The organism is uncultured Sutterella sp. (genome assembly GCF_937923675.1).
In the GTDB taxonomy this organism is placed as follows: domain Bacteria; phylum Pseudomonadota; class Gammaproteobacteria; order Burkholderiales; family Burkholderiaceae_F; genus Sutterella.
The window spans coordinates 1-52772 of the sequence record NZ_CALDXB010000060.1 but is presented as its reverse complement, the minus strand read 5'-3'; the positions used below and the strand labels follow the sequence as shown (position 1 = coordinate 52772).

Annotated in this window: 47 protein-coding genes and 2 tRNA genes; 23 read left to right on the top strand and 26 right to left on the bottom strand. The window is 60.4% G+C overall.

The window, feature by feature from the left end; genetic code table 11:
• Positions 1-17: 17 nt before the first annotated feature.
• Genes Q0106_RS07220 through Q0106_RS07205 form a run of 4 tightly spaced genes read right to left on the bottom strand, consistent with a single transcriptional unit; the run spans position 18 to position 3330 of the window.
• The gene (locus Q0106_RS07220; protein WP_297610888.1) at positions 18-794 is read right to left on the bottom strand and encodes an FAD-dependent oxidoreductase; all 777 of its coding nucleotides are present in this window, start codon (positions 792-794) and stop codon (positions 18-20) included.
• Positions 794-976, bottom strand: a complete 183-nt coding sequence (locus tag Q0106_RS07215) for a LuxR C-terminal-related transcriptional regulator (RefSeq protein WP_297610885.1) — start codon at positions 974-976, stop codon at positions 794-796. Before Q0106_RS07215 ends, Q0106_RS07220 begins: the two co-directional genes overlap by 1 nt.
• Complete coding sequence (locus tag Q0106_RS07210; protein WP_297610883.1) at positions 907-1428, bottom strand: response regulator transcription factor; 522 nt, start codon at positions 1426-1428, stop codon at positions 907-909. The genes Q0106_RS07215 and Q0106_RS07210 overlap by 70 nt, the downstream gene beginning before the upstream one ends.
• Before the next feature lie 15 nt (positions 1429-1443).
• Positions 1444-3330: a PhnD/SsuA/transferrin family substrate-binding protein gene (locus tag Q0106_RS07205; protein WP_297610881.1), complete on the bottom strand. Its 1887-nt coding sequence runs from the start codon at positions 3328-3330 to the stop codon at positions 1444-1446.
• 285 nt (positions 3331-3615) lie between these two features.
• Here Q0106_RS07205 and Q0106_RS07200 point away from each other — a divergent pair, with 285 nt between their 5' ends.
• Positions 3616-5142 (top strand): flavocytochrome c, encoded by a 1527-nt coding sequence (locus Q0106_RS07200; protein ID WP_297610879.1) that lies wholly within the window; start codon positions 3616-3618, stop codon positions 5140-5142.
• Between the two features lie 104 nt (positions 5143-5246).
• Positions 5247-5579 carry a cytochrome c3 family protein gene (locus Q0106_RS07195; RefSeq protein ID WP_152158675.1) on the top strand — a complete coding sequence of 111 codons (333 nt, stop codon included), beginning with the start codon at positions 5247-5249 and terminating at the stop codon, positions 5577-5579.
• A gap of 314 nt (positions 5580-5893) precedes the next feature.
• Here Q0106_RS07195 and Q0106_RS07190 read toward each other — a convergent pair whose 3' ends face one another.
• A complete protein-coding gene (locus Q0106_RS07190) occupies positions 5894-7138 on the bottom strand; it encodes an MFS transporter (RefSeq protein ID WP_297610877.1) in 1245 nt (414 codons plus the stop codon).
• A gap of 138 nt (positions 7139-7276) precedes the next feature.
• On the opposite strand from Q0106_RS07190, the gene Q0106_RS07185 reads away from it, so the two are divergent.
• A complete protein-coding gene (locus tag Q0106_RS07185; RefSeq protein ID WP_297610875.1) occupies positions 7277-7858 on the top strand; it encodes a TetR family transcriptional regulator in 582 nt (193 codons plus the stop codon).
• Between the two features lie 25 nt (positions 7859-7883).
• Here the strand turns inward: Q0106_RS07185 and Q0106_RS07180 are convergent, their stop codons facing one another.
• Both Q0106_RS07180 and Q0106_RS07175 read right to left on the bottom strand, forming a co-directional pair.
• Positions 7884-8648 (bottom strand): TSUP family transporter, encoded by a 765-nt coding sequence (locus Q0106_RS07180; RefSeq protein WP_297610872.1) that lies wholly within the window; start codon positions 8646-8648, stop codon positions 7884-7886.
• A 63-nt stretch (positions 8649-8711) separates the two neighbouring features.
• Positions 8712-10145 (bottom strand): aldehyde dehydrogenase family protein, encoded by a 1434-nt coding sequence (locus tag Q0106_RS07175; protein ID WP_297610869.1) that lies wholly within the window; start codon positions 10143-10145, stop codon positions 8712-8714.
• Between the two features lie 312 nt (positions 10146-10457).
• Between Q0106_RS07175 and Q0106_RS07170 the strand changes: the two genes are divergently transcribed.
• The 3 genes from Q0106_RS07170 to gsiB (Q0106_RS07160) all read left to right on the top strand — a co-directional run bounded on the left by Q0106_RS07170 (position 10458) and on the right by gsiB (Q0106_RS07160) (position 15093).
• On the top strand, positions 10458-11612 hold the full coding sequence (locus Q0106_RS07170; protein WP_297610866.1) for a M20/M25/M40 family metallo-hydrolase: 1155 nt from the start codon (positions 10458-10460) through the stop codon (positions 11610-11612).
• 194 nt (positions 11613-11806) lie between these two features.
• Entirely contained in the window at positions 11807-13342 is a 1536-nt protein-coding gene (gene gsiB / locus Q0106_RS07165; protein WP_297610863.1) for a glutathione ABC transporter substrate-binding protein GsiB, read from the top strand.
• A gap of 212 nt (positions 13343-13554) precedes the next feature.
• The gene (gene gsiB / locus Q0106_RS07160; RefSeq protein WP_297610860.1) at positions 13555-15093 is read left to right on the top strand and encodes a glutathione ABC transporter substrate-binding protein GsiB; all 1539 of its coding nucleotides are present in this window, start codon (positions 13555-13557) and stop codon (positions 15091-15093) included.
• 137 nt (positions 15094-15230) lie between these two features.
• Here gsiB (Q0106_RS07160) and Q0106_RS07155 read toward each other — a convergent pair whose 3' ends face one another.
• Positions 15231-16457, bottom strand: a complete 1227-nt coding sequence (locus Q0106_RS07155; RefSeq protein ID WP_297610856.1) for a multidrug effflux MFS transporter — start codon at positions 16455-16457, stop codon at positions 15231-15233.
• 104 nt (positions 16458-16561) lie between these two features.
• Between Q0106_RS07155 and gluQRS the strand changes: the two genes are divergently transcribed.
• From gluQRS to Q0106_RS07135, 4 genes are all read left to right on the top strand, one after another.
• Positions 16562-17416 carry a tRNA glutamyl-Q(34) synthetase GluQRS gene (gene gluQRS, locus Q0106_RS07150; protein ID WP_297610853.1) on the top strand — a complete coding sequence of 285 codons (855 nt, stop codon included), beginning with the start codon at positions 16562-16564 and terminating at the stop codon, positions 17414-17416.
• A 28-nt stretch (positions 17417-17444) separates the two neighbouring features.
• Positions 17445-18344, top strand: a complete 900-nt coding sequence (locus Q0106_RS07145; protein ID WP_297610850.1) for a DMT family transporter — start codon at positions 17445-17447, stop codon at positions 18342-18344.
• Positions 18345-18500: 156 nt separating this feature from the next.
• Complete coding sequence (locus Q0106_RS07140) at positions 18501-19994, top strand: FAD-dependent oxidoreductase (RefSeq protein WP_297610848.1); 1494 nt, start codon at positions 18501-18503, stop codon at positions 19992-19994.
• A gap of 173 nt (positions 19995-20167) precedes the next feature.
• On the top strand, positions 20168-21043 hold the full coding sequence (locus Q0106_RS07135; protein ID WP_297610846.1) for a pyridoxamine kinase: 876 nt from the start codon (positions 20168-20170) through the stop codon (positions 21041-21043).
• 91 nt (positions 21044-21134) lie between these two features.
• Here the strand turns inward: Q0106_RS07135 and Q0106_RS07130 are convergent, their stop codons facing one another.
• The 8 genes from Q0106_RS07130 to Q0106_RS07095 all read right to left on the bottom strand — a co-directional run bounded on the left by Q0106_RS07130 (position 21135) and on the right by Q0106_RS07095 (position 27098).
• The gene (locus Q0106_RS07130; RefSeq protein ID WP_297610843.1) at positions 21135-22304 is read right to left on the bottom strand and encodes a M20 aminoacylase family protein; all 1170 of its coding nucleotides are present in this window, start codon (positions 22302-22304) and stop codon (positions 21135-21137) included.
• 84 nt (positions 22305-22388) lie between these two features.
• On the bottom strand, positions 22389-23012 hold the full coding sequence (locus tag Q0106_RS07125) for a hypothetical protein (RefSeq protein WP_297610840.1): 624 nt from the start codon (positions 23010-23012) through the stop codon (positions 22389-22391).
• A 34-nt stretch (positions 23013-23046) separates the two neighbouring features.
• The gene (locus Q0106_RS07120) at positions 23047-23697 is read right to left on the bottom strand and encodes a LysE family translocator (RefSeq protein WP_297610837.1); all 651 of its coding nucleotides are present in this window, start codon (positions 23695-23697) and stop codon (positions 23047-23049) included.
• Complete coding sequence (locus Q0106_RS07115; RefSeq protein ID WP_297610835.1) at positions 23694-24092, bottom strand: DUF805 domain-containing protein; 399 nt, start codon at positions 24090-24092, stop codon at positions 23694-23696. Before Q0106_RS07115 ends, Q0106_RS07120 begins: the two co-directional genes overlap by 4 nt.
• A gap of 57 nt (positions 24093-24149) precedes the next feature.
• Positions 24150-24476 carry an SHOCT domain-containing protein gene (locus Q0106_RS07110; RefSeq protein ID WP_297610832.1) on the bottom strand — a complete coding sequence of 109 codons (327 nt, stop codon included), beginning with the start codon at positions 24474-24476 and terminating at the stop codon, positions 24150-24152.
• An 18-nt stretch (positions 24477-24494) separates the two neighbouring features.
• Positions 24495-25661, bottom strand: coding sequence for an outer membrane protein assembly factor BamC (gene bamC, locus Q0106_RS07105; protein WP_297610829.1), 1167 nt, complete (start codon positions 25659-25661; stop codon positions 24495-24497).
• A gap of 190 nt (positions 25662-25851) precedes the next feature.
• Positions 25852-26427: a class I SAM-dependent methyltransferase gene (locus Q0106_RS07100; protein WP_297610827.1), complete on the bottom strand. Its 576-nt coding sequence runs from the start codon at positions 26425-26427 to the stop codon at positions 25852-25854.
• A 14-nt stretch (positions 26428-26441) separates the two neighbouring features.
• Positions 26442-27098 (bottom strand): site-2 protease family protein, encoded by a 657-nt coding sequence (locus tag Q0106_RS07095; RefSeq protein WP_297610824.1) that lies wholly within the window; start codon positions 27096-27098, stop codon positions 26442-26444.
• A gap of 216 nt (positions 27099-27314) precedes the next feature.
• Between Q0106_RS07095 and Q0106_RS07090 the strand changes: the two genes are divergently transcribed.
• The gene (locus Q0106_RS07090) at positions 27315-28133 is read left to right on the top strand and encodes a hypothetical protein (RefSeq protein ID WP_297610822.1); all 819 of its coding nucleotides are present in this window, start codon (positions 27315-27317) and stop codon (positions 28131-28133) included.
• Here the strand turns inward: Q0106_RS07090 and tnpA are convergent.
• On the bottom strand, positions 28099-28503 hold the full coding sequence (tnpA, locus tag Q0106_RS07085; RefSeq protein WP_297610819.1) for an IS200/IS605 family transposase: 405 nt from the start codon (positions 28501-28503) through the stop codon (positions 28099-28101). The two genes, Q0106_RS07090 and tnpA, sit on opposite strands and share 35 nt — an antisense overlap.
• 79 nt (positions 28504-28582) lie before the next feature.
• On the opposite strand from tnpA, the gene Q0106_RS07080 reads away from it, so the two are divergent.
• From Q0106_RS07080 to Q0106_RS07070, 3 genes are all read left to right on the top strand, one after another.
• A complete protein-coding gene (locus Q0106_RS07080) occupies positions 28583-29716 on the top strand; it encodes an RNA-guided endonuclease TnpB family protein (protein ID WP_297610816.1) in 1134 nt (377 codons plus the stop codon).
• Positions 29717-29901: 185 nt separating this feature from the next.
• Complete coding sequence (locus Q0106_RS07075) at positions 29902-30930, top strand: hypothetical protein (RefSeq protein WP_297610813.1); 1029 nt, start codon at positions 29902-29904, stop codon at positions 30928-30930.
• A gap of 57 nt (positions 30931-30987) precedes the next feature.
• A complete protein-coding gene (locus Q0106_RS07070) occupies positions 30988-31290 on the top strand; it encodes a hypothetical protein (protein ID WP_297610811.1) in 303 nt (100 codons plus the stop codon).
• Here Q0106_RS07070 and rmuC read toward each other — a convergent pair.
• From rmuC to Q0106_RS07035, 7 genes are all read right to left on the bottom strand, one after another.
• Positions 31183-32700, bottom strand: a complete 1518-nt coding sequence (gene rmuC, locus Q0106_RS07065; RefSeq protein ID WP_297610808.1) for a DNA recombination protein RmuC — start codon at positions 32698-32700, stop codon at positions 31183-31185. The genes Q0106_RS07070 and rmuC overlap by 108 nt on opposite strands.
• A gap of 89 nt (positions 32701-32789) precedes the next feature.
• Complete coding sequence (locus Q0106_RS07060; RefSeq protein WP_297610806.1) at positions 32790-34793, bottom strand: cation:proton antiporter; 2004 nt, start codon at positions 34791-34793, stop codon at positions 32790-32792.
• A gap of 185 nt (positions 34794-34978) precedes the next feature.
• Positions 34979-36121 carry a BMP family ABC transporter substrate-binding protein gene (locus Q0106_RS07055; RefSeq protein WP_297610804.1) on the bottom strand — a complete coding sequence of 381 codons (1143 nt, stop codon included), beginning with the start codon at positions 36119-36121 and terminating at the stop codon, positions 34979-34981.
• 79 nt (positions 36122-36200) lie between these two features.
• Positions 36201-37358 carry a BMP family ABC transporter substrate-binding protein gene (locus Q0106_RS07050; RefSeq protein ID WP_297610802.1) on the bottom strand — a complete coding sequence of 386 codons (1158 nt, stop codon included), beginning with the start codon at positions 37356-37358 and terminating at the stop codon, positions 36201-36203.
• Positions 37359-37408: 50 nt separating this feature from the next.
• The gene (locus tag Q0106_RS07045) at positions 37409-38329 is read right to left on the bottom strand and encodes an ABC transporter permease (RefSeq protein WP_297610800.1); all 921 of its coding nucleotides are present in this window, start codon (positions 38327-38329) and stop codon (positions 37409-37411) included.
• A gap of 1 nt (position 38330) precedes the next feature.
• Positions 38331-39425, bottom strand: a complete 1095-nt coding sequence (locus Q0106_RS07040; RefSeq protein ID WP_152158364.1) for an ABC transporter permease — start codon at positions 39423-39425, stop codon at positions 38331-38333.
• Between the two features lie 2 nt (positions 39426-39427).
• A complete protein-coding gene (locus tag Q0106_RS07035) occupies positions 39428-40948 on the bottom strand; it encodes an ABC transporter ATP-binding protein (protein ID WP_297610798.1) in 1521 nt (506 codons plus the stop codon).
• Between the two features lie 335 nt (positions 40949-41283).
• Here Q0106_RS07035 and Q0106_RS07030 point away from each other — a divergent pair.
• Together Q0106_RS07030 and Q0106_RS07025 are read left to right on the top strand one after the other, a co-directional pair.
• Positions 41284-41360 (top strand) — tRNA-Arg (locus Q0106_RS07030).
• A 39-nt stretch (positions 41361-41399) separates the two neighbouring features.
• Positions 41400-41493, top strand: a tRNA-Ser gene (locus tag Q0106_RS07025).
• 196 nt (positions 41494-41689) lie between these two features.
• Here Q0106_RS07025 and Q0106_RS07020 read toward each other — a convergent pair.
• Positions 41690-42340 carry an NUDIX hydrolase gene (locus tag Q0106_RS07020; RefSeq protein ID WP_297610796.1) on the bottom strand — a complete coding sequence of 217 codons (651 nt, stop codon included), beginning with the start codon at positions 42338-42340 and terminating at the stop codon, positions 41690-41692.
• Positions 42341-42473: 133 nt separating this feature from the next.
• Here Q0106_RS07020 and Q0106_RS07015 point away from each other — a divergent pair, with 133 nt between their 5' ends.
• The 4 genes from Q0106_RS07015 to dsbI all read left to right on the top strand — a co-directional run bounded on the left by Q0106_RS07015 (position 42474) and on the right by dsbI (position 46699).
• Positions 42474-43946 (top strand): NAD(P)H-hydrate dehydratase, encoded by a 1473-nt coding sequence (locus Q0106_RS07015; protein ID WP_297610794.1) that lies wholly within the window; start codon positions 42474-42476, stop codon positions 43944-43946.
• A gap of 227 nt (positions 43947-44173) precedes the next feature.
• A complete protein-coding gene (locus Q0106_RS07010) occupies positions 44174-44977 on the top strand; it encodes a glycerophosphodiester phosphodiesterase family protein (RefSeq protein WP_297610792.1) in 804 nt (267 codons plus the stop codon).
• Positions 44978-45345: 368 nt separating this feature from the next.
• On the top strand, positions 45346-46014 hold the full coding sequence (locus Q0106_RS07005; protein ID WP_297610790.1) for a thiol:disulfide interchange protein: 669 nt from the start codon (positions 45346-45348) through the stop codon (positions 46012-46014).
• 22 nt (positions 46015-46036) lie between these two features.
• On the top strand, positions 46037-46699 hold the full coding sequence (dsbI, locus tag Q0106_RS07000; protein WP_152158439.1) for a protein-disulfide oxidoreductase DsbI: 663 nt from the start codon (positions 46037-46039) through the stop codon (positions 46697-46699).
• Between the two features lie 142 nt (positions 46700-46841).
• On the opposite strand, the gene fnr is transcribed toward dsbI, so the two are convergent.
• Positions 46842-47594, bottom strand: a complete 753-nt coding sequence (gene fnr / locus Q0106_RS06995; RefSeq protein WP_297610891.1) for a fumarate/nitrate reduction transcriptional regulator Fnr — start codon at positions 47592-47594, stop codon at positions 46842-46844.
• Positions 47595-47906: 312 nt separating this feature from the next.
• Here fnr and hemN point away from each other — a divergent pair, with 312 nt between their 5' ends.
• The 3 genes from hemN to Q0106_RS06980 all read left to right on the top strand — a co-directional run bounded on the left by hemN (position 47907) and on the right by Q0106_RS06980 (position 52572).
• Positions 47907-49310, top strand: coding sequence for an oxygen-independent coproporphyrinogen III oxidase (gene hemN, locus Q0106_RS06990; protein WP_152158438.1), 1404 nt, complete (start codon positions 47907-47909; stop codon positions 49308-49310).
• Positions 49311-49669: 359 nt separating this feature from the next.
• Positions 49670-52297, top strand: coding sequence for an alanine--tRNA ligase (gene alaS / locus Q0106_RS06985; protein WP_297610788.1), 2628 nt, complete (start codon positions 49670-49672; stop codon positions 52295-52297).
• On the top strand, positions 52297-52572 hold the full coding sequence (locus Q0106_RS06980) for a sulfurtransferase TusA family protein (RefSeq protein WP_297610786.1): 276 nt from the start codon (positions 52297-52299) through the stop codon (positions 52570-52572). Before alaS ends, Q0106_RS06980 begins: the two co-directional genes overlap by 1 nt.
• Positions 52573-52772 lie beyond the last annotated feature (200 nt).

The following is a 52772-nucleotide window of genomic DNA, read 5'->3' as shown; positions in this document are numbered from 1 at the left end:
CTTGTCGCCATGCAGCTTCAGGGGGTGGTGTTACCGGATTTCTGGGAATTCACGAATTCCCTGAAGTCGATGTCGGCGCCGAAGCCCCCCGCCGCGAGAACGACGCCGTATCGGGCGCGCCAGCGCATGAGGGCCCCCGAGCGGACGTTCCTTGCGAGGACGCCGAGCACGACGCCCTTCGGGCTCGTCACGATGCGCTCGACCTTCATCCCGACCTCGAACCGGGCGCCGAGCGCCCGCGCGCGTTCGTAGAGCGGAATGATGAGTCCCGCGCCGCTTCCGCTCCCGATGACGGCAGCTCTCGCGACGCTCGCCTCGATCTCTTTTTCGAGATGATCGGGCTTCCAGCGGACGCCCAACTCCTCTTCGGTCCATTCGTAGGTTTCAAGCGCCTTTTCCGCCAGGAGCCGGATGCGGCCCGGATGTCCGCAGTAGCTTTCCTTCAGCATGTCGGCGGCAAAGCGCTCTGTAGAATCGGCGATGCCGAGCTTCTCCTGCACGGGCGTCCCCGGGACCGACATGAGCCCCTGAGAAATGCCGGAATTGCCGCCGATGCTTCCCATCTTTTCGAGCACGATGACGCTCCTCCCTGCCTTTCTTGCTTCAACGGCTGCGGCAAGGCCGGCGGCGCCCGAGCCCACGATCACGACGTCGGCAGCACTTTCGGGAAGATCAGGAAAATTCTCCGGGAAGCTCCCGAAGCCGGTTTCGGGAGCGGGGAGCCTTGCTCCTGCTTCCCCGGCGGCGAGGAACGGGAAAAGCGAGGCCCCGGCAAGGATTCTTCTGCGGCGCATCACTTTTCCTCCCTGAGGATGCGCTTCACGCTCCTCACGGCCTGAGCAATGCCGGAGGCGCCCTTGACGCCGAGCTTTCTGCAGACCTCTCCGCGATGCACCTGCACGGTCTTCACGGATATGCCCCCGAGGCGCTCGCCCACCTCGCGGTTGAGAAGCCCCTCGGCAATGAGTTGAGCCACCTCGCGCTCGCGGTCCGTGAGGCTCTGCCAGCGCGCGATTTCTTCGCCCGGGTTCTTCGACGGGGGCTCGAGCGCTCCACCGCGCTCACGATCGCTTCCATGAGGCGCGCGCGGTCCGCCGTCTTCTGAATGAAGGCGGCCGCTCCCCGCCGCATCGTGTCGACCGCCATGTCGAGGTCTCCGTGGGCGGAGAGGAAAACAATCGGAAGGGTCATCCCGCGGCGATTCATTTCCTCCTGGAGCTCAAGCCCCGTCATGCCGTCCATCTGAACGTCAAGGAGCAGACACCCGGGGCGCGACGGCGAATCCTCCCGGAGGAACGCCTCTGCGCTCGGATACATCGCGCATTCGAATCCTTCCTGCCTCAGCATGAAGGCGAGCGATTCACGCATCCGCTCCTCGTCGTCGACGATGCGGATGAGAGGCGGTTCGTTGGTTTGAAAAGCATTCATCGGTTTTCTCCTCAATCAGCTCCTCTTTGCGTCTTTCGAATGCATGACCGGAAGCACTACAACTGCCGTGATGCCGTCGCCGCCCGAGCGCTCGAAGGAGAGCCTGCCCACGCAGTTTTCAGCGAGCGTGCGCACGATGGAAAGTCCGAGCCCGAGGCCTCCGGGCTTCGTCGACTTGAGAAGGCGCTTCCCGAGCGCTTCAAAGGCATCGTCCGAAATCCTCGGACCATTGTCCGAGACATGGAGCTCCAGCGTCGCTTCAGACGCGGGGCTTCCCGGAATGCGGATAAGCTCAACGAATACGCGCGGATCCTCAGCGTTTTTTGCGGCATCGACCGCGTTTGCAAGAAGGTTGATGATGATGAGCTCGAGGTCGAGAGGATCGATCCAGACCTCTCCCCGGTCGATCCGGCCGAGCGCGATCCGCGCAAGACGCCCGCGGCGGGTGGCGCGGAACTGCGTCACCGCATCGTGAAGGGCGTCGGAAAACTCGACCTCGCGGCGTTCGGATCGGCCCTGACTGTAGGTCCGCACGCGGTCGATAATGGCGGCAGCCCGCCCCGCCTCATCGTTGATGGATTCAACCGCCTTCGAGACCCCGTCGAGCGTTTCGGGCTCATCCTCGATCATGCGGATGGTTCCCCGCGAAAGGTTCTGAATGACGGCGAGAGGCTGCTTCATCTCATGCGCGACGATGGAGGAAATCTGCCCGACGGCCCCCGCGCGCTGAAGCTGGTCGAGGCGTTCGGTCATCTCGCGGGCATGGCGCTCGGCCGCCTGCTGTCCGGCATGGACGCGCTCGAGTTCCGCGGTTCTTCGTCTCACGAGCATTTCGAGAATCGCGCTGTGAGCGAGGAGACCGAGAAGCGCAACAACGGCAACAAGAATGAAGGGCCGGTACTCGTCCCAGACGCGCGAAAGCGTCCACTCGCGCAGATACGCATAGGCGCCGATCCGGAGGGTCTTCATCAGGTCCGTGTAGCTTGACGTGTTGGTCGAGACCGTCCAGTACTGTCCCCAGGCGTTCGCAGGCTTGGTGAGGAGCACCGCCGTCACGGCGCGCGCGGCATCCTGGGAGAGCCTTTCCGACGCGGCCACGGTCCACCCCGGATAAAGCGCCGTCGAATGCCGGCAGGCGAGACCGTCGCCGCGCTTCACGTCGAGCACGCGGATTTCCGCTTCAAAGGTGCGGTTTCCGGCCTTCCAGAGATCTTCGAGGAAGCACCCGCGAAGAATCCCCGCGTCCGCTCGGCCCGAAAGAACGTGCGAGAGGACTTCCTTCATGCGAAGCCTCGGCACCGTCTGAATGCTGCTGAAAAAATCATCCGGATCGGCATTTAGCCGCGCCACCTCGCGCTTCACTTCGAGAATGCCGGGCGAAGGCTCGTCGACGACCGCCGCAACGCGCTTCCCCCTGAGGTCCCTGAGCGTCTTCAGGTCCTCCCGGTCGCGCCGCACGATGAGGGCGGCGCCGAGCGACCGGCTCGAGTCGGGCGCCGCATCCGAAACAATGCTCGCGAGTTCGTGCAGCGAATTGGGAGCGCTGAAGGCAAGGAATGCGGCAGGCGCCACCACGAGGTCGACATTCTTTTCGGCGACCGACTTTTCAAGCGCTTCGGCCGAAAGAAAGTGCACGGAAAAGCGGTACTCGGGGAGCCGCCAGGCAAGGTAGCGGATCGATTCATCGACGAAGGCTCCGTCGTACCAGGGCGGAGAATAGGCGAGAAATCCCACGCGCACCTCCTCAACCCCGGCAGGATGCTCCGTCGTCCCGGACTGCGCTGTCCCCTCCGGAGCAGAAAACGTGGCGCGGCTCAGGGCGTCCGGTCCGTCCTGAAGCGCGGCAGGCGTTCCTTCCGCGCCGACAGAAAGAGAAATGGATAGAAAAAGGATGCCGAGCATCCTGAGAGGTCTGGGTCTCATCCGCATGATGACGGAAGTCTAGCCGCCCGGGCACAGTCTTTTGAAGATCTCTTTTTCCATTGAGAAAGCTCTGGGCGGACCGAAGTGGATTCTCTTCGACCTTAAGCAAATCTCCTAGGAGGTCCCCGGACGCAGAATGCGTTTCGTGATCAGAGGGAATTGAAAGCGTGATGCAGAATCGCGCGGACATCCCTCCGGAAGCAGATATCAAGAGCTGTCCTCCTCGAAGGAGGACGGCCGATCTCTTTAAAGGAGAGAAAGAAAATGACCGAAATGAATCGCCGCACGCTCCTCAAGGGCTCCGTCGCGATGGGCGCTGCCGCGCTCTTTGGCTCTGAAGCGGCTCACGCCGCCGGCGCCGTTGCGCTCCCGAAGAAGTGGGACGAAACGACCGAGGTTCTCGTGATCGGTTCGGGCTTTGCAGGTCTTGCCGCCGCCATTGAGGCGAAGAAGGCGGGCGCCAAGGTCGAGGTTCTCGAAAAGATGGCCATGCCCGGCGGCAACTCCATCATCAACGGCGGCATTCTGACGGCTACCGGGTGCCCCCAGCAGCTCAAACACGGCATTAAGGATTCGCCTGAGCTCCTCGCGCACGACATGCTCGTTGCCGGCCTCTATCTGAACGAGCCCGAAAAGGTGAAGCTCGTCGCCAACTCCGCGCTCTCCAACTACGAATGGACCGTGAAGGAACTCGGCGTCGAATACAACCAGGACGCGATCGGCCAGGAAGGCGGCCACAGCGTTCCGCGCTACGTCTTCACGAAGAATGGTTCGGGCTCGGGCATTGTCTCGAAGGAGCTCGAATACCTCGAAAAGCTCGGCGTCAAGGTCCGCACCCGCGTCTATGTGAAGCACCTCTTCCGCGACGCCTCGGGCCGCGTTCTCGGCGCTGAGGTTCAGGAAGGCTACCGCTTCCCGAAGGCCGACTCCGGCAAGACCAGGTTCATCCGCGCCACGAAGGCGGTCGTCCTCTGCTACGGCGGCTTCTCGCGCGACGTCGAATACCGCATGATGCAGGATCCGAAGCTCACCTCGAAGCTCGACAGCACGAACCAGCCGGGCGCCACTTCGGAACTCTGGCGTGAAACAAGCCGCATCGGCTGCGCTCAGATTCAGAACGACTGGATTCAGTGCACGCCGTGGAACAACCCCAAGGAAAAGGGCATGGGCATCGGCTGGACCTTCTCGCAGTCCGCTGCTGCTGAATACGGCCTCTGGGTTTCGACTTCCGGCAAGCGCTTCGTCAACGAACTCGCCAACCGCAAGGTCCGCGCAGACGCCATCATGGTCGAGCAGACGAACGGCTTCCGCGCCGTTTCGATCTGCACGAAGGCCAACACCAAGGCCTTTGAGGACGCTCGTCCGGGCATGCTCGCGAAGCTCCTTGAGCAAGGCATCGTAAAGGAATACAAGTCCCTCGCCGACATCGCCGCCGACTACAAGATGCCTGCCGACGTGCTCGCGAAGACGGTTGAAGACTTCAACAAGGCCGTGAAGGCGAAGAATGATCCGGAATTCGGCCGCTACATCAACAACGAGCAGGTTCCGCTTACGGAAGGCCCGTGGTATGCAAGCGAAATGAGCCCGAAGGTTCATCACTGCATGGGCGGCCTCGTCACCAACCTCAAGTGCCAGGTGATCGACATTTCCGATGGCAAGCCCGTTCCGGGCCTCTATGCCGCTGGTGAAGCGACTGGCGGCGTGCACGGCGCCGTGCGCCTCGGCTCCTGCGCCATTCTCGACTGCCTCGTGAACGGCCGCATCGCCGGCAAGGAAGCCGCCAAGGCCTGATGAAGCCTCTTATTCCCGCCCTTGGGCGACAGCCCCCGGGCGGGAATAAAGCGAATTTCCCCGCCGGGGCGGAAGGCCAATGAACCTCTCCGCCCCTTTTTCAAATGAAAAAGACCCTGATTCTTCTTGCGATGGCATTGGCTGCGCTTCCCTTCGCAGCCGACGCCAAGGGCTTTGCGGACTATCACACGGAAACGCTGAAGCTTCCGTGCACGACCTGTCACAAGACGCCCGACACAATGCCGACGACGGAAACCTGCACGGGCTGCCACCCGACCGACAAGCTCGTCGAGTCGACCAAGAACGTGAAGCCCACCAACCCGCACACGTCGCCTCACTACGGCGCGAAGCTCGACTGCGTCAACTGCCACGTGGGCCATGAACCGAGCGAAAACTACTGCGCTCAGTGCCACAGCTTCGACTTCAAGGTGCCTTAACCTTGAGGCGCAGCTGTTTCAAGAAAGAGCCCGGATGCGCCGGATAGCGCACCCGGGCTTTCCTTTCCCGGGAAATGCCGGACCGCCGGCGTCATGAACCCGACTCCGAAAGCCTTCCGGAATTCATGCGTTTCGGCGGCCAAAATGCGCCCCGGGCGGAGGCCGAGCTTAGATCGGAGTCCGGGATCCGGTCTTAACCTTGAGCGCATCTCTCTGACGGCTTTTCCCTGACTTAAAATTTAGCATAACATTTTTATTATTTCAATAAAGCATTTTAAAGGACGGCTCAGAGAGAGCCGTCCTTCCTGAATGCTTTATTCGCGTTCGAGCACCCGGCGGGCCACCTCGCCTTCAGCCGGCGTCATGCGCCTCGCAAGAAGCACAGGAAGCAGCATGAGAAGCGCGACCAATCCGAATGAAGCCGAGAGCCCCATTCCCTCGCCGATGAAGCCGAGGGTCGGGGGTCCCGCGAGAAAAGCGCCGTACCCCGCGCTCGAAAGAAGGCTCATCCGGGCTGCAGGGTCCCCCTCGCCCATTGCGGCACCGGCTGAGAGCGCAACGGGGAAGCCGAGCGCCGCGCCTGCGGCCCAGAAGACGACGCCCAGCATGACGAAGAGCGGGGCCTTAAAGAAAATAATGACGGTGAGTCCGATAAGCGCCAGAAGAGCGCTCCCCATGAGAACGCGCCTTTTCCCGAAGCGCCTGAGCCAGAAAGTGCCGGAGAAGCGCACGACGGCAAGGCCCGACGCAAAGACCGCAAAGGCGAGCGCCGCAAAGCTCGTCGACGCGTTCATCGATTCGCGAAGCAGTATCGGGAGCCAGTCGTTTGCCGTGCCTTCGCAGAGCGCGACCACGAAGACCACGATGACGGCGGTGATGAGGCCCCCCGTGATTCTAAGCTTCGGCTTCGCGGCGCCAGTCTTTTTCTGCGCTTCTTCGCCCGACGCCCGAACGAGCGCCTCGACTTCGCCAAGCCGCAGCGTGGAGAGAAGGAAAACCAGCGCCATCAGGCCGAGAGCCATGAGGAAGTGCGTCATCGGCGAAACCGCGAGATAGACGCAGCCGAAGCCGAAAAAGGCGCCGACAGCTTCGCCGAGACTGAAGCACGCATGAAGCGTCGTAAGAACCGGCTTCCCGCGCCGCGCTTCAATGACGCCCGCCGCGACATTCATCGCAATGTCGAGGAATACGGAGCCGAACCCCACGAGTCCGAGACCGAATGCCGTGACGACGCCTCCCGGGAGCGGCATGGGGAGAGCCAGCGGGAGCGCCGCAAAAAAGACGCCCAGAAGCATGAGGACTTCCCCGAGAAGCGTCATTACGCGCGCTCCCGCCCGATGAATCAGAACCGGCGCAAAGATGAGGGACGGAATGGAGCCGAGCGAAAGCCCGAGAAAAACGAGGCCCATTTCTGCAATCGAGAGCCCGAGCCCCTCGCGGATCGCGGGCGTCCGCGTGATCCAGGTTGCCATCAGAAAGCCGCCCGCAAAGAAGGCGGCAAAGAGCGCTTCGCGCGCACTGAAGGATCCGAAGGATCCTTTTGCTGCTTTTCGGAACATGCGTTGTCCTCCTGAATTTAAATATGTACGTACGTACCTAAAGCGAAGCGCATTCTACAGGTTTTCTTCTCGATATGCACGAGCGTACACTATCGGTAAATTTCTTTCGTCCATTCCTTTCCGAAGCGCTCTTCCCTTATGCCCGACGCATCTCAATCCGACCAGGCCGCCAAAGTGTCTGAACGCGCCGCCCGCCGCTACGACCCGGAGAGGCGCCGCCGCATCATTCAATCTGCGCTCGAGGTGATTGCCCGTCACGGCGTCGAAGGCGCGTCGATCCGTCTCGTCGCGAAGGAAGCCGACGTTCCGTTGGGCTCCATGACCTACCATTTCAGGGGCCGGGAGGAGCTTCTTTACGAAGCCATGCAGAGCTTCATTGAAGAGCTCTCAGTCATTACGTTCCCAAGGCTCGAGGCGGCGGGAAGCAGAGAGGAAGCGCTCGAAGTGCTCTCCGACTACCTCTGCTGGCCGGTAGACAAGCGCCTCCTTCTTCTCACGTACGAGCTCTATGCCTATGCGGCAAGAAATGATGCCGTGAAGCCCCTCGTCTCGGAATTTCACGAAAAAGTCCGCCGCGAACTCATGCGCTTCTTCCCGAAGCACGTGGCGAGCATTCTCGATGCCCTCATCGACGGCGCCTGCATTCACCGCGCGTACGACAAGCATCCGCCAAAGCGCGAGGAGTACCTTGAGGTGATCCGCCGGCTCGCCGGCATCTGATCGTTTCTCAGCCCTGAGAGCAAATTCAGACGAGAAGCTCCCAGGCGGTCTTGACGAAGAGAATCGAAAGAACGACCGCGATGATGGGGCGCACGATCTTCGTGCCGTTCTTCAACACCAGCCCCGCTCCGATGTAATGCCCGGCGATGGAAAAGCACCCGGCAATGAGGCCCAAAGCCCAGATCACCTCGCCCGAAAGCGCGAAGGTCGCAAAGGCAGCCAGGTTGCTCGAGAGGTTCACGGCCTTCATCTGGCCCGAGGCCTCCCGCACGCCCATGCGCGCGAGGATCGTGTATGAAAGGAGCATGAAGGTGCCCGCGCCCGGCCCGTAGAAGCCGTCGTAGGCGCCGCAGAGAAGCGACATGCCCCCCACGATGGCGAGGCGCTTGCTTTTATCCATCTCCTCGCCCTCGGAGGGAATCGCCGACTTTCTGAAGACGACGATGGCGGCAAAAGGGAGGAGCACGATGAGGATGTAGCGAAAGACCTCTTCGGGCACGAGAAGCGCGATCCGCGCGCCGACAGCGCTCCCGATGAAGGCGCAGAAGACGGCGGGAAGCGCTTCGCGCACCTTGAGGAACCCGGCCCGCCAGAGACGGAACGTTGAAACGCTCGTCCCGATCATGCTCGCCAGCTTATTGCTCCCCAATGCCATGTGCGCGGGAACGCCTGCAATAAGGAATGCCGGGAGCGTGATGAGGCCGCCTCCGCCGGCGATGGCGTCGACGAGGCCGCCTAGAAAGACGACCGGACAGACGATGAGGAGCGTCGTGAGAAAATCGAATTCCATTTTGCCTTGAGCCGAGGCGGAGCCGCTCAAAAGGAAAAAGTGGAGCGCCGTCTTCAGAGCAGGTTAAAACGTGGAGTGTTCGAAGACGGCCTTAAGCTCGGTAAATTCCTCGAGCCCGTAGATTCCGCCCTCGCGGCCGATGCCGCTCGCCCCGAAACCTCCGAAAGGAGCGGCGAGGTCGCGCGCGGCATCGTTAATGTACACGTTTCCGCTCCGGATCCTGCGGGCAAAATCGAGCGCTTCTTGCTTTGGTCCGAATACGGCACCGCAAAGTCCGTAGGGCGTGCCGTTGGCGATTTCCTCGGCTTCGTCGAGCGTACGGTAGGTGAGAACGGAAAGAACCGGCCCGAAAATCTCTTCCTGAGCGATCTTCATCTCCGGCCTCACTTTGACGAAAACGACCGGCCTGATGAAGTAGCCTTCCTTTTCTCCGGGGTCCTTCGGCACCTCTCCCGCAATCATTTCAGCGCCTTCAGCCAGTCCCGCTTCGATATAGCTCTTCACGCGCCGGAATTGATTGAGAGATACAACCGGTCCCACGCGGGTCGAGAGCACCTGCGGGTCGCCGACGGGATAATCCTTGAGCGCTTCAGTGAGAAGCGCCTTCGTTTCCCCGAGCATTTCCTCCGGAACGAGAAGCCTTGAGAGCGCCGTGCAGGTCTGTCCGGCATTAAGAAGCAGCGAGTCGAAGAGCTTCTTCGCGGCCGGCCTGTAGTCGGACATGCCGCGAAGCCACACGCAGGGCGATTTGCCGCCAAGCTCGAGCGCAATGCGCTTCAAATCCCCAGATGCAATCGAGCCGATCCGGCGGCCCACCCCGGTCGAACCCGTAAAGGACACCATGTCCACCCCGGGATGCGCCACCAGCGCCTCGCCCACGGTTTCGCCTCTCCCCTGAACGAGGTTGAAGACCCCCGGAGGAAGTCCCGCCTCGCGGAAGGCTTCGGCGAGAAGCGTCGCCGTAAGGGGCGTCAGTTCGCTCGGCTTCAGGGCCACCGTGCAGCCCATCAGTATGGCGGGCACTGCCTTCTGAATGATCTGCCCGAGGGGATAGTTCCAGGGCGTGATGGCCGCAACAACCCCCACGGGCTCCCGCGTCACGAGAGATGCCGGGAAGTGCTCCTCGAGCTTCATTTTCCGCGCGGCGTCAATGAAGGCTGCGGTGCGGCGCATCTGGTAGTCGCAGTGCTTCTTTCTCGCAAAGGCGGCCGGAGCGCCGAGTTCGGCGATTTCGAGGGCAACGATCTCTTCGGTCATGCCGCGGAAGATTTCAAGCATCCGCTCCATCAGGCGAATGCGCGCTTCAAGCGTCGTTTTCGACCATGCCGGAAAAGCCTTTCGCGCAGCTCTCACCGCACGATCGACGTCTTCGGCCGTTCCGTCCGGAACGCGTGCAATTGTCGAACGGTCGGCAGGATTTTCAACCGGAATGAAGGCTTCGCCCGAAGACTTCACCCATTCTCCGTCGATCAGCTGGCATTCGAAAAATTCGCGCATGACTTCTTTCTGCCTTTTCTCGCTTCTTGTGACTCTCGGGAGCCCGGAAGGAAAAGGGTCTTCGCTTCAGGCATCCCGCGGAACGGTTACCCGGCGAAGTTTACTTTCGTGAACCGGGAAATGCTTCGACGAAAAAATCATGAAAACCTCAACTTCCTATCAAGATTCCCGGGGAGCCCGCACCGCTCCGGCTTTTTGCGGCGCTTCTCTGACAAAAGACCGAAGAAGCTACGCCGTTCTGCAGAGGGAAGACGCGAAAGTCTTCGGTTAGGCTTGAAGGAACCTCCCTTTTCATTTTTTGGAACCTTCCACATGACTCAAGAGAACGTTCTTTCCCGCGCCGTTGAATTCGCGCAGACGCTCGTGCGCGTGCCTTCCGTTTCGGGGACCCCCGCCACGCACGACGTGATCAGGGCGGTCGAAGAGATCCTCAGCCGCTACAGCCGCTCGACCTCCCGCATCGCCGCTCAGTCGACCGGCGCTCCGGTGCTCCTTGCGCACTGCGGTTCGGACGCTCCCGATGCGCCCTCCCTCATGCTTTCAGGCCACATCGACGTCGTGCCGCCTGCCGGCATGACCGACCCATGGTCGGGGGAAATCAGGGACGGACGCCTCCTCGGGCGCGGCTCGACCGACATGAAGGGCGGAGCGGCCGCCGCAATCGCCGCCTTCTGCGAAGCGTCCAAAAAGGATCTGAAGGGAAGCCTCTGGCTCATTCTCTCCACCGATGAGGAGACGGACGTGAAGGGCGTCAAGGCCGCGCTCGAGGAACCGGGCGCTCCGCGTCCGGATCTCGCGATCATTGCCGAACCCACCGAACTCACGATCCGAAACGAACACCGCGGCGACGCCTGGGTGCGGGTCGACTTCAAGGGCCGGAGCGCTCACTCATCGCGCCCGCATCTCGGCGTCAACGCCATTGAGGCCGCCGCACTCTTCATCGTCCGCGCGAGAAAGCGCCTTCCTGAAATGCAGAAGGAAGGCCCCGGGATCGGCCCGCAGACCACCTCGATCGACATGGTTTCAGGGGGCGCCGCGCCCAATGTGGTGCCTGCAAGCTGCTCCGTCACGATCGACTTCCGCTACCAGGGCGAGGAATGCGGCAGGATCCAGGAGGAAAGAATCCTGCGCGTCGTCGAAGAACTCAGAAAAGATCCGGACTTCCCGCCCGTCGAGGTTTCAACCACGATCACGGGCGACTGGCCCGCGCTTTCCTCGTCCCTTGAAAACCCTGTCGCGCAGAAGGCAATTTCTGCCATTGAGGCCTCTCTCGGACACAAGGTCGAGGTGACCCCGATGTCGGGCTGGGGCGAAGGCGGCTACATGCACGCTTTTGGGATTCCGGCCTTCTATTTCGGCCCCGGCGAAGGAAAGCTCGCCCATACGCCGCAGGAATCCTCGCCGGTCTGGCACATCGAAAAGGCAGCTGAGGCAATCTACCGAGCCGTTATGGCGCACTGCGCCTGACTTTTGTGCGCTCCCGCGCCTCGATTTGGTGCGTCACTTCTGCGCCGGGAGCGCGCGTCCGGTCCATTCGATTTCTTTCAGAGAGTTCCTCTGCTGGCACGTTATTTGCTCAGTCTTTAAGCACGAACCGGCGCCTTTTCCCATTCAAGCCGGCGCATTCTTTCATGAACGGAGACCCGTTCCGGAGTTAAAAAATGAAATTTGCTCATGCCGCCATGGCGCTTGCCCTCTCGGGCGTGCTCGCCGGTCTTGCCGCCCAGCCCGCCGCTGCGAAGGAAGTGACCATTGCCGTTGCCTCCACCTTCACGACGATGGACCCCTATGATGCAAGCGACACGCTTTCCTACAGCGCCGCGAAGTCCATGTATGAAGGCCTTTTCGGCTTCGACAAGGACATGAAGCTTCAGAACGTCCTCGCTGAAGGCTACAAGGTGAGCGACGACGGGCTCGTCTACACCGTCACGCTCAAAAAAGGCATCAAATTCCACGACGGCACGGAATTCCAGGCCGACGCCGTGAAGGCGAACTTCGACCGCGTGACGAATAAAGCGAACGCCCTTCGCCGCTATACGCTCTACTACAACATTGCGAAGACGGAAGTCGTCGACCCCTACACGGTCCGCTTTACGCTCCACAAGCCCTTCTCGGCCTTCATCAACCAGCTTGCTCACGCATCGGGCGCCATGATCTGCCCGAGCGCCATTCAGAAGTATCCGGGCAAGGAACTCGCCTTCCATCCGTGCGGCACGGGTCCCTTCGTTCTCGACAAGTACAACCCGTCTGAAATCCTCCACGTCGTCAAAAACCCCAACTACTGGCAGAAGGGTCTCCCCAAGGTTGACGGCCTCACCTTCAAGCCCGTTCCTGAAAATTCCACCCGCGTCGCGATGCTGCGCACGGGCGAAGCTCACTACATCTTCCCCGTTCCGCCGGAACAGGTGAAGATTCTTGAGGGCGAAAAGAACCTTGTCGTCACGAAGGAGCCTTCGATCATCGAGCGCTACGTTGCCTTCAACATGACGAAGAAGCCCTTCGACAACCTGAAGGTCCGTCAGGCCCTCAACTATGCCGTCAACAAGCAAGCGCTCGCCAAGGTCGCCTTCAACGGCCTTGCCGACCCGACGAAGGGCATTGCCCCGAAGGGCGTTGAATTCGCCGACGAATACGGCGCCTGGCCCTATGACCCGAAGAAGGCCCGCGAGCTTCTGAAGGAAGCGGGCTACCCGAACGGCTTCTCGGCCACGCTCTGGTCGCTCTACAACCATACGACCGCGCAGAAGGTCATTCAGTTCCTGCAGCAGCAGTTCGCTCAGGTGGGCGTCAAGGTTTCCGTGATGGCCATGGAAGCGGGTCAGCGAACCGCTTATCTGCTGAAGAAGCCCGAGGAATCCCAGCTCAACATGGTCTATGCCGGCTGGTCCTCGTCCACGGGCGAACTCGACTGGGCCATTCGTCCGCTTCTCGGCACCGACTCCTGGGCGCCGGTCGCGAGCAACTTCGGCTACTACTCGAACAAGACGCTCGACGACAACTTCCGCGATGCGCTTCTCACGACCGACAAGGCAAAGAAGCAGGCCTTCTACTCCGTCGCTCAGAAGGCGACCTGGAACGACTGCCCGTGGATCTACCTCGTCACCGAGCAGAACGTTTCCGCTCACGTGAAGGGACTTTCGGGCTTCTACATCCAGCCCGATGCCGGGTTTGAATATTCACAGATTGAATTCAAGTAACCGGCATTCCTTCCGACGCCGCCCTTCATGAGGGCGATGAGGAACCCGGCGGCGGCAGACTTCTCAAAAGTCTGCCGCCTTTCTTTTCTGGCACCGGGTTTGCTTATAAATCTTAAGGAATGAACAAAAAAAGCCGGAGACCCGGCCAGGTCCTCCCCTCGGGATCTGCAGTCATCCGGTTCCCTCAGAAGCATACAAACGGGACCAAAGAAATGAAAACCATGCACGCCTCTCTTCTCGCACTTGCCCTCGCCGGCATCATGACCGCGGGCGCGAGCTCTGCACTCTCCGCGAAGGAAATCACGGTCGGCATCGCCTCAACCTTCACGACGATGGATCCGTACGATGCGGGCGACACGCTCTCGCAGACCGCCGCCAAATCCATGTACGAAGGCCTCTTCGGTCTCGACAAGGACATGAAGATCCGAAACGTCCTCGCCGAAAGCTATGACGTGAGCGCGGACGGCCTCGTCTACACGATCCATCTCAGAAAAGGCGTCATGTTCCACGACGGCACGGAATTTCAGGCCGATGCCGTGAAGGCAAATTTCGATCGCGTGACGAATAAGGAGAATGCGCTTCGCCGCTACTCCCTCTACAACAACATCGCGAAAACCGAAGTTGTCGATCCGTACACCGCGAGAATCACGCTTAAAAAACCCTTCTCCGCCTTCATCAACCAGCTCGCCCATCCGGCCGGCGTCATGATCTGCCCGAAGGCGCTTGCCGCTTATCCGGGAAAGCAGATCGCCTTCCATCCCTGCGGCACCGGCCCCTATACCGTGAAGGAATACAACCCGTCGGAAATCCTTCACGTTGTGAAGAACCCCAACTACTGGCAGAAGGGGCTTCCGAAGCTTGACGGCATCACCTTCAAGCCCGTCCCGGAGAATTCCACCCGCGTGGCGATGCTGCGCACGGGCGAAGCGCAGTTCATCTTCCCCGTTCCTCCGGAGCAGGTGAAGTCCCTTGAGGGCGAACCCGGGATCGACGTCACCGTCTCCCCCTCGATCATCGAGCGCTACATCGCCTTCAATACCAAGATGAAGCCTTTCGACAACCCGAAGGTGCGCATGGCGCTCAACTACGCCGTCAACAAGCAGGCGCTCTGCAAGGTGGCCTTCAACGGCTTTGCGGTCCCTGCGACGGGCCTTGCGCCCGAGGGCGTTGACTACGCGAAGCAGTTTGAAGCCATTCCCTATGATCCCAGGAAGGCGCGCGAACTTCTGAAGGAAGCGGGATACCCGAACGGCTTTACCGCCACTCTCTGGTCGCTCTACAACCATACGACTGCGCAAAAGGTGATCCAGTTCCTGCAGCAGCAGTTCGCGCAGGTGGGCGTCAAGGTTTCCATCATGGCGATGGAATCGGGCCAGAGAACGACCTATCTCTTGAAGAAGCCCGAGGAAGCAAAGCTCAACATGCTCTACACGGGCTGGTCCTCGTCCACGGGCGAACTCGACTGGGCCGTGCGTCCGCTTCTGGCCACCGAATCCTGGGCGCCGGTCGCCGGGAACTACGGCTTCTATTCGAACGCGGTGCTCGACAAAAACTTCGCGGAGGCGCTTCGCACCACGGACCGCGCAAAGAAGACCGAGCTCTACGATGCCGCTCAGAAGGCCGTCTGGGACGAAATGCCCTGGATCCCGCTCGTTGCCGAAAAGAATGTCTCCGCAAAGGTGAAGGGCCTCACGGGCTTTTACGTGCAGCTCGACGCGGGCTTCGACTACCTTGAGGCTGAGCTGAAGTAATTCCCGGGAAAATTCCTCTCTGACCAAATTAAGAGGCGGTCCCTGCAAAACGATGCAGGGACCGCCTCTTTCATTTTTGCCCATCGCTTATGCGATGCGGTTCATCCAGGGCAGCAGGGATTTTTTGCAGCAGGCAATCACGCCTTCGCCGCCGGCGGGAGATACGCGTCCCGCTTCTTTTCTACAATGAGCCAGAGGAAAAGCATGACGACGCTCGAGAAAAGCATGACGAGGCAGTACTTCCAGGCTTCGCCCATCACGAGAGGCACCAGAAGGGCGGACGAAATCCCGAATGCGCCCGTGAGCGAAAACTGCTGCACGGAGGCGGCGAGTCCGCGGTTCTTCGGGAAGTAGTCGAGATTCATCACGTTGATCGCCGGCCTAATCGCGGCCGCCGCGAGGTTGTAGAGAAGCGGCGGAAGAAGGAGAAGCGGGAAAGCGAGGGGGTGAACCCATTCCACCAGGGCGCCCGCGAGTCCGGAGAAAATCAGCAACGCAATGCCGCCGAAAATAAGCTTCCTCGTCCCGAGCTTTTCCATGAGGGAAGGTCCCATCCAGGCGCCCAGCATCGAGACCCCGACCAGGGGCACCATGAGGAGCCCGAACTGATCAACCCGAAGCTTCATCACGTGGATCACGAAGTCGGCGGCGCCCGCTGAATAGACGATGAGTCCCATGAAGCAGAAGCCGTGGGCAAGAACGCCCGCAACAAATGCAGGGTTGCGGAGAACCTTCCCGTAGTTCATGAGTGTGGTGGCCGGACGGAAGGAGGTGCGGCGGTCTTCCGGCAAAGTTTCCCTGAGGAAGATCATCACAATGAGGGCGAGGAGCGCGCCGAAGAACGCGAGAAACGCGAAAACGAAGCGCCAGCCGAAAAGAACGGTGAGTTCGCCCCCGACAATCGGCGCCATGCAGGGGCCGACCCCGAAGAGAATCGCTATGAGGGCGAGGATCTTTGCAGCTTCCACGCCCTGCCAGCGGTCGCGCACGATCGCCTGACAAATCACCGGACCCGCGGAAGCGCAGAGCCCCATCAGAAAGCGCCAGCCGTAGAGCACCTCAATCGAATTCGAAAACATGCACCCGATGGAGGCGAGCGCAAAGATGATCGTGGCGGCAATCAGCACCCGGCGGCGGCCGAAGGCGTCCGAGAGCGCGCCGATGAGAAGCGACGCGCAGGCAAAGGCAAGAAGGTAAAGCGAGAGCGACTGCTGCACCGCGATGGCGGATACGCCGAAGTCGCGCTCGATATCCCCGAAGGCCGGAACGTAGGTGTTGGCGGCAAAGGGACCGAGCGTTGCAACGGCGGCGAGCAGAATGCCGTCCGAGAGCTTCGGGGGATTCTTCTGAGCTGAAGAGGTCATGGGGAAAGGAATGCATGAGGCCGGGCGGGAAAGATTCGCCGGCGCATCCTAAAATTTTGCCTGCACTTCCATAGGCAGTCATTAGTTCAGAAGGCTGAAAACCCATGTATCGCGGTCGCTTTGCTCCCTCACCCACCGGCAGGCTTCATGCCGGAAGCCTCGCCGCAGCGCTCGCGAGCTGGCTCGATGCGCGCGCGCATGAGGGAACGTGGCTCCTGCGCATTGAGGATATTGATCCCCCGAGGGACATCCCCGGTGCGGGAGAAAGCTTCATTGAAGATCTGAAGCGCTTCGGGATGGAGTCGGACGAGCCCGTTCTCTGGCAGCACGACCGTTATCCCGCCTATGAAGAGGCGTTGAGACGCCTTGCAGAAAAGGGGCTCATCTACGGCTGCGCCTGCTCGAGAAAGGAAATCTTTGCTGAAGACCTCCGCCTCGGACTTCCCAAGGGGGTCTATCCGGGAACCTGCAGGAAGGGCACTCACGGGAAGCCCGTCCGGGCGATCAGATTCCGCGTGCCATCCGGTATTTTTTCCTTCCATGACCGGCGTCTCGGAGACTTCTCGCAGGATGTCGAGCATGAAGTCGGGGACTTCATTCTGAAGCGCGCCGACGGACTATGGGCCTATCAGCTTGCCGTCGTGACGGACGATATTTTCTCAGGCGTCACCGACATCGTTCGCGGGGCCGACCTCGTCGACAACACGCCGCGCCAGATTCTCCTCACGCGCGCGCTCGGAGGGACGCCTAACCGCTACATGCACATTCCCCTGGTTCTCAATGACGAGGGAGAAAAGCTCTCAAAGCAGGCGGGCGCCACTCCGGTAGACGTGTCGCGCCCGCTCGAGGCGCTCGAAGCCGCAGGCCGCCATCTCGGACTTCCCGCGATCGGCGCCGACAATCCTCAAGGCTATCTGCGCGCTGCGCTCCCCCTTTGGACGGAACGCTGGTGCCGATGATCGCACTCTTCTGAAGGAGAACTTCCCAATGGTCCGCCAGTCTCTCTGGATGCTCCTCGCGACATTCCTCTTTGCCGTCGTCGCGCTGCTCGTCAAGATGGCGTCGGACTTTTATTCCGTCTGGGAGATCATCTTCTACCGGAGCATCTTCGGGGTGGCGCTCTGCGGCTTCATTCTGAAAGAGAAGCATATTTCGCTTGAAACCTCGCATCCCTGGCGGCACCTCATCCGGTGCGCGATCGGCACGACCTGCATCACGCTCGGGGTCTATACGCTTTCCGTTCTGCCGCTCGGCACCGCTCAGACCTTTACCTACTCGTCGCCCCTCTGGTTCTGCCTCTTTCTTTCAATCTCGGCAGCCTTCGCGCGGCAAAAGCTTGAGAAGCCTCTGCTTCTCGCCGTTGCCGTCGGCTTCGGCGGCGTGCTGCTCATTCTGAGGCCGGACTTTCCGGAGGAGGAGCTCATCGGCGCGCTTGCGGGCGTGCTGGTCGGACTCACGGGCGGGGGCGCGGACTTCATGATCCGGGATCTCTCCCGGCATGCCGAACCTCCCGAGCGCATCGTCTTCTACTTCACCCTCACGGGAACGCTCGCTGGACTCATTGCCTCTGCGGTCACGGGCTTTTCGCCTCATACCCTTCAAGGAATTCTTCTCATCATCGGGATCGGCGCCGCAGCCACCTGCGCGCAGCTCTGCCTCACGATCGGATGGACCTACGGTCATCCGCTTCTCAATTCCGTCTACCAGTTTGCGGGCATCCCGTTCGCCGTGATCTTCGGACTCATCTTCTTCGGCGAGTCCCTCGACTTCATCTCGCTTCTCGGCATGGCGATTGTGACGCTCGCCGGGATGACGGCTTCGGTATTGCGTATTCAAGCTGAGAAGAGAGCACCCTCGCAGTCTGTCATAAGCCCATCCAAACGCTGAATCATCCATTTGATTTTCCTAATACTTTACTTCTGAAGCAGATTTTGGTGCTCCTGCTCGACTTCAGACTCGCATTCAGCAGAGGAAAAGTCCCGATGGCTATTCGAGGTTTGCGCGGATAGAGTGAAGGCTTTACCCGACCAAAAGGAGACCCCAATGCTTGTCAAGCGTACCGCAGCTGCAGCCGCAGCTTTCCTGACCGCCCTCTGCGCTCAGGCCGGAACAGATCCGGCAACGCTTCCGCTCGAAAAGCTTTCTGCCGACGTCATTGTGGTTGGCGCGGGCGGCACCGGCATGGCGGCCGCGGCTTCCGCAGCGGAGAACGGCGCTAAAGTGATCGTCCTGGAAAAACTCGGCATTATCGGCGGCAGCTCCGCACTTGCTGGCGGCGCCATTGCTGCGGGCGACTCCAACGCCCAGAAGCGGGCGGGCGAAAAAGACACGACGACTGAAGGCTTCATTGAGATCTGGCTCAATGACCAGAAGCGCTCCTACAAAGGGGGCGCCAAGGGTTATCCGGATGAAGCCGCCGTCCGCCGCATGGCAAAGGAATTCACCACGACCGTCAACTGGCTCGAGGACGTTGTGGGACACACCTTCGCCAAGCCCCGTCCCTTCGGCTACGGCGGCCCTGACTACGCGCACGCGCCCGCTGAATCTCCCGTCCCGGCTTCCGGCCGCGGCTCTTCGCCCGCCGGCGGACGATTCGTCATCAAGAACATCAAGACCTATCTCGACAAGATGGGCGTGCCCGTGCGCACTGGGACCCCTGCCGACAAGCTGATCGTCGCAGAGGATGGTTCAGTTAAGGGAGTTCTGGCGCACGACAAGGCGCACCGCTATGAAATCAGCGGCAAGGCGGTGGTGCTTGCCACCGGCGGCTTCGCCCACAACAAGGAAATGATGGAACGCCTCGTTCCGGACTTCGCGCCCTACACTGATATTTCTGTCGCGACCCCCGGAGCAACCGGCGACGGCATCCGCATGGCAATTGAAGCGGGCGCTGAAGAATTCAAGGACGCCTGGGTGATCGGTCTCTACGTCAACGGCACGAAGCCCGGACTTTCGAAGAGCTTTACGTCGAAGGACAAATACAAGGACCGCGTCTTCGTGAACGAAAAGGGCGTTCGCTTCGTCAATGAAGATCTCCCTTATCTGACTGATCCGGTGGCGATGCAGAAGGCGGTCTGGGCGATCGTCGACAGCAGTGATCCTGAAAAGACGAAGGCGCTCGAAGCGTTCAACGATCCCAGCATCTCCGTTAAGGGCAGCACCTGGGAAGAGCTCGCAAAGAATATGGGCGTTCCGGCTGACGCGCTTAAGCACACCATGACTGCCTACAACGAGGCTTCGCGCACGGGCGACGACAAAGCGTTCGGCAAACCCGCCAAGTTCCTGAAGGCATTCGAGAAAGCACCCTTCTATGCGGTCCGCGTTGTCCCGCAGACGGGCGGCACCATGGGCGGCGTCAAGGTGAACGAGAAGTTCCAGGTCCTGCGCGACGACGGTTCCGTGATCAAGGGGCTCTACGCGGGCGGCGAAGTCATCAACCGCCCCTACTACAACCGCGTCTACACCTCAGGCACCGGTCTCGGCATTGCCTACACGTCTGGACGAATTGCCGGCAAGAACGCAGCAGCTGAGCGCTGATCCGCAGTCTTTATCATTCTTTAACGAACCGGGCAGAGAGTGCATCATGACTCTCTGCCCGGTTTATTTTTAAGCGGTTGATCCTTCAAGTCCGACTGATCTACACAGTCGAACCTGATGTGGCACCATTTGGCAATCAACCTTTCGTTTGCCGTTTTCTTCTAATCCTCACAATGAAATTCTCGCGCAGCGTACGCCGCATTGCCGCCGTCCACGATCTCTCAGGCGTCGGCCGCGTCTCCCTCACCGTCGTCATACCGATTCTTTCCACGATGGGCTTCGACGTGTGCCCGCTTCCGACGGCAATCCTCTCGAACCACACGCAGTACGAGAACTTTACGTTTCTTGATCTCACGGACGAAATGCCGGCGATCATTGATCACTGGGAAAAGCTCGGCGTCGACTTTGAAGCCATCTATACCGGATACCTCGGATCTCCTCGCCAGATCAGGATCGTCGCCGACTTCATCGAACGCTTCAGGACGACCGATACGCTCGTCGTTGTGGATCCCGTGCTTGGAGACAACGGCCGGCTCTACAACAAAATTACTGATGAGATGGTGAGCGAGATGCGAACGCTCGCCGCCCGCGCCGACGTCCTCACGCCCAACCTCACCGAACTCTTCGCGCTCTTAGGCGAACCTTTCCGCCCGGAATGCACTGACGACGAGTTGAAGGCCGCCATCACGGAACTCACGAACTCCGGCCCCGACACCGTCATCATCACCGGCGTTCCGGTGCAGGGAAAGCCCAATCTCACATCGGTCATTGCCCGGAGCCGCACGGACGGCCGCACCTGGAAAGTCACCTGTCCCTACCTCCCGGCCCACTATCCCGGCACGGGCGACGCCTTCACGAGCGTCATCACGGGAAGCCTCCTTCAGGGGGACAGTCTCCCCATTGCGCTTGATCGAGCGGCGCAGTTCATCCTGCAGGGAATCCGCGCCACCTTCGGCTACCAGACCGACAACCGCGAGGGGATTCTGCTCGAGCGCGTGCTTCAGAACCTGTCGCTCCCGATTCAATCGGCCACTTACGAGCTTGTCTGAAGAAAGCACGAAAAAAAAAGCCTCATGCAGCACCCGCCCGCAGAAGCGGAAGCCGCATGAGGCCCGAGACTCAGACTTCTATGAAGTGCAATCAGGCGGCAAGACGATTTCTCGCGATCGTCACCCAGATGGCCGCCCCCGTTGCGAGCACGCGGTCGTCGAAGTCAAAGCACGGATTGTGCAGATTCTTCGCTCCGTAGGGCGCCTGGCCGCCCAGGAAGCAGTAAGCGCCGGGAACCTCCTGAGAGAGGTAGGAGAAGTCTTCGCTCGCCATCTGCGGAAGCTCCGCAAAATCAGCGTTGGCGTCGCCCACGACCTCGCGCGCAGCAGCGAGATAGGCGTCCGAAAGCTTCGGGTCGCTCATGAGGACTGCCGCAATCGGATCAAACTCCACTTTGGCTGTGACGCCGCAGGAGATGGCAATGTGTTCAGCCACTTCACGGATGCGCTTTCTCAGAAGTTCGCCCGTTTCATTCGAGAAGAAGCGCGTGCAGCCGCCGATTTCCGCCGTTTCCGGAATGACGTTGAATGCGGACCCCGTATGGATCTTCGTTACCGAAATCACTGCCGGGTCAAGCGGCGCAATGTTTCTCGAAGCGATCTGCTGGAGCGCCGTCACAAGAAGCGACGCCGCGAGAACCGGATCGGCGGAAAGATGAGGGGCAGACGCGTGCGAGCCTCTGCCCTTCAGGTGAATGCTGAAGAAGTCCTGACCCGCCATCGTGGCACCGTGGCGGCAGCGGACCTGGCCCACGGGGACGTCGGTCCAGTTGTGCATGCCGTAGATTTCATCGCAGGGGAAGCGCTTGAAGAGTCCGTCCTTCATCATCTCAAGCGCGCCGCCCGCGCCTTCCTCGCCCGGTTGGAAGATAAGGACGACCGTGCCCTTGAAGTCGCGGTGCTGAGAGAGGTACTGGGCAGCCGCAAGAAGCATCGTCATATGGCCGTCATGGCCGCAGCCGTGCATCTTGCCCTGATTCTGGGACTTCCATTCGCAGCTTCCTTCCTCAGGCATCGAGAGCGCATCCATATCGCTTCTGAGCGCAATCGTGCGCCCGGGACCGAGATTCCCGTGAATCACGCCGACAACGCCCGTGCGGCCGACATGTTCCGTCACCTCAATGCCCCAGCTTTTGAGCTTTTCAGCGACGACGCCGGAGGTCCAGACCTCCTCGAGACCGAGTTCAGGATGGCGGTGAAACTCGTGACGCCACTTTGCATATTCCGCTTCGTGCGAACGAAGTTCCTCAAGCACTGACATTTCTGTGTATTCCCTTCTTGGAGAAATGCCCGGGGGACTTGATCCGGCTCCCGGGCAATGGAAAATTTGGGTCTTTAAGGACGCTCAGCGAACGATGCGCGGAGGCCTTGCGAGCCTTGCCATCGAGGAGTCGTCGGGCTCCTCTGCGCCTGCCGACTCGTAGGGCGTATCGTCCTCGTCGTCTTCGCTCACGATCCGGTCGGCAATTTTGAGGAAGGGCGGCACGAGCGATTCCGTACCGTCGTCTTCCATTGCCTCGAGCTCCGACTCCGTCGGCTCATGAACATCGAGGACCTTGACGGCGAACTGCAGGCCGATGCCGGCAAGCGGGTGATTGGCTTCAAGCACCACCATGCCTTCAGCGATATCCGTCACGCGCCACGTGCGTCCGTCGGGGACTTCCCCCGGCACTTCATCAACGACTGCTCCGGGTTCAAGAATCTCCGGATGCGCGAAATTCTCTGCGGGAATCAGCTTGATCGCTTCCGCGTCGTATTCGCCGAAGGCATCCTCGGGTTCAAGATGGATCGAAAAGCCTTCCCCGGCGAAGCGCCCTTCAAGTGCCGCCTCAAGCTTCGGGAAAATATCGCCGTTTCCGTGGAGATAGACAATCCCCTCCGGGGGCGTTTCTTCAAGGGTCTTGCCCGTCATGTCGGCCATCAGGACCGAGAGCGTAACGAGCATGCCTTTGCGAATGCTTTCTGCCATATGAATCTATTGCGAACTAAAAATGAGTTGAAAATCAATTGCGCTCAAACGCAAGCTTTATGCCGAAAAGAATGAGAACGGCGCCTGTCGTGCGGTTGAGCCAGCGTCGGAATGAGGGACGCTCGAAAACCGGCCGGATTTTCTCCATCAGGAGAACAAGGGTCGTGAGCCAGAGGATGCCGAGCACCGACCACGTGAGCCCCAGAAGCGCAAGCTGAGGCGCCGCGGGGAGCTTCGGATCGATGAACTGCGGGAAGAACGTGAGGACGAAGACCACAACCTTCGGATTGAGGAGATTGCAGAAAAGGCCGCTTCTGAAGGCCGCAAGCCCGTTCTTCCTCGATTCTTCAACGGCAGCCATTTTTTCGGCCGCATTCGGAACCTCAGGCTTCTTCTGAAAGGACTCCCGAATCGCCCCGATGCCGAGCCAGAAAAGATAGACGGCGCCCGCCCACTTGAGAATGTTGAAGAGCTCCTCACTTCCCATGATGAGCGCGGAGATGCCGAGAATCGCGGCGGTGGTATGGACCGCCACGCCCAGATTGACGCCGAGAAGGCAGAGAATGCCGGCCCGTCGTCCGTGCACGAGGGTCGTTCTTACCGTAATGGCGAAGTCCGGCCCGGGAAGGAGCGTAATCACAACCACCGCCGGGATGAAGAGCAGGTAATCGTTCCAGTTGATCACAGCGAAAAATCCTTCTTCCAGACAAGTTCGGCATCCCTCGCTCCCGGGAAGAAGAGTCCGGCAGCGAGCACGAGAAGATTAACGAGCGGAATGCCGACAAGAAGCGCCCAGCCGCCCGAAATTCCGCAGTCGTGGCAGCGCCTAGCCGTCAGAACAAAGAGCGCAAAGTACCAGAATCCGGAAGCCCAGCTGTAGACCATGGCAATGCGCAGAAGCGCCTTGTCCGAGATCCACTCGGCGTCCGCTATGGGATCCATCAGCAGCCAGGCTGCCGCCCCCAGGGACGCCCAGATGATGAGGCCCCGGGCAAAGGCAGTGCGGTCGGCGCGAACCTGGGGATTGAAGACGCGCAGAAAAAAGAGCCCCAGCCAGGCAAACGCGGACACTGCCGGCATCAGGCCGGAACCCGCTCGATCAAATACTGCGCAACGGTCCATCTGAGGCACGCTCCCTCAGAGCATCAGAATCCGACGCTTCCAGAGTTCGAATTCCTCTGCGGTGATTTTCTCTTTTGCAAGAAGACGGCGGATTTTCTCAATCGCCTGAGCCTTTACCTGAGTCTGAAGCGCACAGGAAAGCTGCGGTATGTCGATGGCGGCCTGCCGGTAGATGAGGCCGCAGGGGGATGTGTCTGAGAGCGGCCCCGGAGCTTCCCTGGCGGATTCTCCGGACGCCGTCCCGGGAGCCCCCTCGGCCCGGGCTGCCGCCCGGGCTTCATTGAGTTCCGCCTCGGTATGGAGGCCGAAGGTATTGAGCACCTTCGTCATGAAGGAAGCCATGGCGGAACTCCTCCTCTCTTAGCGGAGCTGCTCGGCGAGAAGGCCGAGGATGTTGGGCGCAACGCCCGTCGTATCCTCGCCGCCGTCCGGACCCTGAACGGTCACGCGCGTCTCAGCGCCTTCGCCCGAAAGGTGAATGCGGTAGTTGGGCGCGGCAATGACGGCGTCGGAGCTGAAGAGGTTCGTGAAGAACCCGCGCTTTTCCTTCTGAGCGGCTTCATAAGCCGGATCGAGGTAGCGGACGAGGAACCAGCCGGCAGTGCGGTCGCGGTCGACCTGCTCGAAGCCCATGCGGTCAAGCACGAGGCCCATGCGGCGCCAGGCCTGGTCGAAATTGTCCGTCAGAACCACAGCGGCAGCCTTGCCGTCAGCACCGTTCTCGATGCGGGCGCGGGTAGCGGCGGGCTCAACCTTGAACTGCTGAGCGAGCTCCTTCTGAGCTTCGGCCTCAGCCTCAGCAGAGGCATCGGGATTGAATTCGGCATCAATGCGGAGCGCGAGGCGCTGAAGCATTTCCGCTTCCATCGTCGGATCCGTGGGACCCGGCTGCCAGACGGTGCTTTCCTTATCGGCGCCCGTCACCACCTCAACCATCGAGCGGTGCGAGATGTAGATGTCGGTCGTGCCGTCGTCGTTGCGCTCCATGCGGGTGCGGTACTGATCCTGCTCGCCCGTGGAGTATGCAAAGTCGATCACCTTGCCGATCGTGCGGCGGATGATGTCCTGCGGGAGCTTGGCTTTGTTTTCAGCCCATTCGGTTTCCATGTAGCCCGTCTTCGGATTCTGCTCGCGAACCACGAGACCGACGGAGGGCCAGAAGTCCTGCACCACTGCCCAGAGCTGCTCGGGCGCGGCATTGACGCGCAGCCACCGGTCGCTCCCTTCCTTCATCACCTTCGCGCGGACGGTGAGCGGAACAATCTTGGAAGCGGTCGGCGCGTTCGCATCCGCCGCCTGACGGGCCTTCTCGGCCTCTGCGTTCGCGCTTACCACGCCCGGACGCGCAGGCACCTGGAAGCGGTTGTCATTCTGAATCGGCGTCAGATCGGGCGGAATTTCGAGATTCGCACGCGAGTTGGAGGACTCGTACTGAACCTTGTCGTCATTGAAGTCAATGCCGAGGAAGGTGCAGCCCGAAAGAGAGGCAATCGCCGCTGCAGCGGCGGCGAGGCGGAACGCGCGCATGGACATTCTTGTAATGGATTCCAAAAAAATCGTTTTTGCCTTCGGACAATTCCCGCAAAGAAACCCCGAAGGCGCTTGAAAGTCGAAAAATTTTATCAAAGCCGCGGGGCACCGAGGAGATTCAAAAGCGCCGTGGTGCAATTTGTTACGGCTAATCCTCAAAACCGGCAGGTTTCAGGAAGAGCCTTCACTACCGGGCGCCGAGCGAAACTGCAAGCTTTTCAACCGGTCCGGGCTTCATCCAGACGATGCGCTCCACGCCGTAATCGAGCTCGGTCAACCCTTCCTCGTAGGCGACGATCCTAACGCCGGAAGGCGCGAGCCTGAGAAGCTCGCCGGGGAGAAGATAGTGGTCCGGGTTCCTCGGCCTCCCCCAGATGCGCGTATTCACTTCCGTGAAGGTCTCCATGATGAAGAGCCCGCCCGGCGCAAGCGACGCATAGTAGTGCGGGAAATGAGGCCGGTGGAGGTAGTTCGTGACGACGATCGCGTCGAACTGATCCTCTCCATAAGGCCAGGGCTCGTTTTCAAGATCCCGGCATTCGAGCGTGAGACCGGGCGTGCCGGCGAGCGCTTCAACATGAGAGAGATCAATGTCGACCGCCGTCACCCGGCAGCCCTTCATGAGAAAGAGCCCCGTATGGCGGCCTTCGCCGCAGGCGAGATCAAGCACTCTCGCGCGGGCGGGAAGCTCATCGGCAAAGCGCATCACCCAGGCGGACGGGTAGCGCATGCAGTTTTCCTTCGGGTTCTTGCAGATCGTCATGATTGAGGATTCCCTTAGAGCACGAGATTGACGAGCCACTGCCCGAACATCAGGAAGGGACGAACGAAGAAGGTAAGGCCGCCGCCGACCATGAGGACGAGGAGAATGATCATGCCGTAGGGTTCGATCCGGTCGAGCTGCTCGCCCGCGCGCTCGGGGAGGAGCCCCCTCAGGATGCGCCCGCCGTCAAGCGGCGGAATCGGAATGAGATTGAAGGCCATGAGCATGAGATTGACCGAGATCCCCGCCGAGCAGACGGAAAGCACGAACTTGTCGTAAATCCCGACGGCAACGCAGAGCTTCAGAAGAAGCGCCCAGATGATCATCTGAATGGCATTGGATCCGGGGCCGGCGATGGCAGTAACCAGCATGCCCTGACGCAGATTGCGGAAATTCCAGGGATTGATGGGCACGGGCTTCGCCCAGCCGAAAAGAAGGCCGCCACCGCCCGTGAAGGCGGACATGAGGAGCAGCGCTCCCGGAATGGCGATGGTGCCCACAGGGTCGATGTGAGGGATGGGATTAAGCGTCACGCGGCCCATGCGCACGGCAGTCGGGTCGCCGCATTTCGACGCCGCCCAGCCGTGGGCGGACTCGTGAAGCGTGATCGCAAAGATGAGCGGGATAGCGTAGACGCAGACAAGCTGGATCGCGTGATAGAGGCTGTCCATAATGAGGCTTGATGAAGGTTCCTTGACAAGAGGAGAAATCTTAATGCAGGTTGCCCGCCGCTCCGCGCCGCGGGACACATCGGCACACGAATCTTTCCGGGCCTTTCCAAGTCTTTCGTCTCTGCGGAAGCACCGGCATGTCTGACTGCGACCCGGCGTGACGCATGGGTATCGAACAATGGGGTAGCTCGAAATTCATTCAGAGAGACTTCATTCATGGCCTACGGATACAGCACCTGCTACTACACCGAATCCAATACGGCGCTCCGCGCCGCCGCGTTTATTTCTTCCTGGCTCAAGGTCCAGTTCGGACTCGAGGGCGTTGAAGCCTGGAAGCCCGGGTTCACGGTCTTCTCCGCTTTCGGAGAAGCTTTCCGGTTTGAGGCGCGCCGCCGCCGGCCCGAGAAGACCGGCATGATCCGCGCCGAATGGGTGCTTGAGCTCACATCCTCAGGGGCTCCGAAGTGCGTGCTTGGGTTTTCCTCTGCCTCGCTTCTCGGGTCCTCGTCTTTTTCGGCTTTCTATTCGGCCGACCTCACTCATCCGGGAGCCGAAGTATTCCTTCGAAGCTACTACCGCTTCACCCGGGAATTCGCGCCGGGGAAAATCCTCTCTGAGGACTCCTTTTCTCCGCTCTGCGACCGCTTTGAATCTCCTCTTCTGCCTTTTGAATCTCTGCCGCTTCTGGAGGCGAGAGAAGTCATTCCCGACATACCTTTCCTTCAATCTCTCAGAAACGATGCGAAGCGGCGCACCTTCGCGCTCGCCATGGAGATTCTCGAAGGCGTTCGCCGCGCCCGCCGTCGGGACGAAGACTTACTCGACCGCAAGACTGTGAAAGCGCTTGCGCCCGCTCGCTATCGCAGAACCAATGAAGCGCCGCTTACTGAAGAAGAAAAGATCCGGCTCCTGAAAGCCGAAACCGAAAGGAGCCTTCTGCTTTCGCTCAGCAAAAACCGCCAGGAGCCCTCGCCCCGGATGGGGCGGGGAGGAATGGCGGCTAATCGGAGGTCTGATTCTCAATGTATTTTTTAAGAACTTCCAGGGAGGCGCCGCCTACGGAACAAGCGAAGTAGTTGCGCGACCAAAACAACCCTGTTCTGCCGCCTTCAAGAATCCCTGGATATTCCTCGCGTATCTTTCTAGACGAACGCGTTTTAAAGCGGTTCACCATTTCACTGATGCTTACCTTCGGAGGGTAGCTCACGAGCAGGTGCACGTGATCCGCCTCCGCATTGGCCTCCAGGAGGCTGCAGCCTAAATCCTCCGCCGCTATTTTTAGCGCAGCAAGCACGCTTTCCAGTACGTTCGGCGTCATCACTTTGCGCCGGTATTTCGTTGTGAAAATCAAATGCACATGGAGCTTCGTCACGCTGTGACGCGCTCTTTCATAGTCGTCGAACATCGGAATTCTTCTTGACCGCCATATCTTAATTATGATAATATCATAATATTATTTAATAATATATTCCTTTGACCGCTATATGCTCCGCGCTGCGAAATTCCGCATCTACCCGACTGCCGCACAGAAGGCTTTTCTCTGGGCGCAGTGGGGTGCTGTCCGCAAGTGCTGGAACATGGCGCTCTTCCTGAAAAAGCATTACTACCGCACGCGGGGCGTCTCGCTCGATCTCATCCACGAGATCAAGCCCCTTCTCGCCAGAGCCAAGAAGTCGAAGAAGTACGCATGGCTCAGGGAATACGATTCGATGGCGCTTCAGGAAACGGTGCGGAATCTCAACAAGGCCTACCGCGCTTTCTTTGAGAGAAGAGCGGGCTTCCCGCACTACAAATCCCGCAGAGGTCCGCAGTCGAGCTATCACTGCACCAACGTCTCCGTCGGCCCAAACTACGTGTGCGTGCCGAAGATGGAGCCGATCAAGGCCAGAATTCATCGCGAGGTCGTCGGCAAGGTGAAGAGCATCACGCTTGAAGCCGATGCTGCCGGCGACTATTACGCCGCCGTGCTCTGGGAGGATGGCCTTGCTGAAAAGGAACCTCTGAAGGAGATCTATGAAGATCAGGTCACCGGCATTGACGTCGGCATCAAGGATCTCCTCATTGAATCAAACGGCCGTAAGGAACCGAACCCGAAGCATCTGAAGCGCGCCCGCAAGGTCCTGCGCCGAAGAAGCCGGCAGTTTTCAAGAACAAAGAAGGGCAGCCGCCGGCGCGAGAAGGCGCGCCGCAGGCTCGCACGCGCGCATAAGCGCGTGGCTAATGCCCGCAACGACAACCTTCACAAGGTCTCTTCGCGACTCGTGAACGAAAGCCAAGCGCTGGCTGCGGAGAGTTTGAGAATCATCAACATGCTGAAGAACCCACGCCTGGCGGAATCCATTGCTGATGCCGCCTGGAGCGAGCTCTTCCGAATGATTGCCTACAAAGCGAAGCGGGAAGGAAAGTACTTCGTGCAGATCGATACCTTCTTTCCCTCTTCGAAGACGTGCTCCTGCTGCGGCTTCAAGCTTGAAAAGCTTGATCTGGCGACGCGCGAATGGACTTGCCCGCACTGCGGCGCTCACCATGATCGCGACGTCAACGCTGCAGCCAACATCCGGGCAGAAGGCATTAAAAAGTTGAGGGCGGAGGGGCTACCCGTCCTTCGGCGAGAATAGTCCTCGCCTTATGCTCGCTGAGGTCGTGTAAATCCCGGAGACATCCGGGTTGTGACCGTAGAAGCGAGAAGCCTCGCCCAATTCGAAGAATTGGACGGGGAGTAGTCACCACCGATGAGGCATTCCAATGGCTCTCTTCGAGCGCTTCTGAAAAGACCGCGCCTCTGCCTCGCCTCAATCGAAAGATGCGCCGAGCGCTCGAAAAGAAAAATGCTCTTGCGAAGCCTGAGAACGCCTCCGCAGCGAACGAAGCTCAGACTGCTCAGTCAGGCAGCCTCACTGCTGAAGCGGAGAATCAGGGCGAATCACTGGATTTCGTCCCCGGTACAGACCAGACGGCGGGAATGCCGGACATTCACGCCGAAGCCGAATCCATATTCCGGGATGCAAAGAACAGCGCCCGTGAAGCGCGGCTTGAGCGCCTGAGCAGCATGACCCCGAACGAAGAAGACGCCGCCCGGGAACGTGCGCTCCTAGAAGATAGGCTCAAGGCCTCTCAGCTGCGCCAGGCAGCGCTTGAGGAGGCGCGGGAAAAGGAAGCCGCCGAATTAGCGAGACGGCTCGACGATATCGCCCAGAAAGCACTCGAACGAAAGCGCATCCTGGCTGCGGCAGACGAAGCGCAAAGGAGAGCCGAACGTGCGCTGGCAATGGAAGCTCGTGCAGAAACGCCGGCGGACGAAGAGCAGCTCTCCGGGAAAAGCGACGCCCGGAACGAGGCCGCGGAAAGAAACCGGGCAAGAAGCATCGCGAGGCGTGACGAAATGCTCGCCCGCCGGGATGAAGTGCTTCGGCTGAGATCTCAGAACACGTGCATCAGCGCCAAAGTGGGAGGCAAAAGCATTCCTTCGCAAGCTCCGCTCGAGGAAAACGCGCATGCCCAAGCCCGCGGCATTCAGGACCCGTGCTCTCTCTCCGGGCGCCTCGGGAGTCTCGCCAAAACGCTGGACCTTGCCGTCGCGGAAGCGTCTGCCATGGAAGCTGAAGTTGCGCTCCTGCGCGAACAGGTTCTGCGCGAGGAGGCGCGCACGCAGCTCTGGAGGAACGCGTATGAGGAGATCTCGAGGAGCCGCTCCGCCGCCTCGGTCGAAGCTTTCCGCAGAATCACGGCGAATCTCGTCACGCGTCCCAACTGGGAGCCTTCCGTTGAAGAGTGCCTCCAGTATGTTGAAGCATTTCGCCCGGACCGTGTGACGGTGCTCGACTCCGCCTAGGAGTCGGCCCGCGAGAGCGCGCCCTTTCTTCTCGGGCGGCGGCTTCTGAGCCTTCTCATGCGGCTCGTCACCGACGCCGTGGATCAGAGAATGGAAGGCGGCGACCGGCGCCTCTCGAGCGTCTTCTCAACGCGCGAATACTGCCCGCAGGAAACTCAGGAGACGCTTTCCGCCCGCGACTATGCAAAGCGCCGCACGTTCCGCTACATGGGAGAAAAGCTCCTCATGGAGCAGCACCTGCGGATCGGGAACTCAAGAGACAGAGGACGCTGCCTGAGAATCTACTTCGACTTTGCGAAAACCGACGGGCGCGTTCTCATCGGCTGGTGCGGACGGCACCTCCCATGTCTCTCCACCTGAGGGGAGGTTCGCTCCGGATGGTCTTTCCGGGACGGGAAGACCTTCCGGATGATCGTCGGCCAGAGCCTCAATCGACTCCATGCGGCTTCCCATGCGGCGGCTCTTGACCGACATCTGTTCGAGCGAGGACTGCGCCTCCCTGAACTTCTTCTCGACCACCTCAAACTGACGCGTAAAGCCCGCGAACTCCGTCTTCACTTCCGTGAGAATGCGCCAGACTTCACCGCTTCTCTTTTCCATCGCAAGCGTCATGAAGCCCATGAGGAGACTGTTGAGAAGCGCCGTAATGACGGTAGGACCTGCGGGCGTAATGCGGAACTCACGCTGCAGCCGGTCGGCGAGCCCCGGGATCCGGAGCGCCTCGGCATAAAGCCCTTCGGAAGGGAGAAACATCACGGCAAATTCCGTTGTAACCGGAGGCTTCACGTATTTGTCCCGGATGGACTTTGCCTGCTTCAAAAGCGCCCGTTCGAGTCCCTTGCGGGCGTCTGCCGCGCGGGCGGGGTCTCCGGCACGCTCGGCTTCCTCGAGCATTTCCCAGTCTTCGAGCGGGAATTTGGAATCAATCGGAAGCCAGCAGGGGCTCTCCGCATCCCGGCCGGGAAGCCGAACCGCAAAGTCGACCATTTCGCCCGACTTCGGATCAAGCTTCACCTGAGAGGCAAACTGCCCGGGCGAGAGCACTTCCTCAAGGATCGCGTTGAGCTGCACTTCGCCGAAGGTGCCGCGGGTCTTGACGTTCGCGAGAATGTTCTGGAGCCGCGCGACATTTCTCGCCATCTGCCGCATTTCGCCCAACCCCGTTTCCACGAGTCCGAGCTTCTCGTCGACGCGGCGAAAGCTCGCCGAAATGCGCTCGGAGAGCGTCTTCTCGAGCTTTTCCTCAACGGTTGCGCGCATGGCTTCAAGCTTCGCAGCGTTCTCCTCGCGCACTTTGCCGAGCGCCAGATCGAGCGTCGCGCGAATTTCCTTCAACTCTTCATTGAGCTTCTTTCCGAGCCCCTCGGCCGCTCCCGCATTGGTTTCAAGCACCTTCGCAAAGCGCGCGTCGACCATGCCCTGAAGACTGAGGAATTCCTTCGCCAGAATTCCGTTCATGCGCTCGAGCTCGCCCCGGGAGCCCGCGGAATAGTTCTGCAGCGCTTCTCCCGAACGCTTCTCTTCCTGAGCGATGTAGTTGATGAGTCCCGTCATGGACGTGGTGAGCCGGGCGTCAGTCTGCGCAATCTGAGAGGAAAGCTCCCGGCGCACCTCCATCACGCCCTCCATGAGGGCGTCATTCATTTCGTCCGCGTCATCGCGTCCGTGCCGGCGTTCCGTGAGGAGAATGGCAAGAAGCGCCGCGAGCGCGATGAAGGAAAGTGCAGAGAGAATCAGAACTGCAAGAAGAAGCGTGCTTGTCTGAGGCATGGAAAGGTTCGAGTGCGTTGAAAAATTCCCGGCAGAACGAGGATTCTATAGGTCCGCCCAGGCAACGCCCTAACCAGCCGCAGGCAGCTTTAATCCTGAGGCTTCTCGTCCTTCCCTTTGGATTTCTGAGGAATGCTCTTTTTGAGCCAGCCCGCAAAACGCACGCCCAGGGCCCTTGCAGCCTCTCCGGGAGAGAGCTTCTTTTTGAGCCTGCTCCTCGCGGTCGCCATCGCTTCGCCGGCGACCTTCGCGGCCGCGCTCTGCATTTCCTCTGCATCCGCATTTTCAGCGGGCGCCGTCAGTCCGCCTGAACGCACGGATTCGACGCTTCTTCTGTATTCCGCGTCGAGAATGTCGCGCACGCTCATCATGCGCGACTCGGACTCCGCTTCATCCTCCTCGCGCTTCACAAGCTGCTCGACTGTAACAGCGGCAAGCGAAATCGAAGCAATAAGAGGTTCGCAGAGAAGGAACACGTTCTTGTCGGCCGGATCAAAGTCCCCTGCCTCGTCAAGAGTCCGGAGGAGCACCACCACCGGGAGATCCTTGTTGAGCTGCCGCACGACGGAAAGCACGCGCTCGGCTTCAACCACGTCCGCCCCCGGCAGGACGAGGACGCCCGCACGGGTGACGTGTGCCTGCGCAAGCACCATCGGATCCGTGGGGTCGCCCACAATCACGCCGAACCCATCGGCCCGAAGCTCTTCGAGCGGATCAGACGGATTGCAGATGACGATCGTGCGCCGCCCTTCCTTCTTCATCGTTTCAAAGAGCTCGCGCGCTACTTCGGAAGCGCCGATCACGATCACCTGGCCGTCGAGCATTTCGCGGGGCGTGTCCGCAGGGAGCTGCGAGAAAGGAGGCTGCCGCATGGCGGCCCGGCGCGCCCATTTGAAGCGGCTCACGAGGAACTGCCGGATGTGCGGGGCGGCGAGGAAGAGGAGCGGATTCAATGCAATCGTCATGATCGACGCCGCAACGATGACGCTCATGATGCTTGCGTCGACGAGCTTCAAAGCAATGCCCTGGCCGGCGAGAATGTAGCTGAATTCGCCGATCTGCCCGATTGAGGAGCCGATCGTGAGCGCCGTGTCGAGCGGCCACCGCAGAAGGACGACGATCGTCGTCGAAAAGGTCATCTTGCCGATCATGATGATGAGAACGACAAGAAAGATCTCAAGGGGCTTTTCGAGGAAAACGTGCCAGTCGAGCATGAGGCCGACCGAGACGAAGAAAAGGACCGAGAAGGCGTCCTGAAGGGGGAGCGATTCCTGAGCCGCGCGGTGTGCATAGCGGCTCTCCTGCATCACCATGCCGGCGAGGAAGGCGCCCAGAGCAAAGCTCACGTCGAAGATGGCGCCCGCGCCGTAGGCAATGACAATTGCGGCCCCGAGGACGGCGAGCGTGAAGAGCTCGCGCGACCCTGTGCGCGCCACTTCCCGGAGCATCAGCGGCAGAACCTTTCTTCCCACCACCATCATGAGGGAGACGAAGACTGCCGCCCAGGCCAGGGTCTTCACGATGTCAAAGAGAACGCCGAGGAGCGAAACCGTCTGGTCGCCGTGCACTGCTGCCGCAAAGGGCGGCAGGCAGACGAGAAGGATCACCGAAACGAGGTCCTCCATCACGAGCCAGCCGAGCGTTGCCTGCCCGTTCATTTCGTTCGTGAGCTTGCGAATTTCAAGGGCCTTCGTGACCACCACGGTCGAGGCGCCGGCGATGGAAAAGCCGAAGAGTACGGCCGCGCCGAAATCCCAGTGCCAGAACCCCATGGCGACGCACGCGGCCAGGGAGGCCGCAATCACCATCTGCGTCGGTGCGCCCGGTATCGCCACGCCCTTCACGCGCACCAGATCGTGCACGGAGAAGTTAAGCCCGACGCCGAACATGAGGAGCATGACGCCGATTTCGGCGAGCTGCTCGATCATCTTGGAATTGACGGGCGGCAATCCCGGAAGGACGCTTGCCGCAAGGCCGGCGAGAATGTAGCCGACAAGCGCCGGAGCGCGGAAAAACTTTTCCGCTACGTAGCCGAAAGGAAGCGCCAGTCCGAAGCCGGTGACCAGGCTTGTAATCAGGGAATAATCGTCCACTTTTCCGCGTTCCCGAAGGATCCTGCTTTTTTGGGTTGGCGAAAGTTTACCGCTCTACCCGACCGTGTGCGACAAGGGATCCCATACTTTGTTTACATGTTGTTTATGCGGGGAGTCCGAAAAAAAGCGCCGCGGGGACATTCATCCGTGCGCGGCGCTTTCTGAAAAAGGACAGAACCCTTTCGTTACTGGGCGGTCGGGACCTTGCCGACAACGCCCTTCACGAGCCAGTTCATGTTGAGAAGCTCTTCATCGGTCGCGGTCTTCCCTTCGGGAACGCGAACCTTGCCTTCATTGTCGACGATCGGACCGGTAAAGGGCGAAAGCTCGCGCTTTTCCATCTTTTCGTAGGCAGTCTTGATGTTTTCGACCACATTCTGGGGCGTCGAGGGGGCGATGTCGACGAGCGCCACCATGTGCTCGGGAATGCCGCCCCAGACGGAATCAGGCTTCCAGGTGCCGTCCATCACGGCCTTCACGCGGCCCGAGTAGTACTCGTGCCAGGACTGCACGACGCCGCCCAAGAGCATCGTCGGCGCAATGCGCTTCATTGCCGTGTTGTAGGAAATCACGGGGATCTTCAGATCCTCGCAGGCGGCTGCAACTGCGGGCGAGTCGGTGTGGTGCGTGAGCACGTCGGCCTTCTGGCCGACCAGGGTCTTCGTCGCATCGGCTTCCTTGCCCGGATCGTACCAGGAGGAGGTCCAGACCACGCGAACCTCAATATTGGGGTTCACGCTCTGAGCGCCGAGCGTGAAGGCATTGATGCCCTGAAGGACTTCAGGAATCGGAACCGCAGCGACGTATCCGAGGACATTCGTCTTCGTGGTGGCGCCGGCGAGCTTGCCCGCAAGGTAGCGCCCTTCATAAAAACGCGCCGTGTAGTTGCCGACGTTGGCGGCAGTCTTGTAGCCCGTCGCGTGCTCGAACTTCACGTCCGGAAATTCCTTGGCGACCTTGAGGACGGAATTCATGTAGCCGAAGGACGTCGCGAAAATGAGCTTGTTGCCCTGCTGCGCGAGGTCGCGCAGAACGCGTTCGGAGTCGGCGCCGGCGGGAATGTTTTCAACCGTCGTCACCTTGATCTTGTCGCCGAATTCCTTCTCAAGCTCCTGACGTGCAAGGTCATGCTGGCGGGACCAGCCCTCCTCGCTCGCGGGGCTCACGTAGACGAAGGCGATCTTGAGGGGGCCCTGGGCCGTCTCAGCCGTCTTGGGAGCATCCGCAGTCTTCGCGGCCTGAGGGGCCTCGGTCTTGTCGCCGCAGGCGGAAAGCATGAGGGCCATTGCGCCGGCAAGGGCGAGCTTGAAAGCAATGCGCTTCTGCATGAAGGATTCCTTTTATGGAAAAAAAGTATTCAGCAAAAGCGGCTCCGAAACCGAAGCCGCCTGATTAAAAAGTTGCTCTTTAGTTCATCGTCGGAAGCTTGCCGGCGACGCCCTCAACGAGGTAGCCCATCGTGAGAAGATCCGAATCGGTAGCCACCTGACCGGCCTTCAGAACTTCCTTGCCGGTGTTGTCGACGATCGGGCCGGTGAAGGGATGGAATTCACGCTTTTCCATCTTTTCGGTCGCCGCCTTGATGTCGTCGACCACGCTCTGCGGGGTGGTCTTTGCAATGTCGACGAGCGCCACCATGTGTTCAGGGACGCCGCCCCAGACGGACTGCGGCTTCCAGGTGCCGTCCATGACGGCCTGGATGCGGCCTTCATAGAAGCTGTCCCAGATCTGGATGACGCCGCCCAGGAGCATCGTGGGCGCAGCGCGCTTCATCGAGGTGTTGTAGGAAATGACGGGGATCTTCGCTTCCTCGCAGGCTGCCGCCACAGCCGAGGAATTCGTGTGGTGCGTGATCACGTCGGCCTTCTGTCCGATCAGGGACTTCGTGGCGTCGGATTCCTTGCCCGGGTCGTACCAGGCGGAGGTCCAGACGACGCGGACCTCAACATTGGGATTCACGCTCTTCGCGCCGAGCGTAAAGGCATTGATGCCCTGAAGCACTTCAGGAATCGGAAGCGCGGCGACGTAGCCGAGAATGTTCGTCTTCGTGGTCGCGCCGGCGAGCTTGCCCGCGAGATAGCGGGCTTCATAAAAGCGGCCGGAATAGTTGGCGACGTTCTCGGCGGTCTTGTAGCCCGTTGCATGCTCGAACTTAACGTCCGGGAACTCCTTTGCAACCTTGAGAACGGAATTCATGTAGCCGAACGAAGTCGCGAAGATGAGCTTGTTGCCCTGCTGCGCGAGGTCGCGCAGAACGCGTTCAGCGTCGGCGTTCTCGGGGATGTTTTCAACCGTCGTCACCTTGATCTTGTCGCCGAACTTTGCTTCCGCGGCGCGGCGGGCGATGTCGTGCTGCGTCGACCAGCCTTCCTCGTTTGCCGGACTCACGTACATGAAGGCGACCTTGAGGGGTTCACCGGCCTTCGGCTGAGGAGCGGCATCAGCTGCCTTGGCGGGTGCGCCTGACTGCGCGGGAGCCTTGGGAGCCTCCTTTTCGCCGCAGGCCGTAAGCATGAGAGCGGCCGCGCCGGCGAGCGCGAGCTTGAAAGCAAAACGCTTGTTCATTTTTTCAAAACTCCAAGAAGTTAAAAAGGAAAAAAGGCTCACGCGCTCCTTCAGCTTCTCGGCGCGAAAGGCTTGCCGAGAGAAGCGGGAACATTGAGACGGATCCACTGAGGATTGCGCGAAATCAGAACGAGCACGAGGATGGTCGCGAGATAAGGCGTCATCGCCATGAACTGCGGGGAAATCGAAATGCCCATGCCCTGGAAGGCAAACTGAAGCATGGTCACGCCGCCGAAGAGGTAGGCGCCGACGACGACGCGAAGCGGACGCCAGGTGGCAAAGGTAACAAGCGCCAGCGCAATCCAGCCGCGGCCGGCTGTCATCCCTTCAACCCAGAGGGGCGTATAGACGAGCGACAGGTAGGCGCCCGCCACGCCCGCACAAAGGGCGCCGAAAAGAACGGCGAGAAGGCGGATGCGGAGAACCGGGAAGCCGAGCGCGAAGGCCGACTGCGGCGCCTCGCCCACGGCGCGAAGGATCAGACCCGCACGCGTCCTGAAGAGGAACCACCAGACTGCGGCAATGAGAATCAGAGCGCCGTAGACGAAGAAGTGCTGCGAAAAGAAGGCTTCGCCGAGGAACGGAATGTTTTCGAGCCCGGGGATGCCGGAAGCGGCGCGTTCGGAGAGCGCCTGCCCCAGGAGGGGCTTCCCGATAAAGGCCGAGAGACCGGTGCCGAAGAGCGTGAGCGCGAGGCCGGCAGCGTACTGGTTGGCGTGCATGCCGAGCGTGAAGAACGCAAAAAGGAGCCCCAGCAGAAGGCCGACTCCGGCGCCCGCGAGGAAGCCTAACGGGAAGCTTCCCGTCGCGAGCGTCGTCGAAAAGCCGATCACGGCGCCCATCAGCATGATGCCTTCGATGCCGAGATTGAGAACGCCCGACTTTTCATGAATCACAATGCCCGCGGCGGCAAGCAGCAGCGGCGTTCCGGCATTGAGCGTGGAGGAGATGATAGAAGCGGCGAGTGACATGTCAGGCGCCCTCCGTCGTACGGCGTTCAGTGAAACCGCGCCAGGAGAGCCGGTAGAAGATCGTGGTGTCGCAGGCGAGGATGAAGAAGAGGAGGAGCCCCTGATAGACCCCGGTGATGGATGAAGGGAGCCCGAGGCGGCTCTGAGCGAGTTCGCCCCCAAGATAGAAGAGCGCCATCACGAAGGCGGCGGGAATGCAGCCGAGCGGCGACAGGCGGCCGACAAAGGCCACGATGATCGCGGCAAAGCCGTACCCCGGAGAGATCGTGGGAGTGAGCTGTCCGAGCGGACCCGAAGCCTCAATGCCGCCCGCAAGACCGGAGAGAGCGCCGCAGATGATGAGGGACGCCCAGATGAGCTTTCCCGGATGGTAGCCCGCATAGCGCGCGGCAAAGGGCGCCATGCCGGAAACCTTGAACTGGAATCCGAGCGCCATGCGGTCCATGAGAATCCAGATGCCGAAAGCGGCAATCAGGGCAAAGAGCGCCCCCAGATGAAGGCGCGTGCCTTCAATCACAGGGAGCATCGCGCCCGATTCGAAGAGCTCGGTCTGCGGGAACCCGTAGCCCTGCGGATCGCGCATCGGCCCCTGCACGCACCAGGCGAGAAGGAACTGCGCGACGTAGACGAGCATCAGGGAAACGAGAATTTCGTTCGCGTGGAACTTGTGCCTCAGGAGCGCCGTGAGGCCGCCCCAGACGGCTCCGCCGAAGGCGGATGCAAGCATCACGACGATGACGTACCACTTGCCGAACGAGGGTTCGCAGAGGAGCGCGGCAATGCCGCCCGTGATGGCGCCGGCAATCAGCTGCCCTTCCGCACCGATATTCCAGATATTGGCCTTGAAGCAGACGACGAGGCCCACTGCGCAGAGAAGGAGCGGCGTCATCTTGACGCCGACCTCGGTCCAGCCTCGAAGGCTGTCGAGCGGCGCGATGAAGAAGATGCCGAGCGCGCGGATGGGATCCTGGCCGAGCGCGGCAAAAAGACAAAACCCCGTAAGCACAGTGAGCGCAAGCGCGATCAGGGGGGAAATCCATGAAAGCGCGCGGGCGGGCTCAGTACGCGGCGTCATGGCGATCGGGAACTGCAGCATGATCAGCGCACCTCCGTGTGAGTCTTGCTGAAGGGAGAATCAGGCCAGAGACCGGACATCCAGCGGCCGACCTCCTCGATGGTGAGGGTCTTCTTGGGAACGGCAGGCGACAGGGCGCCGCGGTACATGACGGCGATGCGGTCCGAAACCTCAAAGAGTTCGTCGATTTCCTCGCTCACGACGATGATCGCGGCGCCGTCGTCGCGCAGACGAATGAGGCTGTTGCGGATGACGGCGGCGGCGCCCACGTCGACGCCCCAGGTCGGCTGATGCACGAGCAGCACCCGCGGGCGATTGAGAATTTCGCGCCCCATGATGAATTTCTGCAGATTGCCGCCCGAGAGGCTCCCGGCGGCTTTTTCCGCTGTCGGCGTCTTGACGTGGAAGCGCTCAATCACCGTATTGGCGAACTGACGGGCCTTGTCGCGAAGAATGAAGCCGCTTCTCACGAGCGAGTCGCCCGTGAGGTACGTGTTGGCCGTGAGCGAAAGCTCCGGCACGGCGGCGTGGCCGAGGCGCTGCTCGGGCACATAGCGAAGGCCCGAGATGCGGCGGGCATGCGTGTCGAGGTTCCCGACGGGCTTCCCGAAAAGCTTCACGCAGTCGGGGGGCGTTGCGGCTTCGCCGGCGGCAGCCGCCATGAAGCGCGCCTGGCCGTTGCCGGAAATGCCCGCAATGCCGACGATTTCGCCCGCACGGACGGAAAGATTCACATCGCTCACGCCGCAGACGCGCGTGCTTCCCGGAAGGGTAACGCCGCACATTTCGAAAATAACGTCGCCCGCCTGACCGGCGGCCTCGCGCACCTTGGGAGGATCGGCACCGATCATCTGGCGCGCGAGCTCCTCCTCGGTCGCTTCCTTCGGATTCACCGTAGCGACGACGCGGCCGGCGCGAAGCACGACGCAGCGGTCGGCGAGCTCGCGGATTTCATCGAGCTTGTGGGAAATGAAGAGAATAGACACGCCTTCCGAGGCGAGCTGATGAAGGGTCTTGAAGAGCGTGCGGACTGCCTGAGGGGTCAGAACCGAGGTCGGCTCGTCAAGAATGAGAAGCTTCGGCTTCGTCATGAGGGCGCGCAGAATTTCCACGCGCTGACGTTCGCCCATGGAGAGCTCCATCACGATCGAAGCCGGATCGACCTCAAGACCGTACTTTTCGCCGAGCTTGCGGATCTCTTCTGCAATCTGGGCGGGAGAGAGCTTTCCGGAAAGGCCGAGCGCCACATTCTCCGCAACGGTGAGCGTATCGAAGAGCGCAAAGTGCTGGTGCACCATTGCAATGCCGAGCTCGCGGGCTTCGGCCGGACTTTCTACGGCGAGGGGCTTGCCGTCAAAGGAAATCTCACCCTCGTCGGGGCGGGCTGCGCCGTAGATGATCTTCATCATCGTGGATTTGCCCGCGCCGTTCTCGCCCAGGATGGCGAGGACTTCTCCGGGGGCAATCTCGAGAGAGACGCCGTCGTTGGCGACGATGCCCGGATAGCGCTTCGTAATGTTGCGAAGGCTCAGTCTTGGTGTCATGCCGATGTCTTCCGGCGCTTCAGGCGGCCGGATCTGGTGGAGTTGAACCGGGGTATCGGCCGCGAACTCCCGGGGAAAGCCTCTCGAAAGCCGGAGATCATCTCCCCCGCCTGCTTTAGGCCTCTTTTTCGCCCGGAAAATGCCGATTTGTTTGAAGCCATTTATTGTAACTGTTCATGTATGGAAAATGGCGTGCGGCAAACGAACGCAAGCTCCGTGAATCCGCTATTAAAGAGATCAATCTCATGATTACGGGAAGCATCCCGCATACGCGGTATTCTTATAAAAAGTCCTTGCACTGAATCGATCAGAACGGCAAAATTCTTTTTCTCAGTGCGCCAGTAGCTCAGTTGGATAGAGTATCTGGCTACGAACCAGAGGGTCGTGGGTTCGAATCCTGCCTGGCGCACCAACAGACAATATGCCTTGCCGCATGTACGAACAATGATGCGGAGAAGTGGCAGAGAGGTCGAATGCACACCCCTGCTAAGGGTGCAGGTCCAAAATTGCGGGCCTCGAGGGTTCGAATCCCTCCTTCTCCGCCATTGTTTCTTCTGCGACAGGCAATTCGGGACGATGAGCCCTCCGGTCATACGCTGGGCCATCAGTCAACGAACTAAAGAAACCCCGGTCAGCCTGAAGTGAAGCTGTCGGGGTTTTCTTTTGCCCGCAACCAGAACAAAGCCCGTGAGGAAGCGAATCCTCCGGGCTTTATTCATTAGGAGCGATGCTGCAGACGGGTTATTCGTGCGCAGCAGCGATCATGCCGCGAAGATCAGCGCCCGAGAGTCCAGGGTTCTTTCTGCCTTCGAGATGCTCCTTGAGCCAGAAGATGCCGCAGATCGTCTTCACGTCAGTGATCCTGCCGTCGAGCGCCATGCGGACCGCCTCATCAAAGGGAACCCGGTAAACCTCAAGGTGCTCGCCTTCATCGAGATGCTGATTCTCCTGCGTGAGATCTTCAGCGAGATAAATCACGATGTGCTCGGAACTGTACCCGATGGCGTTGTTGATGAGGCCGAGCCTCGTCCAGGCATCCGCCTTCACGCCGCACTCCTCAAGGAGCTCGCGCTTCGCGCAGTCAAGCTCTTCCTCATCGGGATCGATCTTTCCTGCGGGAAGCTCCCAGAAGCTCTGTCCCAGGGGGTGGCGCCACTGGCGCTCCAGCAGGATCGTGCCGTCTTTGTCGAGCGCCGCCATGCAGCAGGCGCCGCCGTGCCTCAGAAAGAGGCGCTGGGAACTGCGTCCGTCGGGCAGCGTCACTTCATCGCGGACAAGCTTCACGAACTTGCCGTCGAAAAGAATCGATTCGGAAACTGTTTTTTCCTCCAGGGGATCATCCGCACGGGCAGCAAAGGGAACGGGCGGCTTCAGAAGCGGAAAGCGGCGCAATTTGAGCTCCAGAAAAGAAGAAATCAGGAATGGTGAACAATACCGCCAAAAGAGTCACGGGAAAGCGCCCGGCATTGGCGCATCTTCTTAGAATGTGCCCCGCAACATCATTATCCCGTTCCTTTTCAAAACCATGAGTCTTACCGTTCTCAATCTTGAAGAAGCCCGCGAGCTCGAAGCGCGCTGCGCCAACCGCATGGGTCTTGACGCACTGATGCGCCGTGCCGGCACCTTTGCGGCCGAATGGATTTCCGAACATGTTTCCGGAGGCCACGCCGTCGTTCTGGCCGGTCCCGGCAACAACGGCGGCGACGCCACCGTCTGCGCGCTTGAACTCAGAAAGCGCGGCTTTACGGTCGAGCTGGTTCTTCCCGGGGGCGACCCCAAAACGGAACTCGCGCGCACCATGCTGAAGGAATGGCGAGACCTCGGGCTTGAGACGCTCGAAGACCCCTACAGCGCGATGAAAGCCCAGGTCGTCGTCGACGGCCTCTTCGGCACCGGCCTCAAGCGCCCGATCACGGGCGACTACATGGATGCCGTGCAGTGGTTCAACGAACGCATGGCCTACAAGGTTGCGCTTGACGTCCCCTCGGGCCTCAACAGCGAAACGGGCCTCTGGGTAGGCACCGTCCCGGGCGTCCGGGCCGACGCCACCATAACCTTCCTCTCGCACAAGTCGGGGCTCTTCATGAACGAAGGCGCCGACGCCTCCGGCACCGTCGTCATGACGGAGCTCGACGTCTCCATTCCCCTCACGCGCTTGGGCGTCATTGAATCCGCAGACTTCGCGCACATTCTTGAACCCCGCCGCAACTTCTCCCACAAGGGAACCTTCGGCCACCTCGCCGTCGTGGGCGGCGCAAACGGTCATGTCGGCGCGGCGCTTCTTGCCGCCCGTGCGGGCCTCAAGCTCGGCGCGGGCACGGTAACGGTCGAGCTTCTCGCCGACAATGCCCCTGCCGTCGACCCCGTTCAGCCCGAACTCATGTTCTCGTCGGAACCCGTCGACTTTGAAAAATTCACGGCCGCCGTCATCGGACCGGGTCTCGGCACGAGCGAACGCGCGAAGGAAAGACTCCGCGCGGCGCTCGCAGCAAGCTGCCCCCTCGTGATCGACGCCGATGCGCTCAACCTGATCGCTGCCGACAAGAGCCTCCTCACGGCGCTTCTGCACCGCACGGTCGCGACGGTCATCACCCCGCACGAGGTCGAAGGAGCGCGCATTCTTCATGTTGAGCCCAAGGTCATTCAGTCCGACCGCGTCAACGCCGTCCGCGACCTCGCGCTCCAGACCGGCGCCATCACGGTGCTGAAGGGTCCGGGCACGCTCGTTGCCATGAGAAGCTCGCGCACGTGGCTTTCGCCCATCGGCGCCTCTTCTCTCGCGACGGCCGGCAGCGGCGACGTGCTTTCCGGCATGATCGGCGCCTTCTTCGCGCAGCGCTACGATACGGTTGAATCGGTGGTGGGCGCCGTAACGCTTCATGCCCGTGCCGGAGCCGGCCATCTTGCCGGACTGACCGCAGGCGAGATTGCCCCCGCTGCCGCGTGGATTCTTGAAGAAGAAAGACGGAAGACTCAGGCCGGCAGGCTGCTGAGCTGACACAGAGTTTGCAGTCTTCACGTTTTGTTGCATGCTTCACGAATCTGCAATGCCCTTTCCCATCTCCTCCGATATAGTTCAACTCACAGCGAAATACTGCTGAGAGAACAGATTCCGCTGTGTTTCTCCTGACTTTAGGTTGAGAAATTGAGGGTTGAACCTCGCGGGCGAAGGGAAAACGCCTGCGAGGTTTTTTTTTCATCCTCACCCTTCGGGAGGTGAGACAAATGCCAATTTCCGAAAACTCATTGAAAACTCTTCCCTGGCCCTTCCCGCGCATCCTTGCCCATCGCGGCAGCGGCACCGTCGGGCCGGAAAATACGCTCGAAGGCTATCGTGCAGGCCTTCTTCACGGCTACCGCGCGATTGAAACGGATGCCATGCTCACCCGGGACCTGATCCCGATGATCATGCATGACGAAAAGTTCGGACGCGTGATCAGAGACGATCCGAGAAGCGTCCCTGAGGTCACCGCTCACGAACTTGAATCCCTTGATGCCGGAAGCTGGCTCTCCCCCATCTGGTACGGCGCCTCCTCCATGCGCCTCACGACCGCGATCCGCTGGTGCCGCAGAAATGCCGTCTGGATGAATATTGAAATCAAGCCGGCAAAGGGTCATGCGGAGGAAACCGGCCGGATCGTTGCGGAGACGACTGCCGGGGAATTCGAGGATCTCATCCGATCAGGCGGCGATTCGCGCGAAGGGATCGTTCGCGAGGTTCCGCTTCTCTCCTCCTATTCGAGAGACGCTCTTGCCGCTGCGAGGGAAGCCGCCCCGGACATTCCGCGCGCCCTCCTCGTCGACGACATTCCCGGAGACTGGAGAGAAGCCGTCATAGAACTCGAATGCGTTTCGATTCATCCTGACTATCGGTTCGTGACTCCCGAATTCATCCGGGAAGCGCACGATTCCAGACTCTGGGTTTTCGTCTATACGCCCAATTCGCCCGACGTCGTGCGGGCGCTCTTCAGGATGGGGGTCGACGCGCTCTGCACCGACAGGCTCGACCTGATTTCCCCTGCGCTTTGATTTTCCAAAAGAATCTCAGCAATTCTCACAAGGCCTTCCTGCGTATTGCTCACGCCGGAAGGCCTTTTTTCATCTCTCGTCCGGAAGTGCCTGCTTGTCGCGGCCTTATCTGGCTCTTGCAGATTTCCACGCCTAGCCATACTCCTTCCGAGATATTTTCATATTTCGCAAATCCTTTTTTTCATTCTGTGAAGCTTCTAGAGGATATTCCCGTAATTCCATAATTTACCGATAGTTAGTATCTTCCTTTCTCCTTTCAGGGACCCTATACTTTCGCCTGACTCAAGAAAACCCGGATCACGCACATCCGGCATCGAAAGTCCCCGAACGACTTTCTGATTGCAAATTAACCCTAAAAGGACACACACATGCTTCGTCGTACCTTCATCGCTTCGGCTGTTCTCCTCGCTACTGCGGCCGCTGCTCCGAGCGCCTTTGCCTTTACCGAAGGCAAGGATGCCGACTACATCACTCTTGAGAAGCCCCTTGCCGGCGGCGAAGGCAAGATCGTCAAGGTGTGGTCCTATGACTGCCCGTTCTGCTTCAAGTTCGACGTGGGCGTCGATCCGAAGGCCATTCCCGCTGCTGAAAAAGCCACGGGTCTGAAGTTCGACATGTATCACCTCGAAACGAAGGGCAAGTACGGCCGCGCCGGTACGGAACTTTTCGCCTGGTGCATGCTCCGCGACAAGGCGGCCGGCATCACGGACTGGGAAGATCCGAAGTCGCTCTTCAAGAAGGCGAAGGACGCCATCTATCTCGCCTACCACCGCAAGGGCGAACGCTGGACGGCCGGCGAAGAGGCCTTCCTCAAGACCGGTCTTGATGCGATCGGCGCCAAGCCCGAGGAATTCGCCGCCGCGCGCAAGACCCCTGAAGTTCAGGCCTTGGCCGACAGCTGGAAGCCCTGCTACGACGTCGCGAAGATCCAGGGCATCCCGGCCTACGTGGTCAACGGCAAGTACCTCGTGATGACGAAGGGCATCCGCTCCGTTCAGGGCTTCGTCGACCTCATTACCGAACTCTCCAAGAAGTAATCCGGCGGGAGTTTTTTAGAAAATGAATTCCTCCAACGGTCTCCTCGATCGCATCGGGCTCTTCTCGCAGACCCGCTGGCCGTGGCTTCTGATTGCCATTCTCTCCGCAGGCCTTGTGCTCATCGCGCACAACGTCTTCCAGGTCTGGCTCTACATGAAGCCCTGCGAGCAGTGCGTGTACATCCGCTTCGCCTTCCTCTGCATGACTTTCGGGTGCCTCTTCACGCTCGCCTGGCCGAAGGCTCTGATCTGCAGGCTCATCGCCTACGTTTGCGGCGTCTACGGCGCAATCTACGGCATCATGTGCTCGGTCAAGCTTTCCGACATTCACCACGCGATCCACTCCGACGATCTCGATGCGCTCTTCGGCATGCAGGGCTGCTCGCTCGAGCCGCACTACCCGTTCGGTCTCCCGCTTGAAAAGTGGGCGCCCGACTGGTTCCTCCCGACCGGCGACTGCGGCTACGACAACTCCGACGTCCCGATGGGCACGGTGCTCTCGCCGCTCCAGGAATCCATCATTCAGATGTATTCCGATGCGGGCGGCTGGTATCTGATCCCGTCGATGAAGTTCATGTCGATGGCTCAGTGCTGCCTCCTCGGCTTCATCGTTGCGCTCGCGATCTACGCGATTCTCTTCATCGGCGACATGAAGCACGTTGCGGGCGCGAGGAAGGCCGCCTAAAGAGACTTCTCACAGAACTTTTTCTCTCTGCCTTTCAAGCCGCTTCAGAGCAATGCTCCGAAGCGGCTTTTTTCGCGCATCAAAAAAGGCGGCCCCCGTGTGCATCGGTACCGCCTTTTGGCATTCCCTGGAGGATTCCGGGTCAGCCGATCGTTGTCCTCGGCATCTCCACCTCGCTCGGAAGCGGAACGCCGGAAACAATCGCCCTGAGTCCCTCAGGATCAAAAATCCTCACATGCTTCTGGTTTACCTCGATCAGGCCGTCGTGAGAGAAGCGCGAGAGCACGCGGCTCACGGTTTCGAGCTTGAGGCCGAGGTAGGAGCCGATTTCCGCGCGCGTCATGCGGAGCACGAATTCGCTTCTCGAGTAGCCGCGCTGCTCAAAGCGCTGCGAAAGGGAAAGAAGGAAGGCGGCAAGGCGCTCTTCGGCATGCATGGAGCCGAGGAGCAGCATGACGCCGTGCTGGCGCACGATCTCGCGCGAGAGAAGCTTCATGACGTGCGCGCCCATCGAGCGCATTGAGGTGGCCGCATCCTCGAGACGGGCATAGGGAATCACGCAGACTTCCGTATCCTCGAGCGCGAAAACGTCGCTCGAATGAACGCCGCTCGCGATCCCGTCGAAGCCGATCATTTCGCCCGCCATGAAGAAGTTCGTCACCTGCTCGCGGCCGTCGGAGCTCATCACGGTGCTCTTCAGAAAGCCGAGCCTCACGGCGTAGAGGTTTTCAAAACGGTCGCCGGCGCGAAAGAGCGCATCGCCGCGCTTGATGCGGCGTCTCGCCGCTACAAGATCCTCAAGGCGTTCAATTTCCTTGAGCGTTAGTCCGGTAGGCAGGCAAGCCTCACGCAGATTGCAGTTCGAACAGGCAACACGAAGCGCCGACAGATTGATCACGACCTCTCCCTCAAGAGTCGCCCGCACGAAAGCGGACGGCCGGGCTTTGCAGCTTTTTTCAGACCGCACGAGGCTCCGGGGGAAGCCCGTTCAACCGATCCGAACAGCTTGCTAATTTTGGAATAATCTCGCGCGCCTAATATCCAAAGCGGACATCAGGACGCTTGGGCGGCGGAACACTCGCCGTAAGAAGCAGCTCCCTTGAAGTCTGGACCTCTTTCGCGTTGATTCATGTCAACAAAGATGTTCTCGCCTCCCGAATAATATCAGGAAGCTTAACCTAAGTCATAAATCAGAGGCACACCCAACATGATGACCCCGGAAACCAGCGGCGTTGAACTGCCCGACATGGCCCTCCTCAAGAAGTTCGACGTGCCGGCCCCCCGCTACACCTCCTACCCGACCGCCGACCGCTTTAATGCCTCCTTCGGTCCGGCTGACTATGAGAAGGCCCTCGCCGGCCGCGGCGCCGCCAAGCATCCGGCTCCGCTCTCGCTCTACGTGCACGTTCCCTTCTGCAACGACGTGTGCTTTTACTGCGGCTGCAACAAAATCGTGACGCGCGATCATTCGCGCAGCGCCGCCTATATCGAGATGATCGGCCGCGAGTGCGACCTCGTCAAAGAGCACATCACGGGCTCGCAGGAGCTCGAGCAGCTCCATTTCGGCGGCGGCACGCCCACGTTCCTCACGAATGACGAAATCTCCCTCATGATGGAGACGCTCACGAAGCGCTTCCCGCTCGCCAAGGAAGGCGGCGAATTCTCGATCGAGGTCGATCCCCGCACCTGCGGTCCGGACAAGGTGAAGAAGCTCCGCGAAGTGGGCCTGAACCGCATGTCGCTCGGCGTGCAGGACTTCAACCCCGACGTGCAGAAGGCCGTCAACCGCATCCAGCCCTTCGAAATGACGAAGGAAACGCTCGACGCGGCGCGCGAGGCGGGTTTTGAATCCATCAACATGGACCTCATCTACGGTCTGCCGAAGCAGACGCGCGAAACCTTCGCGCATACGATCGACAAGGTCCTTGAGCTTTCGCCCGACCGCATCGCGCTCTACCACTACGCGCACCTGCCCAATCACTTCAAGGCGCAGCGCCGCATTCTTCCAGCGGATCTTCCCGACACCGTCGAGAAGGCCCACATCATGTTCGACGCCATCACGCGCCTCACGCAGAACGGCTACCGCTACATCGGCATGGACCATTTCGCCAAGCACGAGGACGAGCTCTCGAAGGCCCAGATCGAAGGAACCCTCCAGAGAAACTTCCAGGGCTATTCGACCAAGGCCGAATGCGACATGGTGGCCCTCGGCGTCTCCGCGATCTCGAAGATCGGCAGCGCCTATGCCTGCAATCCCCGCGAGCTCGACGACTGGGCGGCCGCCATCTCGGCCGGGCGCCTCGCCACGAACCGCGGCTACCTGCTCAACGCCGACGACGAACTGCGCCGCTACGTGATCATGCAGATCATGTGCAACTTTGAACTCCGCAAGAAGGATGTGGAGGAGCGCTTCGGCATCAACTTCGACGAAACCTTCGGGTTCGAGCTTTCGAAGATGAAGCCCTACGTGCACCACGAGCTCGTCGAGCTTTACGACGACCGCCTCGTCGTGCTCCCGAAGGGCAAGATCTTCGTGCGTGCGGTTGCCATGCAGTTCGACCGTTATCTGCGCGAATCGAATCGTGCAGGCGGCTATTCCCGCATCGCATAAGCACGCTTCAAGCCTCTGCCATTTCGCCCTGAAGCGAAGGGCAGAGACAGCCTGAAAACGATAAAAGCGGCTTGAAGGAGGTCCATCAATCCTCCTCAGCCGCTTTTTCTTGTTGTTTTCATGGCGTCCCACCGCCAAAAAGGCCGGCCCTTCATTGCCGCCCCCAAGGCCTTAAGGACTAAAATCAGGAGTTTCGGGTCCCTCGCGGGACTTTAGTCCGCTCCATTTCCATCAGGATTTGCGAGCCGGAGTCATCGTGCTCCCCGATTTTTATCTTTTACGGACCGAAGCCTTCCCTTAAGCAGCGCTTCCTCCGGACAAAGACCCTGGCAGACTTTTTCCATCCATTTGAACAATCAATGAAAGTCTCAGATATCCGACGCACCTTTCTGAAGTTTTACGAAAGCAAAGGTCACACCATCGTAGCTTCGAGCCCCGTCGTTCCCGGCAACGACCCGACGCTTCTCTTCACCAATGCCGGCATGAACCAGTTCAAGGACGTGTACCTCGGGTTCGACAAGCGCCCCTACAAGCGCGCCACGACCTCGCAGAAGTGCATCCGCGCCGGCGGCAAGCACAACGACCTTGACAACGTGGGCTACACCGCGCGTCACCACACCTTCTTCGAAATGCTCGGGAACTTCTCGTTCGGCGACTATTTCAAGAAGGACGCGATCCACTTCGCCTGGGAGCTCCTTACCGAGCACTTCCATCTGCCGCCCGAAAAGCTCTGGGTGACGGTCTATGCGGAAGACGATGAGGCCTACAACATCTGGCACAAGGAAGTTGGCATCCCCGCCGACCGCATCGTCCGCATCGGCGACAACAAGGGCGCCCGCTACATGTCCGACAACTTCTGGATGATGGGCGACACCGGTCCCTGCGGCCCCTGCTCTGAAATCTTCTACGACCACGGTCCCTCCGTGCAGGGCGGCCCTCCGGGGAGCCCCGACGAGGACGGCGACCGCTACATGGAGATCTGGAACCTGGTCTTCATGCAGTTCTACCGCGACGAAAAGGGCGAGATGCACAAGCTCCCGCGTCCCTCGATCGACACCGGCATGGGCCTCGAGCGCATCGCCACGGTCCTTCAGGGCGTGCACAGCAACTACGACATCGACCTCTTCAGGAATCTCCTTGCCGCTGCGAAGAAAGCGGTCGACGCCGTTTCCGAAACGCCCGCCGACATCAATTCGCCCTCGCTCAAGGTGATCGCCGACCACATCCGCGCCTGCGCCTTCTGCGTGGCCGACGGCGTGCTCCCTGGCAATGAAGGCCGCGCCTACGTGCTCCGCCGCATCTGCCGCCGCGCGATCCGCCACGGCTACAAGCTCGGCGCCCGCGGCCCGTTCTTCTATACCCTGGTCGATGCCGTGCGCAAGGAAATGGCCGAAGCCTATCCTGAGCTCAATAATCCGGAAATCGAAAAGGTGATCGAGGACGAGGAACGCCGCTTCCTCCTCACGCTCTCGAAGGGCATGGAAATCCTCGAGGACGCCATTGCGAAGAACAAGGACGGCGTCCTTGACGGCGAAGTGGTCTTCAAGCTCCACGACACCTACGGGTTCCCCGCCGACCTTACGGGCGACGTCTGCCGCGAACGCGGCATCACGGTCAACACGGAAGAGTTCGACCGCGCCATGGAGCGTCAGCGCGCTGCCGCCCGCGCCTCGGCGAAGTTCAAGATGGCCGCCGGCCTTGCCTATTCGGGCGCCGACACGGTCTTCACGGGCTATGAAACGCTCGTCGAGAAGAACGCTGAAGTCGTTGCGCTCTACGTGAACGGCGACCCCGTTCAGAAGGTCGAAGCCGGCAGCGAATGCGTCGCCGTCTTCAACCGCACGCCCTTCTACGCCGAATCCGGCGGCCAGGTGGGCGACCAGGGCGAAGCGAAGAACGACACGTCGCTCCTCAAGGTGCTCGACACCTTCCGCGTGAAGGCTGCCGTGACGGGCATGCAGTGCCACGTCGCCGAAGGCTCCATCTCCGTGGGCGACAAGTTCGATCTTCACGTTGATGAAGTCCGCCGCCACGCCACTGAACGCAACCACTCCGTCACCCACCTCATGCACTTTGCGCTCCGCACGGTGCTCGGCGACAAGGTTGCCCAGAAGGGCTCCCTCGTTACCCCGGAAGCGACGCGCTTCGACTTCTCCTACACGAAGCCCGTTACGGCCGAACAGATCGCTGAAGTCGAACGCATCGTCAACGCCGAAATTCTGCGCAACGTTCCGGTTACGACGCGCGTTCTTCCGATTGAGGAAGCCAAGCACACCGGCGCCGTCATGCTCTTCGGCGAGCGCTACGGCGAAACGGTGCGCGTCCTTGACATCGGCAAGTCCTGCGAATTCTGCGGCGGCACGCACGTCAAGGCCACGGGCGACATCGGCTTCTTCAAGATCGTCTCTGAATCGGGCATTGCTGCCGGCGTTCGCCGCATTGAGGCCGTTACCGGCATGAATGCGCTTACCTGGGTCCAGCACGAGGAATCCTTGGTCGCCCGCACGGCGCGTGAATTCAAGGCCCCGGCCGATGAAATCCCGGCCAAGGCCGCCGACCTCCTCAACACGGTCCGCACGCTTGAGAAGGGCATCGAGCAGCTGAAGAGCCAGATGGCCTCCCGCGCCGGCGATGCGCTCATCAGCGAAGCCGTTGACGTGAAGGGCGTTCGCGTTCTGCTCGCCCGCCTCGACGGCGCTGACGCCAAGGCGCTTCGCGAGACGATGGACAAGGTGAAGGACAAGCTCGGCTCTGCCGTTGCCGTTCTCGCCGCAGCCCAGCCTGACGGCCGCGTGCAGCTCGCTGCCGGCGTCACGAAGGATCTGACGGGCAAGGTGAAGGCGGGCGAACTCGCCAACTTCGTTGCCGGCCTCCTCGGCGGCAAGGGCGGCGGCAAGCCTGACCTCGCCATGGCGGGCGCTGCCGACGCGGCGCACCTCAATGACGCGCTCGTCAAGGCCCGCGCCTGGATTGAGGAGCGTCTCTGATGACGAGTCCCGCGGACGCCTGCGCGCTCGCGGGAGAGGCCGAAGAGCTGATGCTTCCCGGCCTCTCCTGCCCGATGCCGGTGCTCAAAGCCAAGAAGGCGCTTGCAAAGCTCCCCTCCGGCGCTCTGCTGCGCGTCTGGAGCACGGACCCGCACAGTCTTCCTGATCTCTCCGATTTCGCCCGTCAGACAGGCCACAGGCTTCTCGGCCAGACGGAAGCGGAGAAGGACGGCAGGCACTGGTTCGTGAGCCTGATTGCCCGTCGAGAGGATTGATCAGCCTCCAGACTGACGAAACAGTCGCCGCATCAGCCCGACATCTTCGGATCGCCGGGCTTTTTATTGGCTTCAAAAAATATTTTTCTTTGCCTCTTGCTTTTTTGGATCGTTTCGTCTATAGTTCGTGCTCTGCAAATTTTGATGCGCCAGTAGCTCAGTTGGATAGAGTATCTGGCTACGAACCAGAGGGTCGTGGG

Coding starts and splice junctions, on each gene's coding strand:
- tnpA (WP_297610819.1), bottom strand. CDS start 28,503: ATGTTCGACGACTATGAAAGAGCGCGTCACAGCGTGACGAAGCTCCAT.
- Q0106_RS07035 (WP_297610798.1), bottom strand. CDS start 40,948: ATGACACCAAGACTGAGCCTTCGCAACATTACGAAGCGCTATCCGGGC.
- Q0106_RS07140 (WP_297610848.1), top strand. CDS start 18,501: ATGCTTGTCAAGCGTACCGCAGCTGCAGCCGCAGCTTTCCTGACCGCC.
- Q0106_RS07090 (WP_297610822.1), top strand. CDS start 27,315: ATGGCCTACGGATACAGCACCTGCTACTACACCGAATCCAATACGGCG.
- Q0106_RS07045 (WP_297610800.1), bottom strand. CDS start 38,329: ATGTCACTCGCCGCTTCTATCATCTCCTCCACGCTCAATGCCGGAACG.
- gsiB (WP_297610860.1), top strand. CDS start 13,555: ATGAAAACCATGCACGCCTCTCTTCTCGCACTTGCCCTCGCCGGCATC.
- Q0106_RS07095 (WP_297610824.1), bottom strand. CDS start 27,098: ATGGACAGCCTCTATCACGCGATCCAGCTTGTCTGCGTCTACGCTATC.
- Q0106_RS07005 (WP_297610790.1), top strand. CDS start 45,346: ATGCTTCGTCGTACCTTCATCGCTTCGGCTGTTCTCCTCGCTACTGCG.
- Q0106_RS07015 (WP_297610794.1), top strand. CDS start 42,474: ATGAGTCTTACCGTTCTCAATCTTGAAGAAGCCCGCGAGCTCGAAGCG.
- Q0106_RS07115 (WP_297610835.1), bottom strand. CDS start 24,092: ATGCCGGCAGTGTCCGCGTTTGCCTGGCTGGGGCTCTTTTTTCTGCGC.
- Q0106_RS07055 (WP_297610804.1), bottom strand. CDS start 36,121: ATGCAGAAGCGCATTGCTTTCAAGCTCGCCCTTGCCGGCGCAATGGCC.
- Q0106_RS07200 (WP_297610879.1), top strand. CDS start 3,616: ATGACCGAAATGAATCGCCGCACGCTCCTCAAGGGCTCCGTCGCGATG.
- Q0106_RS07080 (WP_297610816.1), top strand. CDS start 28,583: ATGCTCCGCGCTGCGAAATTCCGCATCTACCCGACTGCCGCACAGAAG.
- Q0106_RS07190 (WP_297610877.1), bottom strand. CDS start 7,138: ATGTTCCGAAAAGCAGCAAAAGGATCCTTCGGATCCTTCAGTGCGCGC.
- Q0106_RS07100 (WP_297610827.1), bottom strand. CDS start 26,427: ATGACGATCTGCAAGAACCCGAAGGAAAACTGCATGCGCTACCCGTCC.
- Q0106_RS07110 (WP_297610832.1), bottom strand. CDS start 24,476: ATGGCTTCCTTCATGACGAAGGTGCTCAATACCTTCGGCCTCCATACC.
- Q0106_RS07130 (WP_297610843.1), bottom strand. CDS start 22,304: ATGTCAGTGCTTGAGGAACTTCGTTCGCACGAAGCGGAATATGCAAAG.
- Q0106_RS07125 (WP_297610840.1), bottom strand. CDS start 23,012: ATGGCAGAAAGCATTCGCAAAGGCATGCTCGTTACGCTCTCGGTCCTG.
- Q0106_RS07145 (WP_297610850.1), top strand. CDS start 17,445: ATGGTCCGCCAGTCTCTCTGGATGCTCCTCGCGACATTCCTCTTTGCC.
- Q0106_RS07075 (WP_297610813.1), top strand. CDS start 29,902: ATGCGCCGAGCGCTCGAAAAGAAAAATGCTCTTGCGAAGCCTGAGAAC.
- Q0106_RS07040 (WP_152158364.1), bottom strand. CDS start 39,425: ATGCTGCAGTTCCCGATCGCCATGACGCCGCGTACTGAGCCCGCCCGC.
- Q0106_RS07170 (WP_297610866.1), top strand. CDS start 10,458: ATGACTCAAGAGAACGTTCTTTCCCGCGCCGTTGAATTCGCGCAGACG.
- Q0106_RS07195 (WP_152158675.1), top strand. CDS start 5,247: ATGAAAAAGACCCTGATTCTTCTTGCGATGGCATTGGCTGCGCTTCCC.
- Q0106_RS07180 (WP_297610872.1), bottom strand. CDS start 8,648: ATGGAATTCGATTTTCTCACGACGCTCCTCATCGTCTGTCCGGTCGTC.
- Q0106_RS07155 (WP_297610856.1), bottom strand. CDS start 16,457: ATGACCTCTTCAGCTCAGAAGAATCCCCCGAAGCTCTCGGACGGCATT.
- gsiB (WP_297610863.1), top strand. CDS start 11,807: ATGAAATTTGCTCATGCCGCCATGGCGCTTGCCCTCTCGGGCGTGCTC.
- rmuC (WP_297610808.1), bottom strand. CDS start 32,700: ATGCCTCAGACAAGCACGCTTCTTCTTGCAGTTCTGATTCTCTCTGCA.
- bamC (WP_297610829.1), bottom strand. CDS start 25,661: ATGCGCGCGTTCCGCCTCGCCGCCGCTGCAGCGGCGATTGCCTCTCTT.
- Q0106_RS06980 (WP_297610786.1), top strand. CDS start 52,297: ATGACGAGTCCCGCGGACGCCTGCGCGCTCGCGGGAGAGGCCGAAGAG.
- Q0106_RS07205 (WP_297610881.1), bottom strand. CDS start 3,330: ATGCTCGGCATCCTTTTTCTATCCATTTCTCTTTCTGTCGGCGCGGAA.
- Q0106_RS07135 (WP_297610846.1), top strand. CDS start 20,168: ATGAAATTCTCGCGCAGCGTACGCCGCATTGCCGCCGTCCACGATCTC.
- Q0106_RS07010 (WP_297610792.1), top strand. CDS start 44,174: ATGCCAATTTCCGAAAACTCATTGAAAACTCTTCCCTGGCCCTTCCCG.
- Q0106_RS07050 (WP_297610802.1), bottom strand. CDS start 37,358: ATGAACAAGCGTTTTGCTTTCAAGCTCGCGCTCGCCGGCGCGGCCGCT.
- hemN (WP_152158438.1), top strand. CDS start 47,907: ATGATGACCCCGGAAACCAGCGGCGTTGAACTGCCCGACATGGCCCTC.
- Q0106_RS07210 (WP_297610883.1), bottom strand. CDS start 1,428: ATGAATGCTTTTCAAACCAACGAACCGCCTCTCATCCGCATCGTCGAC.
- gluQRS (WP_297610853.1), top strand. CDS start 16,562: ATGTATCGCGGTCGCTTTGCTCCCTCACCCACCGGCAGGCTTCATGCC.
- Q0106_RS07070 (WP_297610811.1), top strand. CDS start 30,988: ATGCGGCTCGTCACCGACGCCGTGGATCAGAGAATGGAAGGCGGCGAC.
- Q0106_RS07185 (WP_297610875.1), top strand. CDS start 7,277: ATGCCCGACGCATCTCAATCCGACCAGGCCGCCAAAGTGTCTGAACGC.
- Q0106_RS07175 (WP_297610869.1), bottom strand. CDS start 10,145: ATGCGCGAATTTTTCGAATGCCAGCTGATCGACGGAGAATGGGTGAAG.
- alaS (WP_297610788.1), top strand. CDS start 49,670: ATGAAAGTCTCAGATATCCGACGCACCTTTCTGAAGTTTTACGAAAGC.
- Q0106_RS07220 (WP_297610888.1), bottom strand. CDS start 794: ATGCGCCGCAGAAGAATCCTTGCCGGGGCCTCGCTTTTCCCGTTCCTC.
- dsbI (WP_152158439.1), top strand. CDS start 46,037: ATGAATTCCTCCAACGGTCTCCTCGATCGCATCGGGCTCTTCTCGCAG.